The 55,927-nt window shown below is 68.4% G+C and carries 49 protein-coding genes and 12 pseudogenes (1 of these 61 cut by a window edge); 34 read left to right on the top strand and 27 right to left on the bottom strand.

The features are described 5' to 3' along the window. Window positions 1–84: pseudogene (locus ACFYRY_RS39750) on the top strand (transposase); the annotation flags it as partial. A gap of 258 nt (window positions 85–342) precedes the next feature. On the opposite strand, the gene ACFYRY_RS39755 reads toward ACFYRY_RS39750, so the two are convergent. The 3 genes from ACFYRY_RS39755 to ACFYRY_RS39765 all read right to left on the bottom strand — a co-directional run bounded on the left by ACFYRY_RS39755 (window position 343) and on the right by ACFYRY_RS39765 (window position 4,283). Then, window positions 343–792 (bottom strand): nuclear transport factor 2 family protein, encoded by a 450-nt coding sequence (locus ACFYRY_RS39755; protein WP_389157448.1) that lies wholly within the window; start codon window positions 790–792, stop codon window positions 343–345. Window positions 793–1,409: 617 nt separating this feature from the next. Next, window positions 1,410–2,525: a hypothetical protein gene (locus ACFYRY_RS39760; RefSeq protein WP_389157451.1), complete on the bottom strand. Its 1,116-nt coding sequence runs from the start codon at window positions 2,523–2,525 to the stop codon at window positions 1,410–1,412. 954 nt (window positions 2,526–3,479) lie between these two features. Further along, the gene (locus tag ACFYRY_RS39765) at window positions 3,480–4,283 is read right to left on the bottom strand and encodes an IS5 family transposase (RefSeq protein ID WP_389157454.1); all 804 of its coding nucleotides are present in this window, start codon (window positions 4,281–4,283) and stop codon (window positions 3,480–3,482) included. Between the two features lie 604 nt (window positions 4,284–4,887). Between ACFYRY_RS39765 and ACFYRY_RS39770 the strand changes: the two genes are divergently transcribed. After that, the gene (locus ACFYRY_RS39770) at window positions 4,888–8,568 is read left to right on the top strand and encodes a S8 family serine peptidase (RefSeq protein WP_389157457.1); all 3,681 of its coding nucleotides are present in this window, start codon (window positions 4,888–4,890) and stop codon (window positions 8,566–8,568) included. A gap of 152 nt (window positions 8,569–8,720) precedes the next feature. Further along, entirely contained in the window at window positions 8,721–9,722 is a 1,002-nt protein-coding gene (locus tag ACFYRY_RS39775) for a response regulator transcription factor (protein ID WP_389157460.1), read from the top strand. Between the two features lie 162 nt (window positions 9,723–9,884). Here ACFYRY_RS39775 and ACFYRY_RS39780 read toward each other — a convergent pair whose 3' ends face one another. Next, window positions 9,885–10,211 (bottom strand): hypothetical protein, encoded by a 327-nt coding sequence (locus ACFYRY_RS39780; RefSeq protein ID WP_389157463.1) that lies wholly within the window; start codon window positions 10,209–10,211, stop codon window positions 9,885–9,887. A gap of 140 nt (window positions 10,212–10,351) precedes the next feature. Here ACFYRY_RS39780 and ACFYRY_RS39785 point away from each other — a divergent pair. After that, a pseudogene (locus ACFYRY_RS39785) lies at window positions 10,352–10,572 on the top strand (transposase); the annotation flags it as partial. Window positions 10,573–10,782: 210 nt separating this feature from the next. After that, a pseudogene (locus ACFYRY_RS39790) lies at window positions 10,783–11,656 on the top strand (IS5 family transposase). A 21-nt stretch (window positions 11,657–11,677) separates the two neighbouring features. Here the strand turns inward: ACFYRY_RS39790 and ACFYRY_RS39795 are convergent. Beyond that, window positions 11,678–12,643 carry an NAD(P)-dependent alcohol dehydrogenase gene (locus ACFYRY_RS39795; RefSeq protein WP_389157466.1) on the bottom strand — a complete coding sequence of 322 codons (966 nt, stop codon included), beginning with the start codon at window positions 12,641–12,643 and terminating at the stop codon, window positions 11,678–11,680. 108 nt (window positions 12,644–12,751) lie between these two features. Between ACFYRY_RS39795 and ACFYRY_RS39800 the strand changes: the two genes are divergently transcribed. Then, the gene (locus ACFYRY_RS39800) at window positions 12,752–13,432 is read left to right on the top strand and encodes a TetR/AcrR family transcriptional regulator (RefSeq protein WP_389157469.1); all 681 of its coding nucleotides are present in this window, start codon (window positions 12,752–12,754) and stop codon (window positions 13,430–13,432) included. 64 nt (window positions 13,433–13,496) lie between these two features. Next, window positions 13,497–13,926 (top strand): annotated as a pseudogene (locus tag ACFYRY_RS39805) (IS5/IS1182 family transposase); the annotation flags it as partial. Here the strand turns inward: ACFYRY_RS39805 and ACFYRY_RS39810 are convergent. Further along, entirely contained in the window at window positions 13,918–14,289 is a 372-nt protein-coding gene (locus tag ACFYRY_RS39810) for a winged helix-turn-helix transcriptional regulator (protein WP_389157472.1), read from the bottom strand. The pseudogene ACFYRY_RS39805 and the gene ACFYRY_RS39810 sit on opposite strands and share 9 nt — an antisense overlap. Window positions 14,290–14,363: 74 nt before the next feature. Between ACFYRY_RS39810 and ACFYRY_RS39815 the strand changes: the two genes are divergently transcribed. After that, window positions 14,364–15,047 carry an NADPH-dependent F420 reductase gene (locus ACFYRY_RS39815; RefSeq protein ID WP_389157475.1) on the top strand — a complete coding sequence of 228 codons (684 nt, stop codon included), beginning with the start codon at window positions 14,364–14,366 and terminating at the stop codon, window positions 15,045–15,047. A 462-nt stretch (window positions 15,048–15,509) separates the two neighbouring features. After that, entirely contained in the window at window positions 15,510–16,445 is a 936-nt protein-coding gene (locus ACFYRY_RS39820; RefSeq protein WP_389157478.1) for a DUF5996 family protein, read from the top strand. A gap of 34 nt (window positions 16,446–16,479) precedes the next feature. On the opposite strand, the pseudogene ACFYRY_RS39825 reads toward ACFYRY_RS39820, so the two are convergent. After that, a pseudogene (locus ACFYRY_RS39825) lies at window positions 16,480–16,629 on the bottom strand (VOC family protein); the annotation flags it as partial. A gap of 578 nt (window positions 16,630–17,207) precedes the next feature. On the opposite strand from ACFYRY_RS39825, the gene ACFYRY_RS39830 reads away from it, so the two are divergent. Continuing rightward, window positions 17,208–17,756, top strand: coding sequence for a TetR/AcrR family transcriptional regulator (locus ACFYRY_RS39830; RefSeq protein ID WP_389157481.1), 549 nt, complete (start codon window positions 17,208–17,210; stop codon window positions 17,754–17,756). 250 nt (window positions 17,757–18,006) lie between these two features. On the opposite strand, the gene ACFYRY_RS39835 is transcribed toward ACFYRY_RS39830, so the two are convergent. Further along, entirely contained in the window at window positions 18,007–19,044 is a 1,038-nt protein-coding gene (locus ACFYRY_RS39835) for a hypothetical protein (RefSeq protein WP_389157483.1), read from the bottom strand. Between the two features lie 168 nt (window positions 19,045–19,212). Continuing rightward, window positions 19,213–20,037 (bottom strand): SDR family oxidoreductase, encoded by an 825-nt coding sequence (locus ACFYRY_RS39840; protein ID WP_389157486.1) that lies wholly within the window; start codon window positions 20,035–20,037, stop codon window positions 19,213–19,215. Between the two features lie 576 nt (window positions 20,038–20,613). Here ACFYRY_RS39840 and ACFYRY_RS39845 point away from each other — a divergent pair. Further along, the gene (locus ACFYRY_RS39845) at window positions 20,614–20,913 is read left to right on the top strand and encodes a putative quinol monooxygenase (RefSeq protein ID WP_389157489.1); all 300 of its coding nucleotides are present in this window, start codon (window positions 20,614–20,616) and stop codon (window positions 20,911–20,913) included. Window positions 20,914–20,939: 26 nt separating this feature from the next. After that, window positions 20,940–21,518, top strand: a pseudogene (locus tag ACFYRY_RS39850) (transposase); the annotation flags it as partial. A 33-nt stretch (window positions 21,519–21,551) separates the two neighbouring features. On the opposite strand, the gene ACFYRY_RS39855 reads toward ACFYRY_RS39850, so the two are convergent. Beyond that, window positions 21,552–21,932, bottom strand: a complete 381-nt coding sequence (locus ACFYRY_RS39855; RefSeq protein WP_389157492.1) for an AQJ64_40280 family protein — start codon at window positions 21,930–21,932, stop codon at window positions 21,552–21,554. Window positions 21,933–22,200: 268 nt separating this feature from the next. On the opposite strand from ACFYRY_RS39855, the gene ACFYRY_RS39860 reads away from it, so the two are divergent. The 5 genes from ACFYRY_RS39860 to ACFYRY_RS39880 all read left to right on the top strand — a co-directional run bounded on the left by ACFYRY_RS39860 (window position 22,201) and on the right by ACFYRY_RS39880 (window position 25,164). After that, on the top strand, window positions 22,201–22,653 hold the full coding sequence (locus tag ACFYRY_RS39860) for a DUF262 domain-containing protein (RefSeq protein ID WP_389157495.1): 453 nt from the start codon (window positions 22,201–22,203) through the stop codon (window positions 22,651–22,653). Beyond that, a complete protein-coding gene (locus ACFYRY_RS39865; protein WP_389157498.1) occupies window positions 22,650–22,853 on the top strand; it encodes a hypothetical protein in 204 nt (67 codons plus the stop codon). Before ACFYRY_RS39860 ends, ACFYRY_RS39865 begins: the two co-directional genes overlap by 4 nt. A gap of 820 nt (window positions 22,854–23,673) precedes the next feature. Further along, a complete protein-coding gene (locus ACFYRY_RS39870; protein ID WP_389157501.1) occupies window positions 23,674–24,231 on the top strand; it encodes a hypothetical protein in 558 nt (185 codons plus the stop codon). Between the two features lie 38 nt (window positions 24,232–24,269). Beyond that, window positions 24,270–24,671 (top strand): cupredoxin family copper-binding protein, encoded by a 402-nt coding sequence (locus tag ACFYRY_RS39875; RefSeq protein WP_389157504.1) that lies wholly within the window; start codon window positions 24,270–24,272, stop codon window positions 24,669–24,671. Window positions 24,672–24,714: 43 nt separating this feature from the next. Then, complete coding sequence (locus tag ACFYRY_RS39880) at window positions 24,715–25,164, top strand: hypothetical protein (protein ID WP_389157507.1); 450 nt, start codon at window positions 24,715–24,717, stop codon at window positions 25,162–25,164. Window positions 25,165–25,247: 83 nt separating this feature from the next. Here ACFYRY_RS39880 and ACFYRY_RS39885 read toward each other — a convergent pair whose 3' ends face one another. Both ACFYRY_RS39885 and ACFYRY_RS39890 read right to left on the bottom strand, forming a co-directional pair. Next, window positions 25,248–25,457: a hypothetical protein gene (locus ACFYRY_RS39885; protein ID WP_389157510.1), complete on the bottom strand. Its 210-nt coding sequence runs from the start codon at window positions 25,455–25,457 to the stop codon at window positions 25,248–25,250. 637 nt (window positions 25,458–26,094) lie between these two features. After that, window positions 26,095–27,450: a HEAT repeat domain-containing protein gene (locus ACFYRY_RS39890; RefSeq protein WP_389157513.1), complete on the bottom strand. Its 1,356-nt coding sequence runs from the start codon at window positions 27,448–27,450 to the stop codon at window positions 26,095–26,097. Window positions 27,451–27,635: 185 nt separating this feature from the next. Here ACFYRY_RS39890 and ACFYRY_RS39895 point away from each other — a divergent pair. The 5 genes and pseudogenes from ACFYRY_RS39895 to ACFYRY_RS39915 all read left to right on the top strand — a co-directional run. Beyond that, window positions 27,636–27,808: pseudogene (locus ACFYRY_RS39895) on the top strand (transposase); the annotation flags it as partial. A gap of 421 nt (window positions 27,809–28,229) precedes the next feature. Further along, complete coding sequence (locus tag ACFYRY_RS39900) at window positions 28,230–29,012, top strand: ribonuclease BN (RefSeq protein WP_389157628.1); 783 nt, start codon at window positions 28,230–28,232, stop codon at window positions 29,010–29,012. A gap of 121 nt (window positions 29,013–29,133) precedes the next feature. After that, window positions 29,134–29,460 carry a hypothetical protein gene (locus ACFYRY_RS39905; RefSeq protein WP_389157516.1) on the top strand — a complete coding sequence of 109 codons (327 nt, stop codon included), beginning with the start codon at window positions 29,134–29,136 and terminating at the stop codon, window positions 29,458–29,460. Window positions 29,461–29,866: 406 nt separating this feature from the next. After that, complete coding sequence (locus tag ACFYRY_RS39910; RefSeq protein WP_389157519.1) at window positions 29,867–31,510, top strand: serine/threonine-protein kinase; 1,644 nt, start codon at window positions 29,867–29,869, stop codon at window positions 31,508–31,510. Then, complete coding sequence (locus ACFYRY_RS39915) at window positions 31,507–32,235, top strand: hypothetical protein (protein WP_389157522.1); 729 nt, start codon at window positions 31,507–31,509, stop codon at window positions 32,233–32,235. The genes ACFYRY_RS39910 and ACFYRY_RS39915 overlap by 4 nt, the downstream gene beginning before the upstream one ends. A gap of 139 nt (window positions 32,236–32,374) precedes the next feature. Here the strand turns inward: ACFYRY_RS39915 and ACFYRY_RS39920 are convergent. Then, a pseudogene (locus ACFYRY_RS39920) lies at window positions 32,375–32,770 on the bottom strand (hypothetical protein); the annotation flags it as partial. Between the two features lie 580 nt (window positions 32,771–33,350). Between ACFYRY_RS39920 and ACFYRY_RS39925 the strand changes: the two are divergent. Then, complete coding sequence (locus ACFYRY_RS39925) at window positions 33,351–33,710, top strand: ester cyclase (protein ID WP_389157525.1); 360 nt, start codon at window positions 33,351–33,353, stop codon at window positions 33,708–33,710. A 60-nt stretch (window positions 33,711–33,770) separates the two neighbouring features. Here the strand turns inward: ACFYRY_RS39925 and ACFYRY_RS39930 are convergent, their stop codons facing one another. Both ACFYRY_RS39930 and ACFYRY_RS39935 read right to left on the bottom strand, forming a co-directional pair. Next, a complete protein-coding gene (locus ACFYRY_RS39930; protein WP_389157527.1) occupies window positions 33,771–34,073 on the bottom strand; it encodes a YciI family protein in 303 nt (100 codons plus the stop codon). 229 nt (window positions 34,074–34,302) lie between these two features. After that, window positions 34,303–34,602, bottom strand: a complete 300-nt coding sequence (locus ACFYRY_RS39935; protein WP_389157529.1) for a transposase — start codon at window positions 34,600–34,602, stop codon at window positions 34,303–34,305. A 598-nt stretch (window positions 34,603–35,200) separates the two neighbouring features. Here ACFYRY_RS39935 and ACFYRY_RS39940 point away from each other — a divergent pair. Beyond that, window positions 35,201–35,680, top strand: coding sequence for a Pycsar system effector family protein (locus ACFYRY_RS39940; protein WP_389157532.1), 480 nt, complete (start codon window positions 35,201–35,203; stop codon window positions 35,678–35,680). Window positions 35,681–35,925: 245 nt separating this feature from the next. Here ACFYRY_RS39940 and ACFYRY_RS39945 read toward each other — a convergent pair whose 3' ends face one another. Beyond that, window positions 35,926–36,102, bottom strand: a complete 177-nt coding sequence (locus ACFYRY_RS39945; protein WP_389157535.1) for a hypothetical protein — start codon at window positions 36,100–36,102, stop codon at window positions 35,926–35,928. A 418-nt stretch (window positions 36,103–36,520) separates the two neighbouring features. On the opposite strand from ACFYRY_RS39945, the gene ACFYRY_RS39950 reads away from it, so the two are divergent. Together ACFYRY_RS39950 and ACFYRY_RS39955 are read left to right on the top strand one after the other, a co-directional pair. Further along, complete coding sequence (locus ACFYRY_RS39950) at window positions 36,521–37,336, top strand: hypothetical protein (protein WP_389157538.1); 816 nt, start codon at window positions 36,521–36,523, stop codon at window positions 37,334–37,336. 113 nt (window positions 37,337–37,449) lie between these two features. Continuing rightward, window positions 37,450–37,923, top strand: a complete 474-nt coding sequence (locus tag ACFYRY_RS39955) for a hypothetical protein (RefSeq protein WP_389157541.1) — start codon at window positions 37,450–37,452, stop codon at window positions 37,921–37,923. A 1-nt stretch (window position 37,924) separates the two neighbouring features. On the opposite strand, the pseudogene ACFYRY_RS39960 reads toward ACFYRY_RS39955, so the two are convergent. Beyond that, a pseudogene (locus ACFYRY_RS39960) lies at window positions 37,925–38,805 on the bottom strand (IS5 family transposase); the annotation flags it as partial. Between ACFYRY_RS39960 and ACFYRY_RS39965 the strand changes: the two are divergent. After that, entirely contained in the window at window positions 38,780–39,445 is a 666-nt protein-coding gene (locus ACFYRY_RS39965; protein WP_389157631.1) for a nitroreductase, read from the top strand. The pseudogene ACFYRY_RS39960 and the gene ACFYRY_RS39965 sit on opposite strands and share 26 nt — an antisense overlap. Before the next feature lie 181 nt (window positions 39,446–39,626). Here ACFYRY_RS39965 and ACFYRY_RS39970 read toward each other — a convergent pair whose 3' ends face one another. The 5 genes and pseudogenes from ACFYRY_RS39970 to ACFYRY_RS39990 form a co-directional block, all read right to left on the bottom strand. Then, a complete protein-coding gene (locus ACFYRY_RS39970) occupies window positions 39,627–40,823 on the bottom strand; it encodes a hypothetical protein (RefSeq protein ID WP_389157544.1) in 1,197 nt (398 codons plus the stop codon). Next, a pseudogene (locus ACFYRY_RS39975) lies at window positions 40,820–41,691 on the bottom strand (helix-turn-helix domain-containing protein). Before ACFYRY_RS39975 ends, ACFYRY_RS39970 begins: the two are co-directional and overlap by 4 nt. A gap of 107 nt (window positions 41,692–41,798) precedes the next feature. After that, window positions 41,799–42,239, bottom strand: coding sequence for a pyridoxamine 5'-phosphate oxidase family protein (locus tag ACFYRY_RS39980; RefSeq protein ID WP_389157546.1), 441 nt, complete (start codon window positions 42,237–42,239; stop codon window positions 41,799–41,801). 50 nt (window positions 42,240–42,289) lie between these two features. Further along, complete coding sequence (locus ACFYRY_RS39985; RefSeq protein ID WP_389157549.1) at window positions 42,290–43,777, bottom strand: DHA2 family efflux MFS transporter permease subunit; 1,488 nt, start codon at window positions 43,775–43,777, stop codon at window positions 42,290–42,292. 96 nt (window positions 43,778–43,873) lie between these two features. After that, window positions 43,874–44,359 carry a MarR family winged helix-turn-helix transcriptional regulator gene (locus ACFYRY_RS39990; RefSeq protein ID WP_389157552.1) on the bottom strand — a complete coding sequence of 162 codons (486 nt, stop codon included), beginning with the start codon at window positions 44,357–44,359 and terminating at the stop codon, window positions 43,874–43,876. 213 nt (window positions 44,360–44,572) lie between these two features. Between ACFYRY_RS39990 and ACFYRY_RS39995 the strand changes: the two genes are divergently transcribed. The 4 genes from ACFYRY_RS39995 (at window position 44,573) to ACFYRY_RS40010 (ending at window position 49,563) form a co-directional block, all read left to right on the top strand. After that, window positions 44,573–47,419 carry an AAA family ATPase gene (locus ACFYRY_RS39995; RefSeq protein WP_389157555.1) on the top strand — a complete coding sequence of 949 codons (2,847 nt, stop codon included), beginning with the start codon at window positions 44,573–44,575 and terminating at the stop codon, window positions 47,417–47,419. Then, entirely contained in the window at window positions 47,416–47,784 is a 369-nt protein-coding gene (locus tag ACFYRY_RS40000; RefSeq protein WP_389157558.1) for a transposase, read from the top strand. The genes ACFYRY_RS39995 and ACFYRY_RS40000 overlap by 4 nt, the downstream gene beginning before the upstream one ends. A 68-nt stretch (window positions 47,785–47,852) precedes the next feature. After that, the gene (locus ACFYRY_RS40005) at window positions 47,853–48,695 is read left to right on the top strand and encodes a helix-turn-helix transcriptional regulator (RefSeq protein WP_389157561.1); all 843 of its coding nucleotides are present in this window, start codon (window positions 47,853–47,855) and stop codon (window positions 48,693–48,695) included. Between the two features lie 115 nt (window positions 48,696–48,810). After that, complete coding sequence (locus ACFYRY_RS40010) at window positions 48,811–49,563, top strand: SDR family oxidoreductase (RefSeq protein WP_389157564.1); 753 nt, start codon at window positions 48,811–48,813, stop codon at window positions 49,561–49,563. A 76-nt stretch (window positions 49,564–49,639) separates the two neighbouring features. Here the strand turns inward: ACFYRY_RS40010 and ACFYRY_RS40015 are convergent. From ACFYRY_RS40015 to ACFYRY_RS40025, 3 genes and pseudogenes are all read right to left on the bottom strand, one after another. Next, window positions 49,640–50,010, bottom strand: a pseudogene (locus ACFYRY_RS40015) (transposase); the annotation flags it as partial. 17 nt (window positions 50,011–50,027) lie between these two features. Next, complete coding sequence (locus ACFYRY_RS40020; protein ID WP_389157567.1) at window positions 50,028–50,810, bottom strand: phosphotransferase enzyme family protein; 783 nt, start codon at window positions 50,808–50,810, stop codon at window positions 50,028–50,030. Window positions 50,811–50,905: 95 nt separating this feature from the next. Then, window positions 50,906–51,675 (bottom strand): annotated as a pseudogene (locus ACFYRY_RS40025) (transposase); the annotation flags it as partial. Between the two features lie 480 nt (window positions 51,676–52,155). Between ACFYRY_RS40025 and ACFYRY_RS40030 the strand changes: the two are divergent. Then, entirely contained in the window at window positions 52,156–52,986 is an 831-nt protein-coding gene (locus ACFYRY_RS40030) for a M55 family metallopeptidase (protein ID WP_389157570.1), read from the top strand. A 275-nt stretch (window positions 52,987–53,261) separates the two neighbouring features. Here the strand turns inward: ACFYRY_RS40030 and ACFYRY_RS40035 are convergent, their stop codons facing one another. Together ACFYRY_RS40035 and ACFYRY_RS40040 are read right to left on the bottom strand one after the other, a co-directional pair. Further along, window positions 53,262–53,783: an HIT family protein gene (locus tag ACFYRY_RS40035; RefSeq protein WP_389157573.1), complete on the bottom strand. Its 522-nt coding sequence runs from the start codon at window positions 53,781–53,783 to the stop codon at window positions 53,262–53,264. Between the two features lie 3 nt (window positions 53,784–53,786). Further along, window positions 53,787–54,308 (bottom strand): transposase, encoded by a 522-nt coding sequence (locus ACFYRY_RS40040; protein WP_389157575.1) that lies wholly within the window; start codon window positions 54,306–54,308, stop codon window positions 53,787–53,789. Window positions 54,309–54,337: 29 nt separating this feature from the next. Here ACFYRY_RS40040 and ACFYRY_RS40045 point away from each other — a divergent pair, with 29 nt between their 5' ends. Both ACFYRY_RS40045 and ACFYRY_RS40050 read left to right on the top strand, forming a co-directional pair. After that, window positions 54,338–55,405, top strand: coding sequence for a LacI family DNA-binding transcriptional regulator (locus tag ACFYRY_RS40045; protein WP_389157633.1), 1,068 nt, complete (start codon window positions 54,338–54,340; stop codon window positions 55,403–55,405). A gap of 298 nt (window positions 55,406–55,703) precedes the next feature. Continuing rightward, a protein-coding gene (locus tag ACFYRY_RS40050) for a sugar ABC transporter substrate-binding protein (RefSeq protein WP_389157578.1) crosses the window boundary here: on the top strand, window positions 55,704–55,927 show its start. It continues 1,045 nt past the right edge of the window; 224 of the gene's 1,269 nt are visible here — the first part of the coding sequence; it begins with the start codon at window positions 55,704–55,706; the stop codon falls past the right edge of the window.

Below are 55,927 nucleotides of genomic sequence, written 5' to 3' on the forward strand. Positions count from 1 at the left end.
ATCCGCCGCTACATCATCTGGCGCAACAAGCATGCTGCCGACGACCGCCTCCGTGACGTGGTGAACAGGGCGAACGTTGCCTGATGCGGCACTAGGCCGCGTCCTGGGGATCCCAGCCGGGGGAGGCGGGCCGTCAGGCGTCCTCGTGTGTCTCCCACGCGTCCGGCGGTTCGGCCGACCACGGCACCCGCCGGTGGAACGTCTGCAGATCAGCGCGGACCTGACGGAGTTCGTCCTGAGCGTCGGTCAGGTTTTTTTTGGGGGGAGTACGAAGTTGCCACGAGGCAAAGGTACTGCTGTTCGAACCGCGAGTGGCTGTGGCAAGCGGATTGGCAGAAGAGCTCAGTCAGTTGGCGTCGGCATGGTGCAGGCGTCGGCGATAGCCCGCGTGTCCCAGTAGAACGGACGCACCTCGGTGATCCGCCCGTTCTTGACCTTGATCGCTTGCAGGATCGGGAAGCTGAGTTCACGGCCGGTCGCACGGACGCGCGCACGGACCTGTGTGAGCACCACCGCAGTCTCACCGGTGGCAAGAAACGTCTGGTCCACCATGTCGAACGACTCCCACACCTGTCCCATCATGAGGAAGAACTGCGTCATGCCGTCGTGCCCACGCCAAGTGCCGCCATAGGGCAGAGCATCTGCCTGATGCAACTCGACATTCGGCGCGAAGAAGGGGGCGAGCAGGTCGAACGAAGCCTCCCCAGGGCCGCCGGCCGCGAGATACTCCGCCTCAGCCGCGTACATGCCGGTGAGGACTGCCAATGAGTCCGTAGTGGATGACATCGTCATGCCGCCAGCATGATCAGCAAAGACAGCTCTTGCTGGCGGCAATCAGACATTGTCGTGCGACGCGGTCGTTGTGTCCGCTAAGTCGCGTGGGATCAGCCTGGGGTTCGGGGGTGCGGGGTTTGTTTACGCTGTCGATCGCTCGAACAATGGGCGGCAGTTCAACGGGGGTGGGGTCGGCATGTCCCGATAGCTGGGCTGGCCGACCGCGCCGCCACCACCTCGACCACTGGGGCCTGGTGATCCCGCCCGGACCGGTCCGTACCGGCTGGAGGGGGTTCTCGGCGCGTGTGGGGCCTCCTCAGTGGGCAGCGGTACGTCCCACTCGCCGTGGGCAGTGCGGCGCAGCCGAGCCTGGCAGTGCTGCTGACGTCGTCACCGGCGTGAGGTACATCAGCGCGGAGGTGTGCGTGACGCCGCTGTGCGCACGCTCAGCCAGGAGAATGCCGTAGCGGCCCACCGTGGACAGCGCGACGGTCCACGCCCGTGCGAACCAGAGGCCCCCGCTCGACGGCGCCGCCGCGTGGCGGCGCAGGGGAGCCGTACGCCCAGGACGTCACGGTCGTGAGGCCGCAGCCGCCGCGGCGGCTGCGGCCCGGGGTAAGACTTCGCGGGACTGGTTACGAGGGACCGGCCGTCACCGGGTTGAGGTAGAAGTAGTACGTGCGGGCGTCGTCCGGGTGCGTGTCTCCCTGGCCGATCCAGTGTCCGAGGGCTGGCGCCCGGCCCAGGACGGAGGCGTCGAAGCCGGTGGCCTCGTTGGTGAGCACGTGCATGTTGGGAAGGCGCGGGTCAGGGGAGGACAGGGTGAAGTTCTGGCTGGCGCCAAGGTCCGGGAGCCCCGGAGGGTGCTGGAGGGGGCGGCAGTCCTGGAGGACGTAGCGATCGCCGGGCCGTCCCAACGGGCCGTGTTCGACGTCGAGACACTTGGGCTTGCTGGCCGGTGACGTCATGGTGACGATCCGGTACGTCTTCTTCTTGCCGTCCTGGGAGATACTGGACGGCTGGAACACCCAGTCCTCGTCCTGGTTTGGGGACACCGGTTCGGTGCTCGCAGGGGTGCCGTCGCGTGATCCGGCGCCCCAGACGCCCAGATCTTCGCCGTTGCCGACGTTGTGGACCGCTACTCCGTTGTCCCCGGCGGCCCGCAGCGTGCCGAACTCGACGGGCCAGTGGTCGCTGGCCGCGTTCGGCCCGACGCCCGCCTGCCACCGGTCGGTGGTCACGTTAGACACGCCGTAGTCCAGCTCGCTGCCGCTTCGATGGGTCGCCCGACCACTGTTGTAGATGCGGCTGCCGTTCGGTATGTCCGGCAACAGCCGCCGGGGCTCACGATTGAAGTCACCCAGCACCATCCAGTCGATGCCGGCGATCCGTGCAGTGTCCTCGGCTCGGCGAAGGAGCGCGGGCGCGTCCGCACCGGCGGGGCTGTACGGGTCACGGCGCCCGGCGGAGGCGTGAGCCGAGGCGAACATCATGCTTCGGGTCATGTCGACCACTGCCAGCATCGACCGGTAGGGGGAGGTGATCTCGAAATACACGTCCGACTGAAAAGACGTGACCATACCGAGGGTCCGTGACGGCTGCCGAAGGACGTAGAGGTAGCGCTGGCGGTCTCCCCTCTGCCAGGTGTAACGCTCGACGTTCCCCTGCACCCGTGGTTGCTGTCCCTGCACCTCCGCGGGCAGAGCCTGCGGCAGTTCCTGAAGCGCGACCACGTGGTGCGGTTGGCTCAAATCCCACGCTCTGTTCCAGTTGTCCCGGCTGTATTGCATGTTCCACGTGGCGGGCGACAACTCGTCCGCGGGCGGCGATGCCGCGTGAGCCTTTCCGGGCCAGGCGGCGAGAGCCCCGGACAGCAGCAGCAGTAATGCCGCCAGGACGGACGCGGTGCGAGTGACTGGCCTTCTTCCATCAAGTGCGTGCATCATCCAACCGTCTCAAACGGCCCGGCCGGACGCGTAGAGGGGGTCAAACCCTTGCGTGAACTTCCCGCAGTGTGAGTTCCCGGCTCTATGCGGTGCCTCAAAGCGAGTTGAGCTCAGTCCGCGGCATGGTCGTCCGGGTTGCCTTTGAGGCTCACCATCGGATTTCACAGCAACAACGAGATGGTCGTGGCAATCAGCCCGGAGTGATGGGGTCGAACCGCGAGGCGTGTGGCCGAGTGGTGGTGGTCAATGGCGTTTCAGGGAAGTCCGTCAAGGTGCGGGTAGTCGACACGGGCACCGGCCTGGCCGATAAGTGAGCCAGGGCGGCCACTCGTGTACCAGTCGGCCCCCAACTCGTCCCTCCCACGGACTGCGAGAACGCCCCGTCCTGGGGCAAGTTCCTCATGAAATGATCTTCGCAGTGGTTGGATCACTCCGGGATGGTTGAGAGCGTGGTGGTGAACCATGCTGTAGCTCGATGAGCTGCGGTTTTATGGCCGGGCGGGTGTGGTGGGTGCCGGGGCAGGGCAGTCACGGCGAAGGCGCCACCCGGCGCGCGGAGAACGGACCGGGAACGGCATCCGCGCTGAGCAGGGAGGATGACGTGCCGTCAGGATCGGTGGCGGGACCGGTCGGGTCGGTGACGGCTGTGCCAGTGACCGTGCAGCAGGCGGTGCCCGCCGGGACGGGTGGGAGTTCGGACCGTGATCCGCGGCCGCCGGCCTGGCGGGCCGGTCTGGGCGAGGAGGTGCTGTCGGGGGTCTACCGGCAGGTCTGCCAGTGCAGGCGCTGCCGCGCCATCCGCCGGGTCAGGGTGAGCAGGCCGGCCCACCACACCATCTGCTCGTGGTGATCGCGGCGGCGCTCGTGGTCGCGGTTGAGCCTGCGGGCCCGTGACAGCCACCCCAAGGTGCGCTCCACAATCCAACGGCGCGCGAGCACCACGAACCCCCTCTGCCCGTCCCTTCGCCGCACGACCTCGACCTTCACCCCGTGCCGGGCGAACGCCTGCGCCAGGGCCTGGCCCTGGTAGGCGCTGTCGGCCCAGACCAGCTTCAATAGTCGGCCCGGCGCGGTCATGAACCGCTCCAGCAGGTCCGGGGCGGCCACCGAGTCGTGCACGTTGACCGCGGTGATGGTGACTTCCAGCAGCAGGCCCAGCGTGTCGGTCAGGATGTGGCGCTTCCTGCCGTCGCGTGATTTTGCGCCGTCATAGCCGCGGCTGTCGTCGGTGACGGTGTCCGCGCCGTCCACTGACTGCGCGTCGATGATCCCGGCACTCGGCTCGGCGGGCCGTCCCTTCTGTTGTCGCTCGATGCTCCGCAGCCGTTGGTACAGCTCGCACACGTAACCGTGCCGGCAGCACCGTCGGAAGAAGTCGTACACCGCCCGCCACCAGGGAGAATCGGCGGGGATAGCGCGCCACTTCGCCCCGTTGTCGACGACGTAGCGGACTGCGTCGACCATTTCTCGGTGGCAGAACGCCTCCGGGCGCCCACCGCGGCCCTCCAGCCAGGCCGGGGCCGGCACCGACGCACGGATCTGGGTCCACTCCGCGTCGGTCATGTCGGTGGGATAGCGTTCAGCACGCCGCCCCGCAGCGATCGCCCCGTACAGGTGCACGTAGCAGTCACACGGAAGAGGGGCCGGAATGGACCATGCGGCATCGGAAGTGGTCAACTGCGTGCGCAGCGGGTCTCCTTGAACGAGCCGGGTCTCGACAACCACGTCTCTACCGAGGGACCCGCTCTTTCATGCCCACCCCATCACCAGCACCTGTATGCGAGGCATCACCCACACCGAGATAGCCGAACGCCAATCGCTTCACCACCACACTCCCATCACACCAACCGAAACGGCGAGGCTAGGGCCTCGCCCGGTGGGCCGGGATGCGGAGGCTCCCGCACCGACGCCTCCGACTCCTCGTTCTCACTCCGGCCACACCGGTTCCACCGGCGTCGGCCTAACGCCGGTCCGCCCTCCGGGGCGACCGACGGGAGTTTGACGACAAGACCTGCGTAAACAGCCAATTCCCGTGACCGAAGGGGGCATTGGCACTCCTCGGCCACAGGTTTCCCTTGAGCCGCTTTCCGCGGAGCGCTCACTCTGATCACTGGCTTCCGCTCACCAGACCGGAAGCGTCGTCAGCGTTCAGGGGAGGAAGCCACCCATGCGAAGACTCAACGCCCTCTGGGCCGTGGCAGGAGCGGCAGGACTGCTCACGGGCGCGGTCACGCCCGCCGCGGCCGGTTCCGGATCGCAGGTCAGCGCACCGGACACCACGCCCGTGCGGGGCGGCGCCGAGACCGGGGCCACGAAGACGCAGACCGTCACCCTCATCACCGGTGACACCGTATCGCTCAGCACCGGCCCGGACGGCAAGTCCGCCGTCGACGTGCAGCGCGGCAAGGGCCGCGAGACCGCCACCTTCGTGTCGAGCGAGAAGGACGGCGAGGTCAGTGTCCTGCCGACGGACGCGATCCCGCTGGTGAACGCGGGCCGTCTCGACCCGGCCCTGTTCAACGTCACCCAGCTGGTGAAGCAGGGGTACGCGGACGCGAAGACCGGCGCCACCCCGGTGATCGCGACGTACACGAAGGGCAGCGCGACCCCCGACGGCGCGCGCCGGACGCTCGCGCTGCCCACGATCGACGGTGCCGCGCTCAGCGCGAAGAAGTCGACCGCCTTCTGGGCGGACATCGCTCCCGCCCTCGGCACCGAACCCACCACGAAGGCCGCGAAGCAGCTCGGCGAGGGCATCGACAAGATCTGGCTCGACGGCAAGATCGAAGCCTCCCTCGATGTCAGCGTGCCGCAGATCGGCGCGCCCGAGGTGTGGAAGTCGGGCTACGACGGCAAGGGCGTCAAGGTCGCCGTCCTGGACACGGGCGTGGACGCCGGGCACCCGGACCTCGCGGGAAAGATCGCGGAGTCGAAGAGTTTCGTGCCGGACCAGGCGGTGCAGGACGGCCACGGCCACGGCACCCATGTGGCGTCCACGATCGTCGGTTCGGGCGCGGCCTTGGACGGCAGGCGCAAGGGTGTGGCGCCGGGCGCGGAGCTGCTCGTCGGCAAGGTGCTGGGCAACGACGGCCGCGGCCAGGACTCCTGGATCATCGCGGGCATGGAGTGGGCGGCGCACTCCGGCGCGAAGATCGTGTCGATGTCGCTGGGTGGCACGGCCTCGGGTCCCTCGGACGTGCTGAGTGAGACCGTCGACGAGCTGTCCGCGTCCACCGGCACCCTCTTCGTGATCGCGGCGGGCAACTCCGGCCCGGCCGAGCAGAGCATCGGCACCCCGGGCATCGCCGACTCGGCGCTGACGGTGGGCGCCGTCGACAAGTCCGACAAGCTGGCCTCGTTCTCCAGCCGCGGTCCGCGCCTCGGCGACTCGGCGGTCAAACCGGAGATCACCGCACCGGGTGCGGCCATCACCGCGGCCCGCGCGGCCGGCACCTCCATGGGCACGCCGGTCGACGAGTACTACACGACGTCGAGCGGTACGTCGATGGCCACCCCGCATGTCGCGGGCGCCGCGGCGCTGGTCGCGCAGGCCCATCCGGACTGGACCGGGCAGCAGATCAAGCAGGCGCTGGCGACCACCGCGAAGACCAACACCGTCAACTCGGTGTTCGAGCAGGGCGACGGCCGGGTCGACGCCGTACGGGCGGTCAATCAGGGCGTCTTCGCGACGCCGACGCTGAGCTTCGGCAAGTACAAGGCGAGCGACACCGAGGCGGTCGGCAAAGACATCACGTACACCAACACCACCGACAAAGCGGTGGAGTTGAAGATCTCCTCGTCCCTCCCCGATGCCGCCCTGAAAGCGGACACCGTGACCGTCCCGGCGAAGGGCACCGCCACCGTCGGGGTCACGGTCGACCCGGCCAAGGAGGCGGCGGGCCGGTACACGGGCCACGTCACCGCGGTTGCCGAAGGCGTGCAGGTCACCACCGCCGTCGGCTTCGAGAAGCTCGCGAAGACCTACAACCTGAAGGTGTCGCTGGTGGGCCGGGACGGCAAGCCGTCCACTTCGGCGTCGATCTACATGCTGCAGGAACTGAACGGCGCCTATCCGGACACGTACGGGTACGTCAGCAAGGGCTACACCTTCAAGGTGCCGGCCGGGACGTACAACATGGCGGCCTGGATCTCGCAGCTGGACGCGGCCGGACTGGAGGTCGCCACGTCGGTCGTCGGCGACCCGGAGGTCAAGGTCGACAAGGACACCGAGGTCGTCCTCGACGCTCGCACGGCGGTCGAGATCAAGCCGAAGACCAAGGAGGACTCCGAGTTCCGGGGCTTCCTCACCAACTGGCACCGGGAGGGCCCGGGCAGCGCCTGGGGGATCACCTACAACGAGGGCTGGTGGACCGACCACGTCTACGTGGCGCCCACCGAGAAGGTCACCGAGGGCATGTTCGAGTTCTCCTCGAAGTTCCGTCTGTACGCCAAGGAGCTGACGGCGAGCGTCACCAGCCCCGAGAAGTACTCGCTGCCCCTCGACTACGCGCACACCTCCAGCGGCTTCCCGGTGAAGATCAACGGTGACCGCACGGTCCAGGCCGTGGACGCGGGCAGCGGCAGCCCGGCCGACTTCGCGGGGCTCGACGTCAAGGGCAAGGTGGCGGTCGTCCGGGTGGCAGCCGCTGAGACGGCGGACGAGGCACTGGCCAACGCGACCGCTGCCGGGGCCGGTTACGTCCTCGCCTACCACGAGACGCCCGGGTACTGGATCTCCTGGGTGGACAGCGCGGCCATCCCGCTCATGACCGCCACCGGCGAGGACGGCGCGAAGCTCGGGGCCCTGCTCAAGAGCGGGAAGAAGGTCAAGCTGAAGCTGCACGGCACCGCGGTCAGCCCGTTCGTGTACAGCGTGATGTTCCCGCAGCCGGACGCCGTCTCGGCCGACCAGACGTACGACCTGAACAGCTCCAACACGGTGAAGCAGACGGTTCGCTACCACGCGGGCCGGGCGGGCCAGGTCGGCAAGGACGCCGTGTACAGGTTCCGTCCCTACCAGTCCACCGACCTTGCGACCACCGACAACATGCCACTCGGCACGAAGCGCACCGAGTACTACAACGTCTCCTCCGACACCCGGATCTGGCACGCCGTCTATCCCGACATGAACGCCTTCAAGCCTCAGTGGAATGCCCTGCGGACCTTCGACAAGGCGGGCAAGCTGCCCACCGAGGACTATCTGCGCCAGGTCGTCCACCCGGCGACCAGTGAGCAGTACGGCCTCTCCCAGCGAACCGGCGACAAACTCACCTTCGCGATACCGGAGTTGAATGACTCCACGCCGGGGCACTACGGGTCCGTGGACAACATCCAGGACACCGCGAAGGGCACGCTGTACGCGGACGGACAGCTGGTCGGCAACACCGCCCTCGGCGGACTCGGCGCCTTCGACGTCCCGGCGGCGAAGGCCTCGTACCGCCTCGTGCTCGACGCCCGGCGCACGGCCGAATGGGCCGCGTACTCCACCGGCACCCACACCGAATGGTCCTTCGCCTCGGCGCACACGGACCAGCGGACGGCGCTGCCGCTGCTCTCGGTCGACTACGACGTGGACGGGCTCGACCTCCTCAACCGTGCTGACCGCAAGCACACCTCGGAGCTCGGACTCTCCGTTCGCAGTCAGTCGGGCAGCGTCACGGCCGGTGACCTGAAGGCATGGGTCTCATACGACGACGGCACGTCCTGGAAGGAGGCGAAGGTGAAACACGGCGAGCTGAAGCTCAAGCACCCGAAGGGCGCCACGTTCGTGTCGCTGCGTGTGCGGGCCGCCGACCGGAACGGCAATGCGGTCGACCAGACCGTACTGCGGGCGTTCGGCCTGAAGTAGCGGGCTCGAAGGAGACGCACCGAAGGAGACGCACCGAAGGAGACGGCCTGCAGGGGATGCCTGAAGGAGTTGGCCTGAAGCAGGCGGCCTGAAGTGAACGGCCCCAGGCCAGTACAAACAGCCTTAACAAAGATCGTCTACTGTGCCGGGCCATGGTGAACACGGCATACGACACGGCAGGGCAGACCCCCGCCGCGAGCCCTTGGGCCGCGGTGGGGGTCTCCGCGTTCGACGAGCTGCTGTACCAGGCGGTCCTCAACCAACCCGACGCCGGCGCGGCCGGCTGGGCGTTGCTGACCGGTGCATCCCCGGCCCAGGTCCACGAGGCCTGCAACCGGCTGCTCACGCTCGGGCTGCTGCAACCACCGGACTCCATGGGCGGGTTGCGGGCGATCGACCCCCGGGTGGCCATTCGCGGGCTGATCCGGCGGCGCGAGACGGAGTCGGAGCTGCTGGCCGCCACCGCCGAGCAGATGGCGACCGCGTACGAGGCGGGGTTGCTGCGCGAGGAACCGTCCCGGCTGGTCGAGGTGGCCTCCGGCGAGGGGGCCATCGCGGCACGCCTCGAGGAGATGTACGCGCGGGCAGAGCACGAGGTCTGCCTTTTCGACACTCCGCCGTATCTCGCCCCGGCCGCCCCGCAGGTGGATCTCCAGGCCGATCTGCTCAACCGCGGGATCGTCTCTCGCGGGATCTACGCGGCGACCGGCCTGGAGGATCCGAAGGTTCTGTCCCGCGCCTTAAGAATGGTCGAACTCGGCGAGCAGGCCCGGGTGTTGCCGTCCGTGCCGCTCAAGCTGCTGGTGGTCGACGGATGCCGGGCGCTGCTGCCGCTGACCGCCTCCGTGGCCGGCGGCTACTGTGCCGTCGTGGTGTGGCACTCGGCGGTGACCGAGGCCCTGCAGAAGCTCTTCGAGCTGGCCTGGCAGCAGGCGACGCCGCTGGGCCAGGCGGCCGACGACAGTGAACTCTCAGAGAATGAGAGGATGTTGACCCGGCTGCTGGCGGCCGGAATGAAGGACGAGGCGGTGGCTCGCCATCTGGGGGTGAGTCTGCGGACCCTGCGGCGACGGGTGAGCGAGCTGCAGGAGCGGCTGGGTGCGACGAGCAGGTTCCAGCTGGGGATGCGGGCTTCCCAACGCGGCTGGGTGTGAGCCCGCACCAGGTTCGGTAGGTGGTTTTGATCAAGGGGGCGGCCCCCGGGAACTCCGTGCCGCTGCGCGTGCGGGCCGTTGGCAGGGACGGCAACCGGATCGACCAGAACGTGCTGCAGGCGTTCGGTCTGCAGCGACCTGCAGTGACCTGCAGTGAGTCGTTCACGACGGTCGGGCCGCGCTCCCTACGGGATGCTGGTGGTTAATTCGGGCCTGTGCGTGCGGTCCCGCCACCGATCCTGACGGCACGTCATCCTCCCTGCTCAGCGCGGATGCCGTTCCCGGTCCGTTCTCCGCGCGCCGGGTGGGGCCTTCGCCTTCCTCGGCCAGCGCACGCAGCACCTCTTCACGGGCGATGCGCGCGTGGTCCACACGCTGTCGGGCCGCGACAGCGTGCTCCTCGGCCTCCCGCACCGCCTCCAGCCAGGACTCGAGCTCTTCCCGCGCCCGTGCCTCACGGCACTCCAGCAAAGCGATCACCGATGGCACCGACACACCTCCCGGACAGACAAATCCGACCGTCCGCTGACTGCCCTGCCCTGGCCCCCACCACACCCGCCCGGCCATAAAACCGCAGCTCATCGAGCAACAGCACGGTTCACCACCACGCTCTGATCTGGGGGTGCGGGGTGGCGCGGCCGAAGCCGTGGGAAGTTGACGACGAGCTGTGGGCGGTGATCGAGCCGCTGCTGCCGAAGGTTGAACGGCGGGCCCACCATCCGGGGCGGAAGCGTCATCCGGACCGGCTGGTATTCCAGGGCATCCTGGTCGTGCTGCACACCGGGATCGCCTGGGAACACCTGCGCAGGAGCTCGGCTTCGGCTCGGGCATGACCTGCTGGCGGCGCCTAGGGGGTGTTTCGAAAGCCCCGCACAGCACCCACGGCGCCCGGCACGCCCTCTCGCCGCACCGGACGAAACCCCAAGTACGTCCAGTACGAGGGCTTTCGTCCGGCACGCCGAGAGCACGCACCGGACACCGCGGGCACCGCACAGGACTTTCGAAACACCCCCTAGGGCCTGTTGCGCAAGTGGATCTTGGTTGTGGATGATCATGCTCTGTGGGGCGTGGTGATCTGACGAATGGACGGTGGACCCGGCTTGAGCCGTTGTTGCCGCGGGGCATCAAGCCGGGCCGTCCGCCGGTGTGGACGCGGCGGCAGCTGATGGACGGCATCCGGTGGCGGACCCGTACCGGTGCTCCCTGGAGTGATGTGCCGGAACGCTACGGGCCCTGGGATCGGGTCTATGACCTGTTCCGGCGCTGGCAGCGCGATGGCACCTGGGCCAGGATCGTCACTCAGATCCAAGCTCGGGCGGACTCGAAAGGCCTGATCACCTGGGATGTGAATGTCGACTCCACCGTCTGCCTGGCCCACCAGCACGCCGCCGGGGCCTCGGAAAAAGGGATCTGCAAAAGGAACCGCCCGGCGGCATTGCCGTCGAGCCGGCCGACCACGGTCTCGGACACTCCCGGGGCGGCCTGACCACCAAGATCCACCTTGCCGTCGAGCAGGGACAGAAGCCGCTGAGCCTCGTGATCACAGCCGGTCAACGGGGTGACTCGCCACAATTCGAGCCGGTCCTGGAAGCCGTCCGGGACCTCGCCTTGGTCCGGGCAGGCCCCGCAGGCGGCCGGACCGGGTGCGAGCCGACAGAGCGTACGACTCCCGCCGCAACCGGGCCTACCTGCGCAGACGCGGGATCAAGGCGACCATCCCGGTCCCCGCCGGCCGCGTCCGCAACCGCCAGAAGCTCGGCTCCCGAGGCGGTCGGCCGCCGAAGTTCGACAAAACCGACTACCGCGAGCGGCATGCCGTCGAGTGCGGGATCAACCGCCTCAAGCGCCACCGGGCCGTGGCCATGAGATACGACAAGCTCGCCGTCCGCTACGAGGCGACCGTGTTGGTCGCAGTCCTCAACGGGTGGCTGTGACCAGCACCTTCCCAACAAACCCTAGTCGACCCTGACCACGTACTTGCCCCGCACCCCGCCAGCCTCCAGCGCCCGGTGTGCCGCCGTTGTCTCTGCCAGCGGGAAGACCGTGTCCACCGCCGGCCGCAGCTTCCCCTCCGTCACCTGGCGGGCGAGGTCGTCGAAGAGCGCACGTTCGGGGTTGCCGCTGAAGAAGCGCACCCGGCCGCGTCCGTGGACGGCGCTGGCCGCGATGTAGCCCAGCGACGCGACGGGCCGCGTCAGGTCGAGGGCGATGGTGACCATGCGTCCGCCGGGCTTCAGCAGCCGCCGTAGGCTCCGCAGGTCGGTGCCCGCCGTGTCCAGGACCACGTCGAACAGTCCCAGTTCCGCCGGGGACACGGCCCGGTGGTCGACGGCGTGGTGGGCGCCGAGCGTGCGGACGAAGTCGAGGTTGGCAGCGCGGGCCAGGGCCGTGACCTCGGCGCCGTACGCCTGTCCGAGCTGGACGGCGGCGTTGCCGACGCCGCCCGCCGCGCCCCGTACCAGCAGCCGTTCGCCGGGGCGCAGTGCGGCCTTGTCGCGGAGGGCCGTGATGGCCGTGGTGGCCACCGGCAGCGCGGCTGCGGCCACGAGGTCCAGCCCGTCCGGGACCCGGCCGAGCCGCTCGGGCCGTACCGTCACGTACTCGGCAGCGCTGCCGAATCCGGAGCTGCGGCCCAGGACGCCCCACACCTGGTCGCCGACCGCTACGCCGGTCGCGCCGGTGCCGAGTGCGGCGATCTCGCCAGTGAAGTCCAGCCCGATGCGCTGCGGGAACTTCCGGCCGGTGAGCAGGCGGGCCCGACCGGAACGGGCCGCCAGTTCGCCGCCGTTCACGCTGAACGCGCGCACGCGCACGAGGACCTCGCCGGGTGCCGGTCCGGGACGTGGCACCCGGCCCACATACAGCACCTCGGGGCCGCCGAAGCGGTCGAACAGTACGGCTTTCATCGTGCGGTCGTCCATCGTTGGGTTCTCACCTTCGCCACCAGTGGCCGTGCGGGGGATCGTGGCGCCGAGCGTAGGCTGGCAAGCGGACGAGATCGTCCACCTGACCGGAGGTGAGAGAGAGCGGTGGGGGAATCCTCTCGGATCGCGGGGCAGGACAGTCTGCGGGCGGATGCCCGGCGCAACCGGCGGCGCATCCTCTCGGCTGCCCGCGTGGTCTTCGCCGAGCACGGCATCGACGCGCCCATGGCGACCGTGGCCCGACGGGCGGGGGTCGGCGTGGCGACGCTGTACCGGCGTTTCCCGACGCGGGACGCCCTGGTGCGGGCCGCGTTCGAGCACCAGATGGACACCTGTGCTCAGGCGCTCACCGAGGCGCTGGCCGACCCCGATCCGTGGCAGGGCTTCCAGCGGCTGGTCGAGACGGTCTGCGAACTACAACGGGAGGAACGGGGCTTCCCGGCCGCGTTCGTCGCGGCCTTTCCGGACAGCACCCGAGAACACGCGCGGCTACGGGAACAGGCCGAGCGGGACTTCATGACCCTGGTCCGCAGGGCTCAGGCGGCGGGCGCGCTGCGAGCCGACTTCCACCCCTCCGACTTTGCCGTAGCCCTGTTGTCCCACTGCGGTCTGGTCACCGCACTGCCAGGTGACCGTGCGGCGTCCCGGCGCCTGGTGGCGTACTTGCTCCAGTCGTTCCGCGCCGAGGCGGCCCACGGAGCGCTGCCGGCGCCGAGCGCACTGTCGCTGCGCAGTCTTCCGCTCGCGGCCGACGGCTCTCAGGGACAGCGGCCCTCCAGAGCCTGATACGAAGCGGCGCCTGCCCGCGTGGCCCGCCCTTCGGGCGACCGCGCCACTTTCGCAACAGGCCCTAGCCGAGTGGACGGGGGCTGGGGTGTGGCCCCGGCTGCACGAGGTCCTGCTCGCCAAGCTGCGCGCTGCGAACGCCCTGGACTTCTCTCGTGCGGCGGTCGACGGCTCCCACATCCGGGCGTTGAAGGGGGACCCAAGACCGGACGAAGCCCCGTCGACCGGGGCAGGACGGGCAGCAAGCATCACCTGATCACCGACGCCACTGGCATCCCGCTCCCGCCCTGGGAGTGAAGCCGCTGATCGCCCGTCGCGGCACCGAGCACGGCTCCGGCCTGGGCACCCAACGCTGAGTCGTGGAGCGCGCGTTCGCCCACTTGCACTGGTTCCGCCGCCTTCGCATCCGCTGGGCGATACGCGACGACATTCACGAAGCCTTCCTCACCCTCGGCTGCGCACTCATCTGCTGGAGACGTCTGCGCTCACTCTGAAGGGCACTGGGGGGCGGTGCATTCGGCTTCCTGGGCTGCCATGACCTCATCACCATGCTCGAAGCCCCACGCTCCCACAGCGTCAACGGGCGCCAGCAAAGTCCGTCCCAGAGCTGTGAGTTGGTACTCAACGCGCGGTGGCGCTCCCGGGTGTGCCCGCCGGTCCACCAGTCCGTTGGACTGCAAGCGCCGCAGCGTCTCGGTGAGGACTTTGGAGCTGATCCCCCCGATCTGCTCGCGTAGTTCGACCGGACGCCTGGCACCGTCGCGCAGGGCCCAGAGAACCACGGCGTTCCAGGTGTTGGACAGGAGGTCGAAGGCCAGGCGTGCGCGGCAGTCGGCGAGGAAGGCATCGGTCGTCACGTACCAAATGGTGCCTGACAGACCCTCTAGCGTCTTTGCGAACGACCTAAACAGGCCCTGGGAGGAAATGCGTGATGAGAATCGGCGTACTGGGCACGGGCAACATGGCGGACGCGCTCGCCACGCACTGGGTCCGGTCCGGGCACGACGTGGCCATCGGAGGACGGGACATGCACAAGGCGGAGCGGCTCGCGACGCGCCTCGGGGGCAGCGCGAAGCCCGCCAGTCTGCGTGCGGCGGCTGAGTTCGGTCAGGTAGTGCTGTCCGCGCTGCCCTTCGGCACAGGGACGAGCGTGGTGCAGGAACTGCGAGCGGTCCTGGAGGGCAAAGTGCTGATCGACTGTTCCAATCCGGTCGGTCCAGGCTTCCGGCTGCTGACCCGGAGCGGCCTCTCAGCCGCACAGCAACTGGCCGCGGCGGCACCGGGATCTCATGTGGTCAAGGCGTTCAATCTCTGCCATGAGGATGTGTGGCGTATGTCGCCGCCCATCTTTGACGGGCGGCGCCTGGCTGTTCCGGTCTGCGGCGACGACGAAACAGCTCTCGCACTCGTGCACCAGTTGGTGCGGCATGCCGGCTGCGAACCCGTGGCCGCCGGCTCTCTCGAACGAGCGGGACTCCTGGAAGCGACCGCGGCACTCTTCATCGGGCTATGGGTCGGCGAGGGAGCCGATGCCCAAGCCATCGCACCCCCGCTGGCCTATGCCGCCGGACCGAAAGACGAGGAACCACAAATCGCCGAAGAGGCTTTTCGATAGGAGCTCTTAGCCCCGCGCCAAGTGCGCCCCTCGCTCCGCCCCTTCACGGGATAGTGCGAGGGCCGGCCTGCACCACAGGCCTCGTGCGTCACGCGATAGGTGGCGCTCGAGCACGCTAGTCGGCGGCCGGGCGCGACAGTTGGCGCGCAGGTGAGCCGGGACAGGTGAGCCGGGACAGGTGAGCCTGGACACGATAGGCGGAACCTGGCCACGCACGTCGGAACCAGGGCCCTGGCTTCGGGGGAGCTGGGTGTCACTGGCGTCGGGTCGGATGAGCCCGTGACTGTCTATGACGTGGCCCGCCCGCGTCCCGCCGTTGGCCGGACGACGGCGGGACCTGGGTGGCGGCCCGTGCGGCGGCTGGGCTGAATCGCTCCCTCGGCGGCGTGCGGGATGTCCCCTGCGGGGTCATGATGAGACGGCCCGGCCGCTGCGGGAGCGCCGGGCGGGAAGGGGCAGGCTATGGAGCTGTTCCCGCCGGCGCCGCTGCCGGAGTGGCGGGACACGAAGGAGACGCTGCACCGTTTCGCGCAGATTGTCGGCAAGATCCGCTTGGCCGCGAGCGCCCGGCGCAACCATTGGTGGAACGTCCCGTTCCATGTCACTGGGCGCGGCATCACCACCCGTCCGATGGGTCAGGGCGACGGGAATCCGATCTTTACGGTCGACTTCGACTTCGTCGATCACCGGCTCGCCGTCATGACGATGGACGGCGAAGAGCGGTCCTTTCCGCTTCCGGGCCAGTCCGTCGCGTCCTTCTACGACCAGACCCTGGCCGCTCTGGCCGCGCTGGGCGTCCGGGTGAACATCGCTGTTCCCAGGCCCTTCGATCTACCCGACGCCGACCGGCCGTTCGCCGAGGACACCGAGCACGCGACCTACGACCCGGTGGCCGCAAACCGCTACTGGCGGGTGCTGAGCCAGGTGGCGTCCGTGCTGGAGGAGTTCGCGGCGGGCTTCTCCGGAAAGGCCAGCCCGGTGCACCACTTCTGGCACACCTTCGACATCGCCCACAGCCGGTACTCCGGGCGCCGGGTCGACCAGCCCAGGCAGGCCGACCCCGTCACCCGGGAGGCGTACTCCTCGGAAGTGATCAGCTTCGGCTTCTGGTTCGGCGACGACACCTTTGCCGAGCCCGCGTTCTACTCGTACACCGCCCCCGAGCCCGCCGGCCTGGCCGAAGCGCCGCTCAGCCCGGCGTCCGCACGGTGGGTCGCGCACGGCGACAGCCACCTGGCCGTGCTGCGCTACGACGCGGCCCGCGCCGAGGCTGATCCACGTGCCGCCGTGCTCGCCTTCTACGAAAGCGCCTACCAGGCCGGGGCCGGACGCGCCGGATGGGACATCGCGGCGCTTGACTGCCCCGGCGGAATCACGGACCCGGTCCGTCGCATCTGACGCATTCGGTCAGCAGTGCAGCGCGGTGCAGTGGTCAGGCTTCGGTATCGGTGCGCGCCAGGATGCCCTTGAGCAGGCCCATGGACTGGCCGACCTCGATGAGGTAGCCATCCGGGTCGCGCATGTAGCGGCGCAGCTCGGCGCGCCGGTCGATGGGCGGGGTGAGGAACTCGGCTCCTTTGGCACCCCTCGGTACCGGTTTCGGCCGGACGACAAGGAGGTCTCGCCATGGTTATGACAGACGCCGCCCCGAAGACCGTCACCCCTGGCTCCTGTCCGGCACCCACCCGGGTCGTCACCGCAGCTCCCGCCAACTGCGCACGCGTCTCGCGTCCTACGGCCTGCTCTCCCGGCGCGGACGCAACAGCGCGCTGATCGACCTCGCAGCGCAGCTGCCCCCGCCGTCCTCAGTGAGATCCTTGGCATCTCCATCGGAGCGACCACTGGCTGGGCCGCCGCCGCGGGCGCCCCCAGCGCGCAGTACGCCGCCGACCTCAGCCGCCGCTCGAAGAGCGGAGACCAGGGTCGGATACTTGCGGCGACGCTCTCGAAGAACGGAGGCCACGGCGTGAGTGAATAGGGGCGTCCTCTTCGACATCACGCACGACCACGACGGTGAACAACTCAGCGGTGTGTACGGCGGTGATCCGTCCAGGGGCACCGCCGTCGTGCTGCATGGCGCAGGCACCAGCAGCACTCGGAAGGCCGGTCCACTACAATCGGGACAGTTGTCCCGCTTGGTCGGAAGTCTGAGGGTCTTTGATGCGTGCTGATGCCGAGCGCAACCGCAAGCGTGTCCTGGAGGTGGCGTTGGAGACGTTCGCCGCCGAGGGGCTGTCGGTGCCGGTGGCGGAGATCGCCCGGCGGGCCGGTGTGGGCACAGGGACGGTCAGTCGGCATTTCCCGACGAAGGACTCGCTGTACGAGGCGATCGTGCTGCATCTGGTGGCCGAAATCGTCGACCGCGCCCGGCAACTGGCCGCGACCCGTGATCCGGGCGCAGCGTTCTACGAGTTCTTCGCCCTGATGGTCGAGTACAGCGCGGTCAATCTCGGTCTGTCGCAGGCGATGAGCGGGACAGGCTTCGACGTCCACTCGGTGGCGTTGGCCCCCGAGCACAATCTGCTGGCCGTGGAAGAGGAGCTGCTCGTCGGTGCGCAGAAAGCCGGCGCCGTGCGGCCGGACGTCGTGCCTGCCGACGTCAAGGCGCTCATGGTCGGCTGTCTGGCCCGGGAGCAGCGGGGTCCCGACTCGGAGGCGCGTAAGCGCATGATCGACCTGGCGTGCGCGGGGCTGCGCGCCCAGCGGTAGCGGCGTCAGCCGACCGCGCCGAGGAACGGACCGAGGGGAGCCGTGCCGGAAGCGGTGAGCGCGAGGTTCAGTTGCGGGGCGCGATGAGTGTGTCGTCGCGCGGGACGCGGCCTGGGACCCCTGTGTACAGGTCGGTGCGGCGGTGGTCAGTAGGTCCGCAGTGGCTCGTCGTCGGGCCGGGCCGCCAGCCGTACCCGTTCCGTCTGTTCGCCCGTGTCGTTGGCTGTCTGGTCGGTACATGTGGTCGTGGCTACGCGCTCGCGTGCTTGCCGCTGGTCCGGCGGGCAGCGGGGCTGTGGGTGAGGATGCTGCGGAGTTTTGCGGTCTGCTGGTCGATGGCCTGTGGGCCGTTGCCGGTCAGCAGCCGCACGGACGGCTCGTAGGCCAGTTTCGGCGCGGAGATGTTGGGTGAGGACGCGACGGTGAAGCCGGCTTCCTTGATGGCCACGTCGACGAAATAGGGCAGTCGGGTCGCTTTGCCCGGGACGCGCGGGTAGAGGAACCGCAGCGCGAACCGCTCGCCGATCTTGGGGACGGTCGAGATGGTGGCGGCGAGGAACGGGTTGTCCTTCACGGAGTAGGCGGCGCCCTGCGCGTCGATGCGCTGGCGGGTGGAGGTCACCGCGATGGGCGCGTGGCAGATCAGCGAGATGGTGAGGTCGTTCTCCCGGGCCACGTGGAGGGTTTCGCCGAGCCACGGGTTGTCGCGGAAGTCGACCATGGGGGCGTGACCGCCGGGGGTGTGGATGAAGTCGAAGTCGGCGAGGGTGAACGGGTCGGCCGGGTCGCGGTGGCGCTGGACGAGTTCCTGCAGCGAGTGGAAGGTGGCCTCGGGCAGCTTGTCGAGGCGGCGGATCAGTTCGGGGCGGTACTCGGCGAGCTCCGGTTCGCTGTTGGGCAGTAGTCCGGAGACCGGGATCCGGCCGATGTGCCGCTCCAGCAGCCGGACTTCCTGCTCGCGGCGGGCGACCAGCTCGGGGTGGCGCTGCCGGAAGCTGGTGACGTCGAACGAGCGGCGGCGCTGCTGCATGCGCAGGGGGAGGGTCTTGGCGCCGGTCTTCTCGATGGAGTGCACGGACAGGGCCATGCCGTTGATGTCGAGTTGCGGGGCGTTGCCGTCGGGGGTGGCGAAGGTGAACTCGTAGTCGTTCTCGAACTCCTTGAGCACCTGAGCCATCTCGACCAGGAAGAACCCGGTCGAGATCGACTTGACCTCGGCCGGCTCGATCAGCGGCAGCTGGCGGCCGGACGAGATGATGATCAGTGCGCGACGCTTGGTGGTGGGCATGACGGGAGCTCCTTCAGTGGGCCTCGGTGGTGTGGGACGGGGGGCCCGGTCGGCCCGCTCCTGGGATGCGCTGCTGTGCTCGTGCCTGGCGACGCGCGCCGCTGCCCCCGCTGTGACTGGCGTCCCTACCGGTAAGGGTCCACGGCCAGACGCATACCGCCGCTCGGTTCAGGTCGGGTTGCCCTGAGACAGGGCGGAGACGTCTTCCCAGTCCTGCCAGGTCTTGAGGCGCTCGGCGTAGACGTGGGGGATCATGTCCAGTCCGTCGGTGCCGAAGAAGACGCGCAGGGGCGGGGTGTCGGCGTCGACGATCTTCAGAAGCGCCGGTCCGACCGCGGTGGGGTCGCCGAGCTTCGCGTCGCGCCAGCCCTCGGCCAGGGCCGCGCGCAACCCGTCGTAGACGGGCAGTTGCTCGGCGAAGCTGGCGGAGGCACCGGACCAGTCGGTGGCGAAGCCGCCGGGCTCGACCAAAGTGACCTTGATCCCGAATGCGGCGACTTCCTTGGCGAGGGACTCGGTCAGTCCTTCCAGGGCCCACTTGGAGGCGTGATAGGCACCGAGGCTGGGGTAGGTGGTCACGCCGCCGATGGTGGAGATCTGCACGATGTGGCCGCTGCCCTGCTCGCGCAACAGGGGCAGCGCGGCCTGGGTCACCCACAGGGCGCCGAAGAAGTTGGTCTCCATCTGGTCGCGGATCTGCCGCTCGGTCAGTTCCTCGACGGCGCCGAACAGGCCGTAGCCGGCGTTGTTGACGACGACGTCCAGGCGGCCGAAGTGTGCGTGTGCCCGCTGGACGGCTTCGGCGGCGGCGGCCTTGTCCGTCACGTCCAGGGTCAGCGCAAGGATCGCCTCGCCGTGGGCGGCGACCAGGTCTCTCAGGGAGTCGGTGTTGCGGGCGGTTGCCGCGACCCGGTCGCCGCGCTCCAGGGCGGCGAGGGTGAACTCGCGACCGAAGCCGCGCGACGAACCGGTGATGAACCAGACCTTGCTCATGACGTAAACCTCCGGTGGGGATGGGCGACCATCCGCAAACGGGATGGACATCCCGATTAACTATACGGGATGAACGTCCCGCTTTCGAGTCGGCTGTGAAGGCTAGCGGCGGCACCGACCCGCAGCCCCACGGTCGGCGGCCTTGCGCTGACGTCACCTGGAAACGGACTCTCGGCTCAGGGCCTGGATCTCCTGCGGGAAGCTCGCCCCGGTGAGGCTCCTCAGGCGCCGTCCATAGGCGACGGGTGGCCACCAGGTCGCCGGCCGCGGTCGGCGACCCGTGAGGGGCGGTGCGCCCTTCGGTGCGCCGCGGCCGTCGGAGTCGACGTAGCTCGCGCAGGGAATGTCCTGCGTTGTCGCGTACAGGGTCGGCAGTGCGCCGTCCTTGTCGCCCTGGGTGAGGAACTTGCTCGTGATCGGCGCAATGGTGCGGACGCCCTCGTTTACTCTGCTGCTCCGCCCCTGACTGCAGGGTTCGCGTGACGTGAGCGCGGGCATCCGCAGCACTGCTGCACCTTCGAACGTGCGTCCGGTAATCTCCTGGACGCGTCTCGTTCGTGACTTAAGAGGAGTGTCATGCGCTACGGCTACATCGGTTCGATGAAGGTCAAACCCGGTCACCGCGCGGAGGTGGTCGCTGTACTGGTCGCCGGCGCTGACGGTCTGCGCAAAGCGGGATGCCATCTCTACGTCGTGACCGAATCGGCCACTGACGAAGACACCGTGTGGGTGAGCGAGGTGTGGGAGAGCAAAGAGCATCACGACGCGTCGTTGCAGTTGCCCGAGGCGAAGGCTTCCATCGGCAAGGTTATGCCGCTACTGACAGGTGAGTTCACTAGTCAGGAGACGCACGTCGCGGGCGGTCTCGGTATCTAACCGCGGCTGCGTGCCGTGCCGAGACCGTAGGGTGCTCCGGAGTCACGGCCTGGAGTCGGCTGCGGGACTGGACGAGGCCGGCGTCTGGCCACGCCTGCACTCCGCCCTGCTGACCGAACTGCGCCGCACGGACTCGCTGGACCTGGGCGACTGCGCCGTCGACGGCTCGCACGTCCGGGCTCTGAAAGGGGGGACCACGTCGGTCCCTCGCCTGTCGACCGCGCCCGCCCCGGCTCCAAGCACCACCTGACCGTCGACCGCCACGGAACCCCGCTCGCCGTTACGCTCACCGGCGGCAACCGCCACAACGTCACCTAGCTGTTGCCGCTACTGGACGCCGTCCCGCCGATTCGGGGTCTGCGTGGGCGCCCGCGCCGCCGGCCCCGGCGCCCGTACGCCGACTGCGGCTACGACTTCGACAAGTACCGTCGCCCACGGTTCCGGGCTGGGGAAGGCGCGTTGGGTGGTAGAGCGCGCCTTCGCACTGGCTGCACCAGTTCAAGCGACTCCGCATCCGTTACGAGCGACACGCTGACCTCCATCAGGGCCTACTCGAACTCGCCTGCAGCATCATCTGCTTGCGACGAATGCGAACTTCATCTTGAAATGATCAGTAAGTGCCCGAAACGGGATGTGTGTCAGGTGCCAGGGCGAGCACGCCACGCGTTCTGGAGCGCCGGCTGCACGTCTTCCCCGAGAACGAGGTGTGTCGTCCTGCCCGGCAGGGTGGGCAGCTCAGCCCAGTGAGTCACCGTGTCATCGTCGGCAAGACCGTAGGGCAGACGGACATATCCGTCGGAGTCGACGAAGCAATCCCTGTGTTCCGTTCCGTCCTCACTGAAGTGCCGAGTCGTGAAGTACATCGGCCTTACCAGCCAGAACGCCTCCTCCAACGCGTTCTCGGACTCAGCGCTGTCGGCTGGGTACCGGCCCGTGATCGCCGCTGCCACCGGTACACCGTCCCGCGGCAGTCTTTCACGTGCGTCGACCCAGGTCACCTGGGTGTTCAGATCCACCATCCCTCTCCTCAGTCAAGCGTTCGGATGCCTGTTCTCTGCCCATGCGCCCGCACATCGGCAAGGCCCGTATACCGATCTCGGCATCCGGTAGGACTGCCCAGCGCTTGCGCAGGTTGCGTGAGCCGGACGAACACGGACCGAACACTCCCGACTGTCCGCCCTCCCTCTCGGATCGCCGCAGATCACCAGTCGACACCGCGATCTCATTTTGCAACGATCAGTTAGGGCTGGACATGTTCTTCAGTTCGAGCACGAGGTATTCGCCGTCGTGCGCTGGGGCCAAGTCCAGCTGTCCGGAGCGGAACTTGGCCTACAGGGAGGCGTTTCAGCGATCGACTACTACCAGCGCGGCTACACCTGGGGCGAGGACGAAGTCCGTACGCTGCTGCGGGATCTGTGCGGATCGTTCCGGAACTGGTCCGCCAACCCGTTCTACCTGCGCCGCCCGCACACCGCACCGCAGTACTTCCTGGGAATGTTTGTCTACTACGAGCCCGTCAAGAACCGGGGATACCTCGTCGACGGGCAACAGCGCTTCGTCACGCTGCTCCTGCTCTTCCTGCAACTGCGGCTTGCGGCACAAGAGCGCGCAGACACCATTCGCTCTACCGCCGCAATCTGTGGGCACGCGGTCAGCAGATCGAATCCCTGGACCGGGTGGTCCTGGTCGGGATCCGGGCGGCCAGCCCCGATCACGGCTACCGGATGTTCGAGACGATGAACGACCGCGGCGCCCGCCTGACCGCTGTGGACCTCCTTACCCAGTGGCAGCAGATGCTGCGGGAACTGGCCACCGACCGGGGGGGGGAGGGGGACTCCGCCGCCCCATCACGCTTCATCAAGGCCTTCCTGCTGGCCCGCTGCGCCCGCGAGGGTTTCGACGACGACCGCCGGCAGATCGACAGCAACCTCAACGTATGAGTCCGCCACAACACTGCCCACCTGGGCCTCGTGTCCGAACGGCCCGACAACTTCCTGCCCGGAGATCGCGTTCCCCGTGTCCATCAACAACGTGGGTCGGTCTCCGATGTACCGGATCGGACCTCGGCAGTGGGCGGCCCTTCTGGTTCGAATATCCGCCCATCCCCATTCCGTGGAATGTCTTCATCACCCCGATGCCGGACGACGACGGTCGCGACGTGCACCTGAGCATCCCTCAGGACAAGGCCCAGCTGTTCGGTACGCCATCCCGGAACGCGCGTCTGCATGCTCATGCCCCCGAACACACCACCTCGGACTGACGCTCCAGCGACAGGCCGGCCACGCATCGACGCAGGACCAGATCGACACCGACGTCTCTCCGGAGCGAGCTCAGCGGGCAAGGGACCGGTGAAGGCCAAGGAGATCGCGGGGAGCCGGGCCCGGTGACGACGCCGGAGCAGGCCGAGGGGGATGCGGTCGAAGGCCACGTGGCCGGCAGAGCGCCGGTGGTTGCGGCAGACGTCGGAGATGTTCAGCGCCGACCGGTGGTTGCTGCCAACCCGCTCGACTCCTCCGTCTGAGGTCTGCGTCCTGGCCGACCCGGACGAGCGGGCCGAAGGGGCACGCTCGGCGTCTCCCTCGCACTGACCACAACACCGGCCCGGCCACCGTCCGGGCGGCCGTCTGACGCAACCGCACTCCGAACGGACGCGGTCGGTTGGTCGGTCCGTCGGCCCTGAGGTGCACTGAGATCAGCGGCCCCGAATGTGCGGTGGGCCGCGTGCTACCCACGGGGCGGCCGACGATCAAGGAGACCCTCATGAAACGGCACATCAGGACGGCCACGACGTTGGTTGCCGCCCTGGCTGTCGCCGCCGCGGCGGCGGGGTGTTCGAACGGCGGTGACGAGGGCAGCGCAAGCGGCACGGAGACCGGCAACACGCCTGACAGCTTCGAGACAAACGTGGTGCCTGCGGCGACCTCGTCGGCCGGCCCCGCGGTCGACGTCAAGGACGGCACCTACGGCAAGATGCTGGTCGACGAGAAGGGCCGGACCCTCTACCTCTTCGAGAAGGACACGAAGGACAAGTCGAAGTGCAATGACGACTGTGCCAAGGCGTGGCCGCCGTTCACAGTCAAGTCGACACCGACCGCGGGCAAGGGACTGAAGAAGGACCTGCTCAAGACCGCCAAGCGGGACGACGGCTCCGAGCAGGTCACCTACAACGGGCACCCGCTGTACCGGTTCGCAGCCGACAAGAAGGCCGGCGACGCCAACGGGCAGGACGTCGACGCGTTCGGTGCCAAGTGGTTCGTCGTCGACCCCGACGGCAAGAAGATCACCACCAAGCCCAAGACCAACGACGGCGGCTATTGACCTTCAGCCGGTCCGGCCCACCAGTGCTCGGAGGCTCCATGCCGTTCTCGTTCTCCACCGGCGCGGCTCGGCTCGCCGCGGCCACGGCCTGCGCACTTGCTCTGACAACCCTCGCCGGATGTTCGAACGGGGGAGGCAGCGGCGGTAACAGTACGACCGACTCGGCCACCAGTCCCTCCAGGAGTGGTGGGACGCAGGTCACGATCAACGACTTCAAGTTCCAGCCTGCTTCCCTGACCGTCTCTCCCGGGGCGAAGGTCACCGTCGTCAACAACGACACGACCACGCACACCCTGACGGCGTCCAAGGGCGGTTCCTTCGACACCGGGGACATCGCCCCCGGTAAGAGCGCCACCTTCACGGCACCGTCCAAGCCGGGCGACTTCCCTTACTCATGCACGATCCACCCGTTCATGAAAGGCACGCTCACCGTCGAGTGAGCCCGGCAAAGGGTCCGTCCAGCGGCGACAATGGAGACCTGCCATGTCCCCACAGCCCACCGCCCCGCCCACCCGTCGAGGCAGTGCCGGCCACTTCCTGCGGGGCGCCGCTCGAGTGCTCGCCGCGGCCGGTCTCGCCGTGGACGCATACCTGCACGCTCATCTCGCGGAGCGATACGACGTCATCTCGTCGAGTATCAGCCAGGGCACTCTCTTCCGTATAGAGGCGGCCCTCGCGGCGCTGGCCGCGCTGCTCGTCCTTGTCTGGCGCCGGCTTCCGGGGGATCTCTTCGCGGCCTTGGTCGCGGTCGGCGGGCTCGCGCTCCTGCTCGTGTACCGCTACGTGGACGTCGGCGTGCTGGGACCGATCCCCAACATGTACGAACCCGTCTGGTACGGCGAGAAGGAAGCCACCGTAGTGGCCCAGGCCGTCGCCGTGCTCGCCACCCTGTACCTGCTGCTCGTCCGCCCCCAGGGCAGACGCGTGCACTGAGGAGGCGGCTTCTGCGGCTGCCTGGCCTGGTGACATCGCCTGGTGAACGCGCAGCGTACGAGGGGCCTGTCGCGGCCGAGACGTCAGCCGTTGCCGATCAGCCCATGGCCGGTGCCCGGGTCTTTCGCCGCGCCGGGACGCCCATCGTCCGTCACGGTGCCCCGAAGTGAGTGCGGACCGTAGTCCAGAAGCACGGCGGCCCATCGGGTGGCCAAGGCGTGTTTGCGGGTGTTGCTGAGTGCTTCCTGGATGAACGCCCCCATCCGCCGTTCGGAGGTCCCATCGTGGCGCACGCGCCGAAACCGAACCCGCGCGGCACCCTTGGTGAGAACACCACGCCCCCAGTGGGTTCTCACGAGAACGCCGTCCAGATCCCTCGAACCCGCTGGTATCCCGTACCCCCGGGCGGAACTGGCAGCCGGGGCGCAGGTCGGGAACGAAGGCGTCCAGGGCGACGCGACGGAAGCGCTGGCGCTGGACGGAGCGAGATGCTGGACGTCGGCTGTGAAGCGGGGGAGTGGCTCGTAGGTGGGCGCCATATCCGGTGCGGTCGGATACGTCTCTCCGCACGCTTTCAGCCGTGCCTTCCGACGTGCGCGAGGCATGGCCCCAGCCACGTACCGTTCTCGACTTGGCGAGTGATCGCAGGCACACGTCACCGGCAACGTCAACGGGTCAAGGGAAACGAGAGGGGAGCCCGGAGATGGGGCGGGGCCCTCGGGCGCGTGCGCGCACGTCTCGCGCTGCTGATCCGTGCACTCAAGCGCGAGCGCCTGATCTTCCGCGACCTCTCGAAGAAGCCTTCGCCACCGGCGAGCCGCTCAAGCTCAGGCGGCTCTTCGGTATCAGGGGCGCGGCCGCCATGCGGTACGTCGGCGCCGCCCTACCTGGAGCGCACCGCGAAGGTGCCACATGCACGGTGGTAACCAGTCATGCCTGGTCGGTCTGGTTGCTCGTACGGTAACGCCAAGGGGCGAACAGCCGATGGTCGTGCTCTGAGAACGCGTCGAGCGATCCGACCCGCTCGTACGCCTCCTCGGTGCGCGGGTCGCCGCGCCGAGCGAGTGCCCAGGCTGCCTCCAGACGCAGATCCTTGTCCTCCTCGTCGAGGAGTGCGAGGAATGCATCCAGGGTGGGGGTGGTCCGATCGTCAGAGCCGGCGAGGGACTCTGCAGCGTGGCGCCGTACCCAGAGAGAGTCGTCGCGGATCAGCAAGAGCAGGGCGTCCCGAATCGCCGGCTCGAGTCGGTTGTCGGGAGTGAATCGCGGGGCGAACGCCTGGGCTACCGAGGCCCGGACCTCAGGCTCGGCATCGTGAACGAGGCCGAGCAGTGCCGATGTGGCCGCATCGCTGCGGGCGGTACGCTCCCGGCTCACGCAGAACACGGCCTCGCTGCGTACGCTCGGGTCCGAATGGCCGATGTACCGCAGGCCGATGGCCTCCTGCTCCGGATGCCCATGGTCGGTGTAGACGTCCAGAACCGCGGCCAGAACCTGCCCGTCAGGTTCCTCTTGAGCCCAAGACGCCAGGAAGTCGACATCCTGGGCGACGTCCGGTGCGCGGTCCACCGGCACGTAAAGGTTGCGGTGCCATATGACCTGCGCGAGGAAGCGGCGGTAGACGGGATCGGGGTGCTGCCGCAGCGAGGTGAGTTCGGACCACATGCCTGGGCTGCGGCGCTGGCCCAGGTAGAAGGCAGCGGCGAACCAGTTGCTGTCTCCCTCCTGCGAGTGCGGGATGGCGCGTGCCATCAATTCGTCGAGAGGCGGGAACACACCGAACTCCCACTCAAGGTGGGTGAGGATGGCTCCGTGGCCGTTCCGCACAGTGCGTCCGCCGAGGGAGAACTCTTCGATCGTGTCACCGTGAGGGTCGTCGATCTGGCGCTTGGCAGGCGGTTCAGCGGCTCCGGTCCGGCGGCGCAGTTCTTCAACCACGCCCGTCTCGTGCCAGTGGCGGGTCAGGTCGAGCAGTTCTCGCCGGGATGCCTCGGGCAGGCGAAGCCGAGGGGCGTTCCCGAGCACAGCAGAGACCAGCGTGGGGGAGCCCGTATCGACCGCCTGCAGTAAAGGAGTACCGCCGTCCGGAAGCTCTCGGTCCTGGTCGGCGCCCCCATCGACCAGGACCGCAGCGGTGAGGTGATCGAGCCTGGCCACGGCGGTGCAGAGCAGAGGCAGTCCTTCAGAGCCCAACGTGTCCGGTGCTGCGCCCTGCTCCAGACAGGTCCGCACCGTGTCGGTGTCCCCGGCGATCACGGCACTGACCAACCGGCCAGCCAGGTCCAACGACGAATCCGTCAACGCTCCCCCTGATGGTGTGTTCGAAGTGAGCAACGTACCCGAAGCAGCGAGACCATGCCGAGTCCACCCGGTAGCGACGAGGCGCTCGGCTAACAGGGCAGCTGATCTGGGTAGTTGGTGTTCTGGGAGGTTTTTGAGGCTGGCGTCATTTGGTGGTCGTTGCTGGTGATGTGAGTGTTCGTCGTCCGTACCGCAGTGACGTGTTCGACGCCCGCTGGGCCTTGATCGAACCGGTCTTTTCCGCTTGGCGGGCGAGACGGACCGGACCGGCACAGCGGCCCGGGTACATGATCTGAGAGAGGTCGTCAACGCGATCCTCTACGTCAACCTGGCCGACACGCCGTGCGCACATCCGCGCACGAGTGATCTTGAGTTTTCCCCGCCGCTTCAAACCGTACGTGCGTTCTCCCACGTACGGCTTTCGGCATCCTGGCCGGGCTTCTGGCCGGATCCCGCCTCGCCGGTCTGTCGCTGCGCCGCGGCCACACGAAGGGATGCGTGCTCGTCCCGGCACCGGCGTTGTTCGCCTCTGTACCCGTGCTGGCTCCCGGCACCCTGCTCAGGTCGCGGTGGCCGCACTGCCGCTGCTGGTGGCCGGCCCGCTGGACCCGCTTACGCATCCACGGGATGCAGCGACGGCGCTCGCGTCGACCGAACCGCAGCACAGCAGCAGTCCGTGACACGGAGCCCGGCCCCCCTCGGTCACTCAGCGTGCGTGCGGGAGCCTGCCAGCGGAGAATCAGCCTGTGAACCGGTACCAGCAGATGCTCCACCAGGCGTGGGACCGGCTCGCCGCATACGCGCTCATCCGGCGCGCTCGTGACCTGGAGCTGATGCACCGGGCCATGGCCTTTGCCACCTTGGCCCTGGTCACTCTGGCACCGCTGCTGATCGTTGTGGCCGCTGCCGATCCACTGCAACGGGGAGGTTTCGCGGCCTGGCTGGTGGACGGCATGGGTTTGTCGGGACGGTCGGCGGATGTGGTGATGGAGATCATCGGTCCGCCGCGCAAGGTGATCGGCACCACCAGCGTGTGGGGCGGGATCGCGCTGGCCGTCTTCGGAGTGTCGTTCGCGGGCAGCGTGCAGAACGCCTACGAGCGCATCTGGAATCTCTCTCCCGGCCGGTGGCACCGCGTCTGGCGGCAGGCACTGTGGCTGGCCGGGCTGACCGCCTATCTCTATCAGGAAGTGAAGACACAGACCGCGCTGCACGGCTGGCAGCGGATCGCCCTGTCGACGGTGACGGGCGTGTTGTTCTTCTGGTGGGGACAGCACTTCCTCCTGGGCACCCAGGTCCGTTGGCGCGACTTGCTGCCCGGCGCGGTCGCCACCATGATGGCCTTGGGCGGGCTGCGCGCCTTTTCCTATTTCGTCTTCACACCCCTCATCGTGTCCAGCGCGATCAGTTACGGCACTGTCGGCGTCGTGCTCGTGGTGGAGTCCTGGCTCATCGGTGTCGGATTTGTCTTCTACGGAGGCGCCCTGTTCGGTCGATGGTTCTCCGATCACCATTGGCCCGCGCGAGGCGACGCAGCGGCGGCTTGAGGGCAGCCGCAGCGGTGCGTCCGCCGCATGACGGTGACGGGCGTTGAGCGGGCTCACACGGCGGAAGGATCGGCGAGGTCAGCCACCCGTGCCATGGCGTCACCCGGAAGAGCGCCCGCTCATGGGCGACCCGGCGTTCCCGGTTCGGACCGGTTACACAAAGCCGCTCGAGCGCACCGAGCGGGGCGACCTCATTCACGGCGACCTCTGCGATGCGGAGGGCGGCCGCCCGTCGTACGCCATCCGCCCCGCGGCCGGGCAGCGCGGCCTCGACGAAGATCGAGCCGGTCACCGGATGGTCGAGGCCCGAGCGAATCGCCGGAAGGAACAAGCCTGCGTTGGTGTGTGCCACCAAGGTGACGGGGCTGCTGGCCGCGACCTGCCGAAGGCCGTCGCGGACGGCGTCGGCAATACGGGGCCGGAGGGGGGGAGTGAAGCTTCCCGTTGATCCAGGACACCTGGAGACTGGGATGAGCGCCAGCTGTCTCTCTGGGGGCTTCGGGTAAGGCACTTGGCCGTCGATGCCCCGCTCGACGTACCGGTTCAGCGTGGGTAGGCACGTCGCGAGGCCGGCGGCCACGTGGTCGATGCTCGGGCTCTGACGAGCCTCGCTGATTTCGGACACGCCCCAAGGGACCTAAGAAAAGAAACCTACGTAGGGCACGAGCCGGGGTGGCTGGAAGGATCAGGGGCCGTGCGTCCGCCGCCGGTGCCCGGACCGGGTTCCTGGATGCCGCACCGCAACCGCAATGGCTGAAAATGTGTCTTTGGGCGCGTGATGTGTCTTTGGACGCGTGGCCGAAGTTCCGGGGGCGGTGGGTTTCCGGCAGCACGTGCGGCCTTGGGGGGCTGGAATGAACACATGGGCAGTGCCTGGATACATCGAGTCACTGGAGCTCGGATCCGGGGCGAGCGGGCGGGTTGTCCTGGCCGTGCACGCGGAGACCGGCGTTCCGGTCGCGGTGAAGTACCTCAGCGAGTCACTGCGCACCCGGCCGGGCTTCGTATACGAGTTCAGGGCGGAGGCGCGGCTACTCGGCGGCCTCGAGAGCCCGTACATCACCGGGTTGTACGAGTACGTCGAGAGCCCGGACGGCGCCGCCATTGTGATGGAGCTGGTGGACGGTGTCTCGCTGCGGACTCTGCTGGCCGGGCAGGGCCCGCTCGCCCCGGAGGCCGCACTCGTGCTTCTCAAGGGATCGCTGCTCGGTCTGCACGACGCGCACCGCATCGGCGTCGTCCACCGCGACTACAAGCCGGCGAACGTCCTGGTCGTACCGGACGGATCGTCCAAGCTCGTCGACTTCGGGATTGCGGTGGACGCAGGCACCAGCGTCGGCGTGGCGGGAACTCCCGCCTACATGGCCCCGGAGCAGTGGACCGGCGCGCCCGCCTCTCCCGCCGCCGACGTGTACGCGGCCTCGGCCACGTTTTTCGAGTGTCTGACGGGCCACAAGCCTTACGCGGGTGACAATCTCGCCGAACTCGCGCTGCAGCACATCGAGGCGCCCGTCCCCGCCGAGGAGGTTCCGGAGTCGGTGCGGGAGCTGGTGCGGCGGGGTATGGCCAAGAATCCGCAGCAACGGCCCAGAGACGCCCAGGAGTTCGTCACGGAACTGGAGGCGGTGGCTGGCGCAGCCTACGGGCCCGACTGGGAGGAACGCGGCCGCGGCCGGCTCGCCGCGCTGGTCGCACTGCTGCCGCTGCTGCTGCCCTCGGCCCGCAGCGCCCCGCGAACCACCACCGACACCGCACGTACAGTCCTGGGCCGCGAACCAGACCTCGGCTGGGCGCGGTCGTGGCGGCCCGGCAGGCCGGGGATGCTGGTGGCCGGTGCGGCCGTGCTCCTGGCCGTCGTCCTGTCCTACGCCGTCCAGCGCACCCCGGGAGCGGATCCGCAGCAGGTGGCGCAGGCCTTGGCCACCACCAGTGCCCAGCCCGGCCTCGAGTCGGGAGGACCCACCGGCCCGACCGCCTCGGCCGACTCCTCCCCGTCGTCCCCGTCGTCCCCGCTGTCACCCGGCCTGTCGCCCTCGGCCCCGGCGACAGCCGTCACTGGCGAGCCCTCCGCGCCCACCACCACGGCTCCGCCCCCGGCCACCACGACACCCACCGCGACGGCCACCGGGGCGACACCGACGACCGCCGCCCCCACCTCCCCGGCCCCGCCGGCCGTCAAGGACGTCGCGGTGTCGAGCTTCCAGCAGACGGGTCCGACGACCGCCTCGGCCACGATCGACATCACCACGGACGGCACCGGGCCGATCTCCCTCACCGTCTCGTGGTCCACGGGCGACACCGGGCTACAGCTCGGCACCACCCCGGACGGCGTGTCCCAGACGTTCGAACGCAGCGGCGCAACCCAGTACACACTCACCGTCGACCACACCTTCCAGGGGACCGGCTGTTACTGGACGGTGCAGGCGACGACCACGCCGGCCTCCGCCGACGGTGGCGCCTCGCAGCAGCTTCTGACCAGGGGATGTGGCCTCCGATGACCACTCAGGACGACGACCGCACTCCGGCTTCCGCCGAGGCCGCCGAGCCCACCCGGGTGCTCGACCCCGCCGACGACGAGTACAGCGCCACGGTGCTGGCCAGCCACTGGATCCAGAGGCCCGAACCGGAGGCCACCCTCGTCGGGCCACCCTCAACGGAGATCCAGCCGACGCCGCTCGCCCCGTCGGCAGCACCCACACCACGCACACCACCGACGCTGCCCGACCGTTCCGAAGGCACCGTGCTGCGTTTCGGCCCGGGCGTGACGGCGGCCGTCGCGCACCGTACGCACAGCGCGTTGCCCACTGTGCCGCTGCCCCTCGCACCCCCGCGCCGACGCCTGCGAAGACACGCTCTACCGGCGCTCGTTCTCATCGCCGTCGTCGCCTTCCTCGCCTGGCAGCGCCTAGGACCGTCCGTCGCGGCACGCACAGTGGCGGTCACCGCCCGGCCGACGGTTCTGGGATGCGACGACACAGCGGACATCGTCGCCCTCGTCACCACCAACGGCCGGCCAGGCACCCTCTCCTACCGCTGGACCCGAAGCGACGGCACCGCCTCGGGCGTCCTGCGCGAAGTAGTGACCCGGGGCCAGACACAGGCCCGTCTGCACCTGCTGTGGACCTTCCAGGGCAAGGGTCACTACACGGCACAGGCCGAACTGCGCCTCCTCTCGCCCACTCACCGCTCGGCGACCACCCGCTTCACGTACGCCTGCCCCTGACCGGCCGGTCAGGGGCAGTTCTTTGCCGCCCCAGATGGCCGTGGACGCCCCCGGGGCGGAGGTCGCCTTCGCGTGCCTGGCGGTGACCGAGCAGCAGATCGAGGAACACCGGTTGCCGACCGCACCCACCAAAGACACCGACAACCGCTCGTTCCCGGCACGAGCCCAGCCACCGATGGCCGTCGTGCACTCGAACGGAGCCCCTGTGGCCCTCGGGCGGGCCTTCGTAGTCGTCCAGACCGGTGAGCAGCAGACTGCCTGTTCCGGGGAACTGTCCTGAGCTCTCCGCGTCCTCCAGCCACCAAGGTTCGAGTCCCTCGTCGTCCGGCACCAGCCACACTCGGCTGCCTACCCAGTCCCGCACCTCGCCGTCTACCAGGACCCAGTCGAGCAGTTCGTACGTCCCACGCCGGGGTTCCCCGAACAGCCCCTCTGCCTCGTCGCAGACTCCCCAGGCATGGCCATGCTCGGTCTCCGTCAGCGTGTACCGCGTGGGCCCGCGATGGTTCGCGTCCTCCTGCACGGAGGGAATCATGCCCGGACCAGGCTTTCGCGGCGAACTCTTTCCCTGTGGCGGGTCACGATCTCTCACGGCTGAACACCCGAGTTGGCCATAAGCGACCAAGTTCCCTCGGTTCTGGCGGGTCACGTGACGTTCGCTGCCCTTGCACGCGTCGCGACGCGCAGGACTATGTGTGATCAGGGAGGGTGATCGACGTGCTTGTCGCAGGGGGTTGAGGGCCTTTTTCCGCACCTGAGCGCAGTGGCCGTCGATCGGGTGGGGTCCGATGGTGTGTCCGCGAGGTTGTCCGGACGCCGTCATCAACGGGCTGACCCTGGACACAACCCAGGTGCTGTCGAGGGTGCCGTGACGCGCTTCAAGGCCCTCAAACGCCAGCACTACGGGCGAGCCAACTCCGGCCTCCTCAGACTTCGGATACTGCTGACGCCTTGACCACGTCACGTGATCGTCGGTGGTGCGTACGTCCTGTTCGATTCGGAGTAGGTCGAGACCGAGGCTCTTCGCTGTCTTCGCCGGAGTCGACATCCGCGCAGGCCCGCTCCGCTCTTCGCATAAGCTGAGCCACGCCCGTGTCCTGGACAGGAAGCGTGAGATGAGCGACGACATACGAGCCCTCGCAGAGCGCATGTATGAGGCATTCAATGCCCGTGACCTCGCCGTGGCAGAGGCGATCTTCTCGGCCGACTTCGTGAGCCATCCGTTGGGAACCGTTGGCGTCGACAGCGTTGTGAAGGCGTGGAGCGGGCTCCACGCCATGTTCCCAAACATCCAGGTCGTCGTCGAGGACATGCTCGTCGATGCAGATAAAGCCGCAGTCCGCACGAGCCTGCACGGCATCACGGGGGGAGTTGAGGAACAGGCTCCCCCCGCGATGATGGAGATCTTCCGGGTGCGGGACGGGCGCATTGCCGAGCTGTGGGGCCTGTCTTCACTCAGCCGCCCCGGGCGCTGAGTTCAACGTTCAGCCTCCCTGGGAACGGTGCGCGGGGACCGGCGACGGGGCTGGTGAACGTCAGCGGTCCGTTCTCAGCAGGGGACTCAAGTCCGGGTGGACTCGCCCGGGGGTGATAGTCGTCATGGTGTATTCCGCGACGCCGTTGAGGACGAAGGGGTCCTGCGCCGCGATCTGTTCAATGGCCGCGCGGTCGGAGCCGCGTGCGATGATCACGCCGCCGATCGAGGTGGGGACGGTCTGGCCGGAGACCAGGAAGGTGCCGTCCTTGTGGTGTCGTTCCAGATAAGAGACGTGGTCGCGGACGAAGGGTTCCGCCTCCTGTTCCGGGGCCGTGTAGTGCAGTGACAGCAGATGCAGCATGATCCTCTCCAGCTTCGCAGTGGCCGAAGAGGATCATGTCACCGCGTCCGGTCCGGGCGGGAGTTGCCTGGACCGGACGGAGGACGCCGACTGGCTAGTAATACTTCGTTAGGTTCGGGGCTGTCTGTGGCCGATCCGGAGGCTGAGCAGGGGGCGCCCGCAGGTGGTGCAGGTACCCCGGTCCAGCACCTCAGCAGGTCCTGCAGGACATTGAGGACCTGGTAGAGGGTCAGGCCGGTGTGCGGACTTTTGGGTCGAGCCGCCTGAGGGTGAGAAAAGCCTGGGCGGTGGTGGCGAGGGTGACGTGGTGGTGCCAACCGCGCCAGGTGCGGCCCTCGAAGTGGTCCAGTCCCAGACCATGCTTGAGTTCGCGGTAATCGTGCTCGATCCGCCAGCGGATCTTGGCCCACCGCACCAGGTCAGCGGCAAGTGTGGTGGCGGGCAGGTTCGATATCCAGTAGTCCGTCGGAGTGGCCTGGCCGTCCGGCCATTTGACGAGGAGGGTCTGGGCGGGCAGGAGCCGTCCCACCGGTTGCGGCCGCCGCCCGCCTCCTGGGCTCTGCGGCCAGGGACTGCTTGCCCGCGGGCCGCACCATCAGCACCGCGAACCGTGAAGTCATCGCGCCTTTGGTGCCCTGCCTCAAGGTCACCTCGGTGAACCGCTCCGCACCCGCCTGCGCCCCCGCCTCCGCTGCGAGGACGCAGAGGCTCGCGGTGGGGTGCGGTAGCGGGGAAGGGGGGGAGGCCCGAGTTCCGCCATAAGCAGGCTTATGCGGCTCGGCATCCTCCAGGTGGGCGGCTTCCTTCCCGGTCAGGGCCAGGAAATGGACCCCCCAACCTCGATCGCGTACTGATTCGCAAGGGGGTGGAGGTTGTTTCGGATTCGTCGCCAATGCCCTGTACTACGGCGGCGGTTGCACGCTGGAGCTGACAGCATCGATGTGGCCGTGCGCGACCGCAGCGCGTACGCGCACCTGCGACCTGAACGCCGACACCGGAGGATCCGGCTCCAGCCCCGGTCATCCACCGCATGGGTGGGCCGTCTGATGGAAGGGCAAGCTGACCCTGGCCAAGAATCCGGCGCACAGTCCCGTCCAACTGCAGGCCGAAGCAGAGGAGCAGGAACAGTGTCGAGTACCACCCCAACCTCGGATCCGTCACAGGCCGGTCAGCCCGACCCACACATCGACAGCGCCCTTTCTCTTTTGCGTGTGGAGGTGGCACGTACCGACAGCAAAGCATCTCTGCTGCTGGCTCTGACCGGTGCCGCGCTAGCCGTACTTGTCTCCCAAAGTGCCGACGGGCATCTCCCAGTACCCGCTGCGGCGGTGGGCGGGATCGGTGCGGTCGCACTGCTGGCTGCCACAGTGGTGCTGCTCCTTGCCGTCCGTCCTCAATTAGGCGGTCCGGGGTGGCCACGGTGGGCGAATCTGTCTGACGACGAGCTTCGGGACGAGCTGGCCGCAGGCCAGCACCTGACCTTGGTCAAGGCGCTCGCTGCCTCTGTGCGGGCAAAGTATGCCCGGATTCGTCTCGCGGTCGACCTGCTGTTGGCCGGACTGGGATTCCTTGCTGCCGCGGCCGTGCTCACCGCCATGAATCCTTGATCGCTGATTCATACCGATGGCCATGGGATGTGCCTGCCCCCTCACGAGGCGGCCGAGGGGAAGAAGTTGCTGCATCAGCGGGGGCTGGAGGTCGAACTGTCAGCCCAAGTCCAGGCGGCGGAAGCCTGGGCCGCGGAACCGGCGCAGCAGGCGACATCATGTTCACAGTCGCCCTCCGCCACTACGCGGGCAGCGACGTGCTTCCCGCCTTGCCCCTTCGGAGGACGGATTCCAGCGCGGCCCGGTCAGCCCGGTGCCGACTGCTCCCGCGTAGCCGACGGGCAATGATGGCCGCAGCCGATCGCGGTGCGAGCGTGCAGGGGGCAGGCGGTCTTCAGGGGCCGCAGGGCTGTGCGGAGCAGCTCGGGCACGGCGTCGGACGGCACGACGTGCATGGCCACGTAGGTGAGGACGAGGGTCACGAGTGCCGCGAGAGCGACCCCTGACGATGCCGGTGACATCGGCTGTTCGGCTGCCTGCCGCCTGGCCTACGCCTTCCAGTGCCTCGCCCGCTGCTACGAACGCCGCGCTCCCGTCATCGACGCGCGACAGCCCCCCGGGGCACAAAGCTTGACCCTGGAGAGGATGCCACTGCGGCAACTCCGCGGCCGGCGAACATACGTAGCCGATTGCAGTAGTTCTACTGATGTCTTCAACGTCCGCTTAGGGGAGGGTCTTGATCGAGGATGAACCGTGCGCGACCGGTAGAGCCACTGAGTACAGGTCGGGATGATGACGTTGCTGGAGTCTGCGGGAGACCGGGTACGGTGGCTGGTCCGCGCCGTCACCCCAACGGGACGTAACCGGCCGGCTCGGTATGCCGCCGCTCCGGTCACAGCCTTGCTGGCGGCCGTCGCGCTGCTGACGGCCGGCTGCTCGGGCGACGGAGACGGCACCGACGCATCGGCCGCCACGCCCTCCGTGCCCGGCACTGCCACCGCTGCCCCGACCACCCCGTCGGCCACGCCCTCCCCGCCCTACCCGACCAACGCCAAGGGCTGCCACCCCAACGGGGAGTGGACGACGGAACAGGCCGTGGACTGGGTACGAATGCAGGCCGACACCCCCGCCGCAGGCGTCTACACCTCCAAGGACCCGGTCACGATCGATGAGAGCGTGGAGGGCTACTCCGGCCCGCTGTGCAAAACGGTCACCGTTCAGGTGGAGTTCTGGAAGCTCACCTACGGCTCGGCGGGCGCCGGAGAGTACACGACCAGCGCCACGGGGGCCCCGCCGGACTACTACTTCGACATGGACTCCGTGAAGCGGACCGAGCTGCGCGTCGACGGACGCAAGGAGCACCTCGTGAAAACGCCGGAGAGGCTCTACGCCGGGGACCGCAGCGTCTGCGTGGGGGCCCTGGTCGCGGTGTACGTCGGCAGGCCCCTCCAGAGCAAGGAACTGCCCGAGCAGATCAGCACCGGGTCCGGGGGCCTCAGCATCGCCGGCGGGGACGTGGGATTCAGGACCGAGCGGGTGGCCGAGTACGAGCTGTCGCCTCCAGCGGCGCCGCACGTCTGCAGCCCCGAGGGCAAGCCCACCGCCGACCCGTACGACGTGCCCGACACCACGGGTGTGCCCGACCCGCTGTACCCGACGCCGACGTTCAGCTTCGACGTGGACGACGTCCTGCGCTCCCCGAGTTACGGAGATTGAGCATGTCGGGACCCGGCGACCGACGGGGCCGTGGGTTCACGGAATAGCTGGTGGGGGAAGGACTGACCGATTATCGGGACGGTCCCACAGGTATCTGATACAGGGAGGATGCTATGAGTAAGCGGGAATTGGGGCCGTATCCAGGTCTGAGATATGCGCACATGGTGTCCAAGGACGTCCACAGCAGCCATGTCGTCCGCCAGTTTGCTCTCTATCCGATCGGCATCGAGCGGCCGGAGAAGGGCCGGCGGGTGGAGGTGCTGGAATGCGGGAGCTGCCGGAAGCCGCTGAAGTTCAAGGTGCTCAGTGTCGCGGCGACCAGGAGCCGCCGGTGGGTGTGGCTGGTGCTGGGCCTGGCCGGGGTAGCGGCGGCGCTCGGGTTCGGGGTGGCGATCTTCAAGGTCGGCGGGCAAGTGGTCGAGGAGGGGGCCGCCAACCCGGTGGGCTCGCTGGCGCTGGGCTTCCTCGCCGGGTTCCTTGCCGCGACCTTCGGCCTGAGCTACTGGCGGTATGAGGACGGGGTGCGCGGGCCTGGCTCGCCGCTGATGTCGTTCGGTGGGCACGCTCTCCGGTGGCCGCGCAGCTAGGGGGTGTCCTGGCGATCATGAGCGGAGCCAGATGACGAGTGCGGCCGAGGTAGACATAGCCGCGCTTGTCGAACCTGGTCGCAACCGCGCGGAAAGCCTTCAACTTGTTGATCGCCTGTTCGACGGTGTTGCGCTTCTTGTAGCGGTCCTTGTCGAAACCAGGCGGCCGACCGCCGGCGCTGCTGCGCCGGGCCCTGTTGGCGGCCTGGTCGGCTTTCTCCGGGATGACGTGCCGGATTTCTCGTCTGCGCAGGTAGCGGCGGGTTGGGCGGTTGCTGTAGCCCTTGTCTGCGCTGACGCTGTCCGGGCTTCGTATGAGGCCTGCGAGTGGCGAGCCTCGGCACGCGGATCTTGTCCATAACCGGCTCGAACTGGGTGCAGTCGGCGCACTGCCCGGGCGTTATGACCAGCGAGAGTGCCCGGCAGCGGCCGTCCGCACTCAGGTGGATCTTAGTGGTGAACCCGCCGCGTGAGCGGCCGAGCGCCTCACCTCCTGCACCACCTCCGCCAGCCGGTCGATCAGTTCCGCCCGGATCCGAGCGGCTTTGACCGCCCAGGCGAAGCCCCTTTTGACAGCGGGCGGCCGAGCCTGCCAGGCGCCAGCGGCGTGGTGGTGCGCGCGCACGGATGTCGAGTCGACCGAGATGTCCCGGTCAATCTCGCCGACCGCGTCTGCCTCGGCCTGGACACGCTGGAGGAGCGCCATTTCCACTGACCATCCGTCAAATCACCTCTGTGTTCCACAGTCCCATCAACGACCGGACTGATCGTCGGGACATCTTCCAGTCTCTGGCGATGCTCGGCGCCGACCGCTGAATACGGTGGAGGGGCCGGTTGAATGAGAGGACGCGAAGAAGTGGATGTGTATGAGGCCGTGGACAGTCGCCGGGCCGTACGGGCGTTCAGCGATGAGCCGGTGCCCAGGGAGGTACTCGAACGAGTGCTGACCGCAGCGACGCGGGCTCCGTCCAGTGGGAACCTCCAACCGTGGCATGTGTATGTCGTGACTGGCGAACCCTTGGCCGAACTGAAGAAACACGCAACCGCCAGGGCACTGGCGGGAGACCCGGGTGATGAGCGGGAGTACCCGATGTACCCGGACGAACTGACCTCGCCGTATCTGGACCGCTTCTCCGCCGCGGCCGCCCAGCGGTACAAAGCACTGGGAATCGAGCGCGACGACCCCGACCGGCCCCAGAAGATCGCCGCCTTCAACTCGGAGGCGTTCGGGGCGCCGGTCGTCCTTTTCTGCTACCTCGACCGGACGATGGGGCCCGGACAGTGGGGTGACGCGGGGATGTACCTGCAGACGGTCATGCTGTTGCTGAGGGCGGAAGGACTGCACAGCTGCCCCCAGGTGATGTGGACCATGTACCGCAAGACTGTCAGCCAGATAGTCGGAGCCGATGACGGGCTCGTGCTCTTCTGCGGCATCTCAATGGGATTTGAGAAGGAAGGCGCGTCAAGGCTACGTACCGGGCGGGCGGCCACGACGGAAACGGTGCGCTTCATCGGAGTGTGACCGCTGACAGCCGAGATCGACAGGACACTGCCTAGTGCTCTGACCGGGAACGTTCGCCGGGTACGCGTGAGATGCTGTGACCGCTTGTCGCCCCGTCGTCGATGCTCGTGGGCTCGTTCACATCGGCGGACGCAAGTACATCGGCGTTGGGGTCTCGCAGTAAATGAACTGGACCTGCGGCTTACGCATTCGCCAGCCGGTCGGGGCTGGTGGTCAGGCTCCAGGTGCCGTGACAGTGCACCGCGATCCATGCCGGTTTGGCAGGCATGATCAGCTCGCCGTCCTTGACCGCCCGATGGCCGCGAAACAGCTGCTCCACAGCTTGGAACCGGGAATTCAGTTGCTCGATGACGACTTCTCCTCTGCGACTGTCGCGGGTGAGGCGGGCGGTGACCCTGCTACCGGTGTAACGGACGACGTCCCAGCCGTCACCGCTGATCGAAGTCGTGAACTCCCGGCAAATGTCCGGAGACTCCAGCCACACATGCCAGTAGGGAATCCTGTCCACGTCGAAATCCAGCGGATCGAACGGTGCTCCCGCAACAGCGTCGTTCGAGATGCGGAACCGAGCCGATTCCTCGCCAGCGTCGACCATCGGGACCGGCAGCCGTGCGGTGAAGTCGCCGCCGGCCTTGAGGAGCACGTCGCGGGGGCGGATGGGTCCACCTCCGTGGCGCAGTCGCTGCAGCCTGGTTGACAGGCGGTTGCTGTAGGAGACGGCCCGGACGACGAGCACCGCGGGGGTGGCGGGGTTCCAGTCGATCTCGAACTCCTTCGGTCCGGGACTCTCAAGGTGTACGCCCCTGCTCTGTGCTGGCCGGTCGGCCGGCTCGGTACGCATGGTCCGGTCCCGGCTGTGCCTGCCGCCTTGTTCGTCCCGTCCAGCCGGCCCCTTCTTCTGCCGGGTGAGTCGGGCTCGTTCGAGCTGCTGCCCTTGCCTTGCCTTTTCACCAGCGATCGGCACGTCGCCGTCCTGCAGCCGTACCGCGTCTGCTGCGCATACCGGGATCGTTCGGGCCGCGCCACCCGGTGGGGCCCACAGAATCTCGGTGACGGAGGGACCGTGTCTGGTATCGAAGAAGCAGGACGGGGCAGACCGTCGCGCCGGTCGGCCCTGCCTGCGGGCGTCAAGGTCTGCCAGTGCCCGACGCCCCTCGGCCAGAGCCTGCCGCACGGCAACGTCCGCCTCAGCTGCGGTGCGGGCGGCGGCCAGGACGCTCTTCGCTGCTTCGTATGCGTCGAGCGCCGAGGCGTAGGCGACCAGCAAAGCCTCGTCATGCTCTGGCTTCGGCACGAAGTCGTATGCGGCCAGCGCCTCGCCGAAGCGCGTTATTTCCGCTTCCAGTTCGGCCTCGCCCCGAGCAGGCGTGGATGTCATATCCGCAGAGTAATGCTGTGACCAGGAGAGTCCGATGGCTGCGGTAGCCAGGCAGCTGCTCGTTGCGCTCTGCCGCCCCGGCGGATGCCTTTCTCGCTGCGGATGCGGGCGCGTTCCTTGCGCTGGGCGGTGAGTACGTCGGGATGACGGGCATGGGCGTTGCGCCAGCGCAGGTAGCGGTGCAGGGCCCTGCTGCGCGGCTACGTGCGGCGCGGATCGACTTCAGCGCGGCCAGGGTGTTGGCGGTGCCCTTGCGGCGACGGTTGACGCCCCACAGACGGTCGTTGCCGGCGGAGTAGCAGCCGTGGAAGTAGGTGACGCCGTGGGTGCGGCGGTAGGTCGCCGGCAGGCGGTTAGGCTTGCCCTGCTTCGCCCCGCAGGAGCCTGCGGTGGGCCTGATGCCCAGGGGCCCGAACTCGTCGAAGGCGAAGACTCGGTCCGGGAAGTGCTCCAGGACGTGCTCGATGCGGTCGAGCTTGGCGTCACGCTCGGGGTCGGGTGACTCCTTCCACGTCTTGGTGCGCTGGAAGGTGATGCCGCGGCTCACGAGCAGGCATCGTAAGGCTTTGCGGCCGATGCGGATGACGTGTCCGGGGACACGGCGCAGACAGGCGGCGAGTTTGTGGATGGACCAGCGGGTGAAGGGCCGGCCGAGCTTGGTGGGGCGGGTGGTGGACGTCTGGATGACGAAGCCCTCGTCGTCAGGGCTGAGCAGGCGGGGACGGCCTCCCGCCCACTGAGGGTCCAGGCAGGCCAGGCCGATCTTGTTGAACCGGTGGATCGCATTCCGCACCGTGTCTTCGTCAGCCTGGACCAGCTGGGCGATCGTCGGAACGCGGTTCCCGCCAGCAGAGGCCAGCAGCATCATCGCCCGCCGGTAGCGCACCGAACTGGTACTGCGAGATGCCTGACCTGCGAACCAGACACCACCGCAGGACCAAACGCGCGCGATCCGGCGTACGCACTGAGTGGTCCTCAGTCCTGGGAGGGGAAGTCCAGGGCGGTCCCGTACAGGCGGGACACCCGGATCAGGATCACCACGCGCCGGTCGGGCAGCGGCTGCTCGCCGGGGGCCGCCCCGTCTGCCGGGTCCACTATCTCCGCCTCGCCCTCCGCCACGGCGAACGACCAGACGTCCGGACCGCTGACGTGCAGTGAGGTGTGCGGGTCGCGGCGCAGCTGGCGGACCTTGAGGCGGTCGGCGGTGGAGGAGACGCGCAGGACGCGCTCCTCGGCGTTCCAGTCGTAGAGGACGGTCGACAGGTGCGGATGGCCGGTGCTCCGGACGCTCGCGAGTACGCCGAACTGCTGCTGCCCCAGCAGCTGGGAGAGCTCCTGGTCGGTGAGCACCCGGGGGGCCGGGCCGTCGTTCTCGGTGGTGCCGGTGGTGGTTGCGGTGGTGGTGTTCTCGCTCACGGGGGTCAGCCTCTCAGCGGTCGGGGTCTGGGGTGGCTACAGATGACGGGTCAGAGGACTGCGGCCTGGGTGTGAGCCTGCGTGTCGGCGGCCGTCTCCTCGGCGGCGGCCCGGCGTTCGGGGCGGCGCAGCATCGTGAAGGCGACGCCGAAGGCGATGACGAGGAGCCCCGCGCCCACCGCGAAGGCGAGCCGGTAGCCCCCGGTCAGCGCCTCGGCCGCCGGCCGGCCACCCGCCGCGAGGCTCTGGGTGCGGGAGGCGGCCAGGGTGGACAGAACCGCGACGCCCAGTGCCATGCCGATCTGCTGGGTGGTGTTGAACAGGCCTGACGCGAGACCGGCGTCCTCCTCGTTCGCGCCGGACATGCCGAGTGCGGTCAGCGCCGGCAGCGCGAGACCGAAGCCGCCGGCGAGCAGCATGACCGGGAGGAGGTCGACGGCGTAACTGGCTTGCACGGGGACGCGGGACAGGAGGGCGAGGACGCCGATCAGGAGCACGATGCCCGCCAGCAGGACGTTGCGCTCACCGAAGCGGGCGTTGAGACGGGCGGAGACCCCCAGGGAGACGGCACCGATGACGGCGGCTGCCGGGAGCATCGCGAGACCGGTCCCGGCGGCGCCGTATCCGAGCACCTTCTGGAGGTACAGGGCGACGAGGATCTGGAAGGAAAACAGCGCGGCAACCATCAGGATCTGGACCAGGTTGGCGGCCGAGACGCTGCGGGAGCGGAAGATCCGCAGCGGCATCAGGGGGTGCCTCGCGGTGGTCTGACGGACGAGGAACGCGGCGAGCAGTACGGCGGCGAGGGCGCCGAAGCCCAGGGTGCGGCCCGAGGTCCAGCCGTACTCCTCGACCTTGACGACGGTGTAGATGCCGAGCATCAGACCGGCGGTGACCAGAACCGCGCCGAATACGTCCGCGCCCGCTCCGAGGCCCAGACCGACGTCACGGGGCAGGACGTGTACGGCGATCGCGAGGACGGCGATGCCGATCGGCAGGTTGATGAAGAAGATCCAGTGCCAGTTGAGCGCGTCGGTGAGTACGCCGCCGAGGACCTGGCCGATGGACGCGCCCGCCGCGCCGGTGAAGCTGAAGACGGCGATGGCCCTGGCGCGCTCCCTCGGCTCGGTGAACAGCGTCACGAGGATGCCCAGGCCGACGGCGGAGGCCATCGCGCTGCCGATGCCCTGGAGGAAGCGGGCGGCGATCAGCAGGGCGGGCGAGGTGGCCGCGCCGGCCAGCAGCGAGGCGGCGGTGAAGGCGGCGGTGCCGGCCAGGAACATGCGCCTGCGGCCGATCAGGTCGCCGAGGCGGCCGGCCAGCAGGAGCAGGCTGCCGAATGCGATGAGGTAGGCGTTGACCACCCAGCTGAGGCCGGCGGGGGTGAACCCCAGGTCGTCCTGGATGGCCGGCATCGCCACGGTGACGATGGAGCCGTCGAGGACGACCATCAGCAGCCCGGTCGCGATGGCTCCGAGGGCGAGCCTGCGTGAGCGCGGGGCGGCGGGTATGGGCGCGGGGCCGGATGCGGCAACCATGCGGTCTCTCCTGTCAGTTGGGGCGACAAGAGAGACCGTAGCAGATGGTTTCGTTGTAGACTATTTTTTTCGGTCTTACTTGGCCGTGCTCCCCACCTACCTCGACTGGCGCGCTCGGCGGGCGGCGCGCGGGGCCTCGACGGGGTTCGCCAGACTGTCGTCGACCATGCGCTTCAGGGCCCGCAGGAGCGCCTCCCTGTCCCCACCGGGAAGTGCGGCCAGGGCGTCGCGATGCACGCGGTCGACGATCTCCTGACTCCGCACGGCGACGCGGGCACCCTCGTCGGTGACGGCGATGATGCGGGCCCGCCGGTCCGTGCTGGAGGGACGGCGCTCGGCCAGCCCTGCCTGCTCCAGGGCGTCCACCGTCACCACCATCGTGGTCTTGTCCATGTCGCCGATCTCAGCGAGCTGGATCTGGGTGCGCTCCTCCTCCAGGGCGTGGACGAGCACGCAGTGCATACGAGCGGTGAGGCCGATCTCCGCGAGAGCGGCGGACATCTTGCTCCGCAGGACGTGACTGGTGTGATCGAGGAGGAACGAGAGGTCCGGTTCGGTGCGCGCGGGCGTCATGGCGGTCATGGCTGCCAGCGTAAGGCAAATCGATCCGATACGGATTATCCAGAAGAGACCTTAACGCAATCCCGCGCTGATCGACGCCCACCCGCATGGGCCGGCGGCTCGCCGTCGACGTAGCCGTCGACGCGGTGTGAGATCGAGGACACGAAGCCACAGGTTGTCAGTGGCGTACGACAGGATGTGCGAGGGCATCAACTGTCGTGGGGGCGTGAGGATATGACGACGGAACGGACACCGCTGGTCGGCAGAGAGGCGGAACTCGCGCGGCTCGACCGGCTGCTGGCGGAACTGGTGGAGGACGTGCCCGGCCGCCCGACGGTGCTGGACGTCGGCGGTGAGGCGGGCATCGGCAAGAGCCGGCTGGTCCACGAGCTGTGTCTGGCCGCGACGCGGCGCGGGGCGGCGGTGCTGCGCGGCCGGGCGACGGAGTACGAACGTCACATCCCGTTCCAGCCGTTCACCGACGCCTTCTCCGACCTCGCCCCGGAGGCCGTCGAATCCTTCCCGGAGGCTGCCGAGGTCGCCCCGGTGCTCAGCGGCGCTCCCCGCAGCACGGACCGCTTCCACCTGCACCGGGCCACCGCCGCTTTGTTGACCCACGCCGCGGCGTCTCCGCTGGTCGTGGTCCTGGACGACATGCACTGGGCGGACCCCGCGTCGCTGGAACTCCTCGACCATCTCGTACGGCACCCCGTGCGCGCCCGCGTCCTGCTGGTCCTCGCCCGCCGCGACCGGCAGAGCCCCGCGCCGCTTACCGCGACCCTCACCCGCGGCACGGACACCGGCACGGTACGGCGGACGGTCCTCGGCCCGCTCAACGAGCGGGACTGCCTCGAACTGCTCACCCCTGACCTGGCCCGCGACCAGGCCGTACGGCTCTTCACAGCGAGCGAAGGCAACCCGCTGTACCTGCTGACCCTGCTCCAGGCGCACCGCGAGGGCGCCTCGGTGAGCCGACTGTCCACGACCGGCCTCGGGGCGCTGCTGCTCGACGAACTGACCCCGCTGACGCCCTCGCAGGGCCGGCTCGTCCAAGTGGTGGCAACACTGGGCGACCACGCCACGCTCGCGTTGCTCGGCCCGGTGACCGGCCATAACCCGGGGCAACTGGCCGACGATCTCGCCGTACTGACCGGGCGCGACCTGCTGCGCACCGGCACGCACGGGCGGATCGCGCTGCGTCACCCCGTGCTGCGCAGCCTCGTCCGCGACGGCACCGACCCCTGGCAGCGCACGGAGATCCACCGGCTCGTCGGCGCCGAACTCGCCCGTACCGGCGCCCCGTTGGCCGGGCGGGCACACCACGCCGAGCAGTCGCTGTCCGGCTGGGACCCGCAGGCGGCGGCGGTGCTGGACGAGGCCGCCGAGCAGGCCGCGCAGACGGCGCCCGCGAGCAGCGCGCACTGGCTTGAGGTGGTGCTGCGGCAACTGCCGCATACGCCGGAACACGCGGCCAGACGGCGCGAGTTGATGCTGCGGCGGGCCCGGGCGCTGGGCGTCGGCGGCCGGCTCCGGGAGAGCCGGGACCTGTTGCACCAGGTGATCGCCCTGCCCGACCCGGGCGACGGGACGGGGTCGCGGGCGTCTGCTGTCGTGCTGTGCGCCGTCATGGAGCGCCATCTGGGGCGTTACTCGGAGGCGGTCGCCCTGCTTCGCCGCGAGTTGCACCGCACTGATCCCGCGCCGTCGCTCGCCGACCAGGTGGCGCTGGGCCTGGAGCTGGGCTCCTCGGCCCCGCACGACACCTCGTACCCGGCGGTGCGCTCCGAGGTGGCACACACCCTGGAGGTGGCCCGCTCCCTCGGGGACGAGACGGGGGTGGCGGGTGCGCTGAGCGTCGCTGCGCTGGGGGAGGCGTACGAGGGGGAGACGGCCGCGGCGGACGACTTCACCCGCCGGGCGGCCGCCCTCGTGGACTCGCTGCCGGACGGCGATCTGACCGGCCTGTGCGAGCCGCTGGTACGGCTGGCCTGGGCGGAGGCGTTCCTGGAGCGCTTTGCCGACGCCGAGCGACACGCCGATCGCGGCCTGGCCATTGCCCGCCGCACCGGCCAGATCTACCTCCTGCCCCACCTTCTCCTGTGCAAGACACACGTGCGCACCCAGACCTGCCGGCTCGCGTCGGCGGTGGAACTGTCCGAGGAGGCCGAGGACATCGCCCGCGGCATCGGCAGTGACGAACTGCTCGCCTTCGTCCTCGCCACCAGGGCTCACGCCCTGGTCGACGCCTGCCCACCCGGCGATCCGCGGCCACTGGCCACCGCCGAGGAGGCGGTGGCCGCGGCGGGTCTGGGCGTCAACTGGTGGGCGTCCATCGCTTGGTGTGTGCTCGGCTACGCGGCGCTCACTGCCGGCGACCCGGCTCGTGCCCGGGAGGCGGTTCTGCGTGCCGGCGGCCCCGGCCTGCGGCGGATGCAGCCCTCCATGCGTCCGCTGTTCCTGGAGGTCCTGGTGACCGCCGCCGTCACCATGGGTGACCTGGACGCGGCGAAGGGCTGGGCCGAGCGGGCCCGCGAGGAGGCCGAGCGGCTCGGTCTGCCCGTGCAGCGCGCCTCTGCCATGCGCAGCGCCGCGCAGATACGTCTCGGTCTCGGTGACGACAAGGCGGCGGCGGACCTGTTCGTGGCGGCAGCCGATGAGAGCGCCCGCAGCGGAGGGGTGTTCTGGGAGGCGTTCTCCCTGCTCTTCGGCGCCTCCCTGTCGGCGGCGGACCCGGGCGGCTCGCGGCGCGGGCAGGCGGCTTGGCACCGGGGGCGGCGGCTCGCCGTGGCCGGGGGCTGCGGGATGCTGGCCGGTCTTGCCGAGGCGGTTGGCCCGATGCTGGCCGCCGCCGCTGACGGGCCCGAGCGCCGCCTCGCCGAACTGACCGCCCGCGAACGGGAGATCGCCGGCCTCGTCGCCGACGGCCTCACCAGCCCGGCCATCGCCGAACGACTCTGCCTGAGCCGCCGCACGGTCGAGACCCACATCTCCCGGGTCTACCGCAAGACGGGAGTCTCATCGCGGGCAGCTCTGGCGGGCCTGATGGCGGGGCGCACGCCGAGGCCTTCCTTGGGAGGATGAGCCACGCATGGTTCGAGCTGCCGATACCGGGGGTCCAGTGCATCAGCCACAAGTCACAAGTCAGCAAGCAGCTGCCCCGCCCGAACTTCGGCCGGAAGCCAGTCCGCACTCGAGGGGGGGAGTTACTCGCTCCACTCATACCGCGGGCCGTGACGGGTCGGCGGCGTGTGTCGGACCGGCAGGTCCTCAACGGGATGGTCTACAAGATGCGGACTGGGATCTCCTGGCGTGACCTGCCGGAGCGCTACGGGCCGTGGAAGACGGTCTACCGGCCTACCGCAGGGATCACCACACCTCACCACCTCCGCCAACAACCTGAAGAGATCAGTAGGGACGCGAAGGTAGGTCTCGCAGTCCCCGGTTGAACGTGACCTGGCAGCCAACGTCGGACTGACCGACACTCGTATCACCGTACGAACGGAAGGGGGCAGTGATGGAGGACCGGAACGCGCTCGGTGAGTTCCTGCGCTCGCGCCGCGGGCGGCTGCGCCCCCGGGACGTGGGCCTGGCCCCCAGCGGGCGTCGCCGCACTCCTGGCCTGCGACGCGAAGAGGTCGCGCTGCTGGCCGCCCTCTCCGCCGATTACTACTCCCGCCTGGAGCAGGGACGGGTGAAGACCCCCTCGGAGGCGGCTCTGGCGAGTCTGGCCCGGGCGATGCGTCTGAGCAGCGAGGAACAGCAGCACCTGTTCCGTCTGGCCGGTCAGCGACCGCCTGAGCCGCACTCTCCGTTGGCCCATGTCGATCCGGCGATGCAATATTTGCTCGACGTGCTGGACAGCACCCCGGCGCAGGTCTGCGACGACCTGCTGACGGTCGTGGCGCAGAACCGGGCCGCGGAGGCGTTGCTCGGGGCATGGACCGGACTGCCCGGCTACGAGTCGAACGTGACCTGGCGCTGGTTCGCCGACCCGGCCTCGCGTGAGCTGAACGACCCCGCCGAGCACGAGCGCATCGGCCGCGCCTACGCCGCCGATCTGCGCGCCGGCCTGGCCAAACGTTCAATGCGCGATGTCGCCGCCCACAGGCTGGTGGCCGACCTCCTGGCCCGCAGCAGGGAGTTTGCACGCGTGTGGGAAGAACATGATGTCGCGGCGCTGTCCTCGGCGCCCAAACGCATCCTGCACCCCCTGGTCGGTGACCTGGACCTGCAGTGCGATGTGGTGCTCAGCCCGGCGACCGGGCACCGCCTGGTCCTGTTCCGTCCGCGTGTGGGTTCCGACGCCATCGCGAAGTTCGACTTCCTGACCGTGCTGGGTTCGCAGTCCTTCGACTGAGTCCACCCCGCCCAAGCCCGCTTTCTGACCCCTGCCGGTCCGACTGGACCCGCGGGCCCCAGGCACGCCCTCGTGCCCTCTCCCATCGACCTGAACAACACCGAGAAGGAACATCGTGAATATCACCAGCAGCACCGTCTTCATCCCCGGCGCCACCTCCGGGATCGGCCTGGGCCTGGCCCTGCGCCTGCAGGCCGCCGGCAGCACCGTCATCGTGGGCGGACGCCGCACCGAACTGCTGCAGCAGATCGCCGCCGAGCACCCCGGTATCGATACCGTCGAGATCGACACCACCGACCCGGCCTCCATTGCCGCCGCGCAGGCAGAACTGGCACAGCGTCATCCGGCACTGGACGCCCTCGTCACCATGGCTGGGATCATGGAACCGGAGGACCTGCGCGACCCGGCATCCCTCGACGTGGCCGAGCGAACCATCGCGGTCAACCTGCTCGGGCCGATCCGCCTGGTCAACGCCTTCCTGCCCGGTCTGCTCGCCCAGCCCACGGCGACGGTCATGACGGTCAGTTCCGGCCTGGCCTATGTGCCGCTGGCCGCCACCCCTACCTACAACGCGACCAAGGCCGCGATCCACTCCTTCAGCGAGTCGCTGCGGGTGCAGCTGACCAAGAGTGACGTGCAGGTGATCGAACTGGTCCCGCCAGCCACCCGGACCACGCTGATGGGCCAGCAGAACAGCGACGTCGCCATGCCCCTGGAGGAGTTCCTCACCGAGGTCATGGACCTGCTGCGGACCCAGCCGGACGCTGAGCAGATCCTCGTCGAGCGGGTGAAATGGCAGCGCAATGCCGAGGCCGAGGGCCGCTACCAGGACGTCCTGAAGATCCTGAGCGCCCGCTACCGCGACTGACCCACCGGACCGGGACGGGCGACGTTCGCGCCGCCGTCCAGGTACCCCGCCGATCTCCTGGCAGGAGCCGTGACTACTCCTTGAGCGTGGATATCGGCCGTCGCATGACGCGGTCGGAGCGCATCCGTCCCCGCACCTCGATCGGGCGACCGGTAAGGAGGGTGGGCCATGCGCGGGGCGTCGTAGCCGGCGTCGAAGACGATGAGGATGTCGCGGTCGCCGGCATGCCAGCGGGCGACGAAGGAGTAGGGCCAGCCGGGGAGGAACTGGTCCGAGGACCGTCCGCTGCGGCCGTAGACGTGGCAGAAGAAGCGGTCCTCGCTGGTCGGAGCGTCGGGGCGGAGCCAGTTGCTGACGTCGACCGCCAGGACCAGTCGCCCGTCGGCTGGCCCGCGGCATCGGCAGACCGGCCAGCACCTGCCGCAGGCGGGGCAGATCCGCACTCCCGCAGTGGGCACTGATGCTCAGCCAGCGAGCAGGGCCTGCATCCACTGGTCTTCGCGTTGCTCGATGTATTCGGCGTCGTTTCGCCAGGCGTCGCCGTGGCCATCAGCCCACAGCCTTGCCCAGGGCTGGGCTCCTTGGGCTGCCTGGTCGCGCAGGAAGTCGTGCATGGAACGCGTACGGCGCCCCAGCACAGGGACCAACCGACGCCGTTCGGACTCAGCCAGACCGTAGGCGTCGGCGAAGACTCGCAGTCGGTCCGCCGCGTCCGGGCTCTGCCAGTCCGGATGCGCGGACAGCGGGATGAACCCGTGAATGGCGTACGCGACATCCCACAGGCGCGAGCCGGGACCTGCAGCGTCCCAGTCGATGAAGGCCCACCGTGCCTCGTCTGCGACCACGAGGTTCCAGGGGGCCAGGTCGTTATGGGCGATGATGTCACTGCCCTCAGCGGGGATCAGCGTCTGCCACCGCGCATCGGACGGCGGCGTGAAGTCCTGCACGGCGTCGTGAAAGTCCCGGATCAGCCGCGCCACGCGAGCCAGTTGTCGAGCGGGTTCCAGCAGCGAGAACCGGTCGGGCCAGACCACATCTCCCGGCATGAAGGTCAGGACCTCACGCCCCTGATCGTCAATGCCGAGCGGACGAGGCGCCGCGCCGAATCCCACCTCATGCAGGTGGCCAAGCAGGGCATGCACAGCGGGAGTCCACGGTCCGGCCGGACGGCGAACGGTGTCCCCGACGCGCACGACACCATCACTGACGTTGCCGCCGGACAAAGGCTGTTCATCATCGTGCCCCATCGAACCAGTGTGTCGGATCAACTCGTCATGATCACCCCATTAAGAGGGGAGCGTCAGAGTAGGGACGGAGGTTGAAGAACTTCCCAATGACGATGTCAAGCCGCACCAGTAACGGGTGGTAGCGCTTGGTACCACTCTCCGTCGCGGAGCGTGGCCCACAAGACGTTGGCTCGTCGAGGGGCCAGAGCGAGCACGACCTGCTTGTGTCCCTTCCCCTCGTTGCGCATGCGTCCGTAGTAGGCCTGGGAGGCGGAGCAGGTTCTCAGACTGGCCATCGCGGAGAGGTAGAAGGCCCGGAGCAGGCCTCGGTGGTAGCGGCGCGGGCGGCGCCTATTGCCGCTGACACGACCGGAGTCCCGCGGCACGGGCGAGAGGCCGGCGAAGGACGCCAGCCGGTCGGCCGAGCCGAAGGCCTCCCAATCTCGCCCTTAGCGATGTGGGCGACCATGGCGGCGGTGAGTGTCTCTCCGGGCAGCGCGGTGTGCTGCGCTCGGGCCGCCTCGACCGTTGTCTCGGCAAGCGCTGCGGAGTTCCTTACCTTGCGGTTCTTCAGCCAGGTCCCGATCCGACTCGCCCCGCTGCGGCGGATCGCACTCGGCGCCTGGTAGCCGGTCAGCAGGACGACCGGTCCCTTCTTGTTCAGATTCAACGCCCGCTCCAACGCGGGGAGGAACACAAGCAGTTGAGCCCGCGACCGGTTGGTCTGACGGGTTCGGTCGTTGACCAGGTCGAGGCGGCGGCCGGTCAAGGTGCGCAGGTCGACGGCTATCTCGTCGCCGGGCCGAAGAGGCCCGAGGTCCCTGCGCATGCGCGTCTGGTCGGCGATGACGAAGGCGTCCTTCTCGTCCGTCTTGCCCTGGCCGCGGGTCGTCGACCACCACGCAGTGGTGGTTTTTTCTTGCCGATGTCCACGCCGGCCCAGATCTGGGGCACGGGTCACCACCGTCCACTCGACGTCACACACGGTCCCGCAGACGACCTCGCCGACGTTGTCCTACACAGCGATCAAGTCGCGTATCCCCATTAGCGGTCGAGTCGTCGCGGGGCTCCGGGCGGCCAAGTTCTTTGAGCCATCCAACGGGGCGACAAGCTCACAGCCATACCCGAACCCCCGGGCCCGCCGATCTTACGAATGATCGACTCAGACCCACGCTTGGAAGGTAGGACAAGCTGAGAAGCTCTGTGTGAACCTCGCTTGCCAAATTGACGGGCGCTTCGGCGCAGGTTGCGGTTTTGAACGAGCTGAGTCGGTCCAGGCTGAAATCGGAGGGTGGCGGGCTGGTGAAGGAACCTCAGGAGGAGTGGCAGACGTCCCCTAAGTGATCAAACTTAAGGAGTCTGCACAGTGCGGATCTACATCAGCGTGGACATGGAAGGCGTCACAGGGCTCGTCGACGCTGACGATGTCCAGCCTGGCGGCCGGGACTACGAGCGTGGACGGTTGATGATGGCGGAGGACGTTAACGCAGCCGTCCGGGGCGCTGTCGCTGCCGGCGCCACTGACATCACTGTCAACGACGCTCATGGTCCGATGCGCAACATCCTTCCGGAGACCCTGCACCCGGCAGCCCGCCTCATCCGCGGCAGGCCCAAGCACATGGGCATGCTCGAAGGCCTCATGCCCGAGCATGAGGCCATGGTATGCGTCGGCTATCACTCCCGGGCCGGCGCGCTCGGAGTGCTTAGCCATAGCTTTATGGGTCACGAGATCGAAGACATGTGGCTGGATGGTCGGCCGGTGGGCGAGATCGGCCTGGCCCATGCCACTGCGGCAGTCATCGGTGTTCCAGTGGCGGTCCTTACCGGTGACGATTGTGCCTGCGGGGAGATGACGGAATGGGACGCCTCTGTTACTACGGTGGTTGTGAAGAATGCGCGGGACCGATTCGCGGCAGAACTGCGCCCAGCCGAGGAAGCACGCGCGGCCATTGAGGAAGCGGTCGCCACCAGCCTTTCCACGCAGCGGACGACTTCAGCGGTACGTTCCGACTCGTCCACCCTCACGGTCCGCTGGCAGTCGGCGTCAGTGGCCTCCACCCTTTTGGGAATTCCAGGGGTCACCTCGAAGGACACGCGGACCGTCCAGGCGCAGGGAAATCTGCCCAGCCTCTACCGGTTGTTCGGGGTGTGGATGCGAGTAGCAGCTTCCCTGACCAACCAGCCACCGTACTGCTGACCCGCCTCGAAGAGCGCGCTGGTGGATGAGTGGCCTGTCGTGCGTGACAAGCTGCTCACCAGGATCGCGGCCAAGTCCATCGCATGATCGCGCACCTGCCTGTACCTGGGACATCAACGAGCGGTGGTGACTCCTTCATCTCGCCCGCGTGGGGTGTTGGCGACGAGCAGTTCCTGCAAGAGTTCAACGATGACATCGGGCTGTCCGACGAACGGGGAGCGGCCCGTCTGGCTTGGTTTACGAGTACCGGTTCTGGCACATATTCCGTGATCTGGTTACTGAGCGTTCGGGTGCCCATGAAGTTGAGCCCGAAGAGAGTGGGCTATTTGGTCTGCCTGATCAGCCGTTACTCGCTCCTGCTCTGGTCGCCGAAGCAGCTCGAATACGCCCGGCCCACGATGCTCTGGTTGCAGATCTGCCATGCGCGGAACGATATGGAAATGCACGTGCGCGAAGCCTTCGGCTTCGGCAAACTGGACGACGTAGGTCTTGGCGCAGCCAGTCATGCTCCGGAGAGCCCGGGAGAGCTTGACCTGCCACACCTCTAGGGCAGATGCCTCAGCGTTGGTGAGATCATGAACGGCGGCAACGTGGCGCCGAGGCAGCAACACCAGCCAGCCCGGCACTACGGTGTTGAAGGCGTGGGCCACCCGCCAGTGCTGGTCATACACTACGCACTCGCGTGGTGAAAGGTCATCGAACTCTGCTTCCTTGCTGCATGCGTAGCAGTCGGGAGTCGTCATGAACTGAGATCGTAGAACTGGTGCACTGCGAAACGCTCTGTCGGCCTCAGCCATCAGTCACGCCAGGAGAACTCTTTTCCGAAGGAGTTGGAAGCCAGCGCGTCCGAACATGTGGCGCTTCGGCATCTTGATCCGGTTGACGTGGCCCTCGACCACACCTGAGCTCCAGGGCAGGGTCAGACCAGCAGTGACGGCGTCGCGGTCGCGGTCGATGTCAGCGGCGAGAGTGTGGAGGCTTGGCAGGTCGTCCTGGCGGACGGCGTCGAGCCATTCGGGGAGTGGTTTCGCCCTGGCGCTCGGTGAGCATGGTCGCGGAGGAGCGGACGTGGCCAGTGAGAGCGTCAAGCTTGGGGCAGTTGGCCAGAACTGACTGGAGCCGGAGTTGTTTGATCTCGGTGAGAGATTCCGGGCGAGCCGAGTTCTTCGCGTGGGTCCAGGAAGCAGCGCAGCCGTTGGTGTGGTACCCCTCGTGCTGTGTCGGCCGGTTCCTGATCCGCGGTTCGGGTCTAAGCGCTTAACATAGCTTCTGGGAGTCAGTCGGTCAGAGGTGGGAGGCGGGGAACGTGGCGAAGGCTGCAACGGTCTATGACGTGGCGGAACGCGCCGGGGTGTCCATCGCGACCGTGTCGATGACCTTTCGCCGGCCGCACAAGGTGAGGGAGGAAACCCGGAAGATCGTCGAAGCCGCTGCCGAGGCGCTGAACTACGTGCCGAGTGCGAGTGCGCGCGGGCTGGCGCATGGGCGGACCGGGGCGCTGGGACTGTATTCGTTCGACTACTTCCGCCCGGAGGCGTTCGAAGCGCCGGTCGCTCTGGAGCCCGTGGGTCAGACACGGGCCGGGGAGGTCGCCGTGGTCCGGGAGGACGACGAGCACCACCGCCGGTTCCCGCTGTACGTGGACGAGGTGCAGCGTGGTGTGGAGCTGGAATGCTGGCAGCGTGGTTACGCACTACTGATCGGCGGGGGGAGCCGGGCGGACAGACCGACGGTGGTCACGGACATCGTCGGGCGGGTCGACGGCCTGGCGGTGTTTCCGCGCACGGTGCCCGACGACGTGCTGGAGCGGATCTCGCAGCGGATACCGGTGGTGGCACTGTCCGAAGGGCAGCAGCATGACGGGCTGAGCAATGTCTGCGCCGACAACCGTGGCGGCATGCGGGCGGTCACGGAGCATCTGATCGTCGAGCACGGGCTGCGTGATCTCCAGTTTGTCGGCGAGTTGAGCATGTTCGACGCGCAGGAGCGGTTCTCCGGTTTCCAGGCGGCGCTGCGGGGGGCCGGGCTCCGGGTGCCGCGCAAGCCGCTGGCGCGGCTGGCCGTGGACCAGCACGACACCGGCCGTGTCATCGCCGATGTGCTGGCGCGCGGCGGTGACGCTCTGCCTGAGGCGTTTGTCTGCGTCACCGACGAGGCCGCGGTGAATCTGATGGAGGCGCTGGCCGAGCACGGGGTGCGGGTGCCGGAGCAGGTGGCCGTGACCGGGTTCGACGGGATCGTGGCGGGCCGGGTGGTGCGTCCCTCGCTGACGACGGTGCGTCAGCCGATGCAGGCGATGGGACGTGCCGTGGTGGACATACTCGTGGAACGGCTCGCCGACCCTGCGGGGCCGCCGGTCTCACGCCGGCTGCCGGTCCAGGTGGTGCTGCGGGAGAGCTGCGGCTGCTCACGGCCGTGAGACTGGCCGCAGGGCGGGTCCGACACGGCCGTCATGCCCCTGCGCGGTCGTCAACGCCTTGCGCTTTCCGGGATACCCGGGTGAAGCCGCGCTCGCGAGGCCGGACCGTGTTCGTAACGTGACCGCCATAGACCCTTTACAGCCATGCCTCTAAGCGCTTAGATTCCCACCACGCCAAATCTCTAAGCGCTTAGATGCAAGGATTTCAGGCACGCCAAGGATCTAAGCGCTTAGGTCGGCTGTTTTCCCCGTCACCCCGTCGTCCGGGTGGGTGGCGGTTCCCAGGAGAGGAGCAGCAATGGTGCTGAGAAGGACTTCCACGGCCGCCGTGTGCGTGGCCGCCGCGTTGGTGCTGGCGGCATGCGGGCGCAGCGACACCGGCGCGTCGTCGACGCCGACCGCGTCGGTGGCGTCCGGCAAGGTCACCGGCACGATCACCCTGTGGGCGCAGGGCGCCGAGGGGGAGAAGCTGCCGTCGCTGCTCAAGGGGTTCGAGGCGGAGAACCCCGGGGTGAAGGTGAA

Origin of the sequence: Streptomyces sp. NPDC005263 (genome assembly GCF_042872365.1) — a bacterium.
In the GTDB taxonomy this organism is placed as follows: Bacteria; Actinomycetota; Actinomycetes; order Streptomycetales; family Streptomycetaceae; genus Streptomyces.

What these genes read in the sequence shown, in the direction of transcription:
- ACFYRY_RS39875 (WP_389157504.1), top strand. Translation starts at nt 24,270, where the DNA reads ATGCCGTTCTCGTTCTCCACCGGCGCGGCTCGGCTCGCCGCGGCCACG.
- ACFYRY_RS39775 (WP_389157460.1), top strand. Translation starts at nt 8,721, where the DNA reads ATGGTGAACACGGCATACGACACGGCAGGGCAGACCCCCGCCGCGAGC.
- ACFYRY_RS39830 (WP_389157481.1), top strand. Translation starts at nt 17,208, where the DNA reads ATGCGTGCTGATGCCGAGCGCAACCGCAAGCGTGTCCTGGAGGTGGCG.
- ACFYRY_RS39820 (WP_389157478.1), top strand. Translation starts at nt 15,510, where the DNA reads ATGGAGCTGTTCCCGCCGGCGCCGCTGCCGGAGTGGCGGGACACGAAG.
- ACFYRY_RS39795 (WP_389157466.1), bottom strand. Translation starts at nt 12,643, where the DNA reads ATGGACGACCGCACGATGAAAGCCGTACTGTTCGACCGCTTCGGCGGC.
- ACFYRY_RS39930 (WP_389157527.1), bottom strand. Translation starts at nt 34,073, where the DNA reads ATGCTGCATCTGCTGTCACTGCACTACACGGCCCCGGAACAGGAGGCG.
- ACFYRY_RS39985 (WP_389157549.1), bottom strand. Translation starts at nt 43,777, where the DNA reads ATGGTTGCCGCATCCGGCCCCGCGCCCATACCCGCCGCCCCGCGCTCA.
- ACFYRY_RS40020 (WP_389157567.1), bottom strand. Translation starts at nt 50,810, where the DNA reads ATGGGGCACGATGATGAACAGCCTTTGTCCGGCGGCAACGTCAGTGAT.
- ACFYRY_RS40005 (WP_389157561.1), top strand. Translation starts at nt 47,853, where the DNA reads ATGGAGGACCGGAACGCGCTCGGTGAGTTCCTGCGCTCGCGCCGCGGG.
- ACFYRY_RS39835 (WP_389157483.1), bottom strand. Translation starts at nt 19,044, where the DNA reads ATGCCCACCACCAAGCGTCGCGCACTGATCATCATCTCGTCCGGCCGC.
- ACFYRY_RS39755 (WP_389157448.1), bottom strand. Translation starts at nt 792, where the DNA reads ATGACGATGTCATCCACTACGGACTCATTGGCAGTCCTCACCGGCATG.
- ACFYRY_RS40035 (WP_389157573.1), bottom strand. Translation starts at nt 53,783, where the DNA reads ATGGCTGAGGCCGACAGAGCGTTTCGCAGTGCACCAGTTCTACGATCT.
- ACFYRY_RS39845 (WP_389157489.1), top strand. Translation starts at nt 20,614, where the DNA reads ATGCGCTACGGCTACATCGGTTCGATGAAGGTCAAACCCGGTCACCGC.
- ACFYRY_RS39840 (WP_389157486.1), bottom strand. Translation starts at nt 20,037, where the DNA reads ATGAGCAAGGTCTGGTTCATCACCGGTTCGTCGCGCGGCTTCGGTCGC.
- ACFYRY_RS39970 (WP_389157544.1), bottom strand. Translation starts at nt 40,823, where the DNA reads ATGACATCCACGCCTGCTCGGGGCGAGGCCGAACTGGAAGCGGAAATA.
- ACFYRY_RS39905 (WP_389157516.1), top strand. Translation starts at nt 29,134, where the DNA reads ATGGGCGACCCGGCGTTCCCGGTTCGGACCGGTTACACAAAGCCGCTC.
- ACFYRY_RS39925 (WP_389157525.1), top strand. Translation starts at nt 33,351, where the DNA reads ATGAGCGACGACATACGAGCCCTCGCAGAGCGCATGTATGAGGCATTC.
- ACFYRY_RS39990 (WP_389157552.1), bottom strand. Translation starts at nt 44,359, where the DNA reads ATGACCGCCATGACGCCCGCGCGCACCGAACCGGACCTCTCGTTCCTC.
- ACFYRY_RS39855 (WP_389157492.1), bottom strand. Translation starts at nt 21,932, where the DNA reads ATGGTGGATCTGAACACCCAGGTGACCTGGGTCGACGCACGTGAAAGA.
- ACFYRY_RS39880 (WP_389157507.1), top strand. Translation starts at nt 24,715, where the DNA reads ATGTCCCCACAGCCCACCGCCCCGCCCACCCGTCGAGGCAGTGCCGGC.
- ACFYRY_RS39910 (WP_389157519.1), top strand. Translation starts at nt 29,867, where the DNA reads ATGAACACATGGGCAGTGCCTGGATACATCGAGTCACTGGAGCTCGGA.
- ACFYRY_RS39815 (WP_389157475.1), top strand. Translation starts at nt 14,364, where the DNA reads ATGAGAATCGGCGTACTGGGCACGGGCAACATGGCGGACGCGCTCGCC.
- ACFYRY_RS39915 (WP_389157522.1), top strand. Translation starts at nt 31,507, where the DNA reads ATGACCACTCAGGACGACGACCGCACTCCGGCTTCCGCCGAGGCCGCC.
- ACFYRY_RS39900 (WP_389157628.1), top strand. Translation starts at nt 28,230, where the DNA reads ATGCTCCACCAGGCGTGGGACCGGCTCGCCGCATACGCGCTCATCCGG.
- ACFYRY_RS39955 (WP_389157541.1), top strand. Translation starts at nt 37,450, where the DNA reads ATGAGTAAGCGGGAATTGGGGCCGTATCCAGGTCTGAGATATGCGCAC.
- ACFYRY_RS39870 (WP_389157501.1), top strand. Translation starts at nt 23,674, where the DNA reads ATGAAACGGCACATCAGGACGGCCACGACGTTGGTTGCCGCCCTGGCT.
- ACFYRY_RS39765 (WP_389157454.1), bottom strand. Translation starts at nt 4,283, where the DNA reads ATGACCGACGCGGAGTGGACCCAGATCCGTGCGTCGGTGCCGGCCCCG.
- ACFYRY_RS39865 (WP_389157498.1), top strand. Translation starts at nt 22,650, where the DNA reads ATGAACGACCGCGGCGCCCGCCTGACCGCTGTGGACCTCCTTACCCAG.
- ACFYRY_RS40000 (WP_389157558.1), top strand. Translation starts at nt 47,416, where the DNA reads ATGAGCCACGCATGGTTCGAGCTGCCGATACCGGGGGTCCAGTGCATC.
- ACFYRY_RS39770 (WP_389157457.1), top strand. Translation starts at nt 4,888, where the DNA reads ATGCGAAGACTCAACGCCCTCTGGGCCGTGGCAGGAGCGGCAGGACTG.
- ACFYRY_RS39995 (WP_389157555.1), top strand. Translation starts at nt 44,573, where the DNA reads ATGACGACGGAACGGACACCGCTGGTCGGCAGAGAGGCGGAACTCGCG.